Below are 56,279 nucleotides of genomic sequence, written 5' to 3' on the forward strand. Positions count from 1 at the left end.
CGGAGTCGCCGTTGCCACAGGCTGCGGCTGACAGTCCGACAGCGCTCACCATGCCCGTGGCCGCTAGGCCCAAGAACCGCCGCCGCTGCACTGGCACTTCCCCTTTGTCCTGAAATTGCCCATGGGAGGGCGCTTACTTGTTCGCATATCGTTCATGCGTGTTCGAGGAAGAGTCTCCATTCCGGCGCCCGCGAGGTCCACAGGACCCCCGGTATCGCTTCGGCAACGGCCTTTCCCGACTCCGGCCGGGGCTGCTATCCACGGACGTGGACTACACCACTCGCCCCTGCTCTGAGGAGTCACCACATGGCCGCCGAACCGTCCCGTACCGCCGCCGAGCTCGCCTGCCAGCCCAGCTGTTGGCGGCGCGCGGCGGATGAGGCAGCCTCCTTCGCGGACGCCCTGCCCCGCTCCGGCGAGCGGGTCGCGGTGACCGGATGCGGCACATCGTGGTTTATGGCCCAGTCGTACGCGGCCCTGCGGGAGGCGACGGGGGACGGCGAGACGGACGCATTCGCCGCGTCGGAGTTCCCGGTCGGCCGTACGTACGACCGGGTGATCGCGATCACCCGGTCCGGCACCACGACGGAGGTGCTGGATCTGCTGGCCCGGCTGCGCGGTGCGACGGCGACCGTCGCCTTGACCGCCGACCCGGAGTCGGCGGTCAGCAACGCCGCCAACCACACCGTGGTCCTCGACTACGCCGACGAGGAGTCAGTCGTACAGACACGCTTCGCGACAACCGCACTGATGCTTCTACGGACCGGGCTGGAGGCGCGGGGTGCGCTGCCCGCCGGTGTGAAGTCGGCCGCCGAAGCAGCCGTTGACGCGGAGTTGGCGGTCACCCAGCCGCTGCCGGAGGTGGCGCTCGGGGCCGAGCAGTGGACGTTTCTGGGGCGGGGCTGGGCGTACGGGCTGGCCCTGGAGGCGGCCCTGAAGATGCGGGAGGCGGCGGGCGCCTGGACCGAGGCGTATCCGGCGATGGAGTACCGGCACGGGCCGATCTCCATCACCGGGCCGGGCCGGGTGGCGTGGGTCTTCGGCACCCTGCCGGAGGGGCTGGCGGCGGATATCGACCGGGTCGGCGGCGCACTGGTGGCCGACGGGCTTGACCCGGTCGCCGATCTGATCCGCGCTCAGCGGCTCGCGGTCGCGGTGGCGGAGGGGCGGGGTCTGGACCCGGACCGCCCCCGCGGCCTGACCCGCAGCGTGATCCTCCCAGGAGGGTGACCGCACGTTGCCGGGTGCGGCGCCGTGGTGGGTCGGGGGTGGTCCGGGGTGGGCCGTTCCGGACCCATGATTTACGGCCCGACGCGCGGCAGCGTTGAGTCAACCGGTTAAGCCCCTGTCGGCCCACAAATCACGGGCAAGCGTCCGGAACAACCCACCCCTCCCCACCCCCTCACGCAGTTGTGGGCACTCGCACCGCCGTGTGTTGTGGGCACTTCGGCCCACACCAGTGTTGTGGGCACTCGGGCCACACGAGTGTTGTGGGTACTCGGCCCACACGAGTGTTGTGGGCACTCGGGCCGCCCGAGGGGCGGCACGGGTGGGCACAACACCGGCCACCGGAGCCGCACCCGCCCACCCCCGGGGCCCGGGGCGAAGCCCCGGTTTCCGGGAAGGGGCGGGCATAGGGGAAACCCACCCCACGGCACCCCCGCCACCGGGCGCAAGCCCCACCACGCGGCGGAGCCGCACCCCGGACGGCGGGAAAGCCAGCGACGTAAGGCCGGGCAGCAGCCTGCTACCCAAGCGTGCGGTAGCGGCCCCGGTAGTAGGTGAGAGGCCCGCCCTCCGGCTGCGGAAGGGCGGCCGTCAGGACCCGGGCCACCAGCAGCGTATGGTCCCCGGCCGAGACGCGCTGCTCCGTGCGGCACTCCAGCTGCGCCAGCGCCCCCGACACCAGCAGCGCCCCCGAAACCTCGCCCCGCGTATGCGCGAGCTCCTGGAAGAGGAGCCGGTCACTCAGCCGCCCCTTCATCGCGAAGCGACCGGCCGTCTGCCGCTGCCCCTCCGCCAGGAGGGACGCCGCCCACAGCGGCTGCCGCTCCAGCAGCTCGTCCATCCGGGAACCCTCCCGCACGCTCAGCAGGACCAGCGGCGGCTCCAGCGATACGGAGAGAAAGGCCGTCGCCGTCATACCGACGTCCTCGCCACGCGGCCCGTCCTCCGGGTCGTAGGCTGTCACCAGCACCACACCCGCGGCCAGCCGCGCCATGGCGGCTCGGAACTGTTCCTCACTCACCCCTTCAGGATGGGGGATGGACGTCTGCGGCTGGCGTGGCGCTGGTGAATACACACGGGAACGCTATCCGCCGTCCAAACCGCCCGCATCGGTCCGGAGGACCAGCCCAGCCCTAGGTCCATCGACCGAACATACAGACGCCCTTCGCCCGCTCAATGCCTTCGACATATGTAGACGGAACACGACACACCTCCACTCGGAGCAGTCAACCACCTACGCTCTGCTGTGACTTGAGTCACAGATGGCGATAATTGTTGACCCTGTGTACCGAGTGAGCAGCTCGCTGTGATTCAGTGGCCGTGGCACTCGGAGGGACAGGAGTCACAGGGGGAGGGCGATGGACACTGACTCAGAGCCCTACGTCCGCCTCGCGACGCTGCGCCAGCTCCATCAGTCCGTGGCACAGCTCAACACCGCCCGCAGCCTCGCCGACACGCTCCAGACCGTCGCCGACGGCGCCGTCGCCGGACTTGGCTTCGAGCTCGCCGCCGTCAACCTCGTACGCTCCGATGGCGACCTTGTCGTCGCCGCCGTCGCGGGCCATCCCGGTGCTGAGGCGATGATGGCGGGCCGCGTCGGCTCCCGCGCCTCCTGGGAGCGCCGACTGGCCATGGGTGAGGCCTGGGGCGAGCTCCGCTTTATCCCGTACACCGAGGGCTGGGTCCTCGATGACGACGATGTCCCGCAGTGGCACACCGCCGGGCCCGCCCCCCGCTTCTCGGATGAGTGGCACCCGATGGACCGGCTCTTCGCCCCCATGTACTCCTCAGACGGCGACCTGCTCGGCGTCATATCCGTCGACAAGCCCCGCAACGGCCGCCGTCCCGGCGCCTGGGGCTGCGAGGCGCTGCAGATGTACGCGTTCCAGGCCGCCATCGCGATCAGCAACGCCCGGCTGCGCTCGAACATGCAGCGCGCCCTGGTCCGCCTGGAGCGCGAGCAGCAGGCGCTGCGCGCCAGCGAGGAGAGCTTCCGCCAGGCCTTCGAGTACGCGCCCAGCGGTATGGCCATCGCCGAGATGGGCGGCGACCACCACGGCCGGCTGATCAAGACGAATGACGCGCTGTGCCGCCTGCTGGGCCGCCCCGCCTCGGTGATGCGGCGCTACAGCTTCTCCGACCTCGTCCACCCGGAGGACATCGGCACCCTGTTGCGCACCTCCGCCGAGGGCGGCCGGGCGGAGCTGCGGATCAGCCGCCGCGACGGCTCCTACGTATGGGTCTCGCTCCGCAACTCCGTCGTCGCCGACGCCGCCGACGGCCCACGCTTCCTTCTCACCCATGTCGAGGACATAGAAGAGCGCAAGCGGCATGAGCTGCAGCTCGCGCACCGCGCCAGCCATGACTCCCTCACCGGCCTGCCGAACAGCGCCGAGCTGCGCGCCCGGCTCAGCGGCAAGCTGTGCGCCAGGCCCGGCCCGGCCCCGGCCCTGTCCGAGCCACCCCCACACATCGGCACCCATGGCTTCAGCGTGGACGGCTTCGACGGTACGGGCGTGGAGCCGCTGGACGGCGGTTATGACCACCATCTGCATGTGGTCGCTCCGGAGAGCGACGACCCGGCGGACAAGGGGCTCGCGGTTCTCTTCTGCGATCTTGACGGCTTTAAGTCGATCAACGACCGCTATGGCCACCACTGCGGTGACGCGGTGCTGATCGAGGTCGCTCGGCGGCTCTCCGGCGGCGTACGGGACAACGACACGGTGGCCCGGCTCGGCGGGGACGAGTTCGTGGTACTTGCTGACGGACTGTGCCGTGCCGACGCCGCCGACCTCGCGGTCCGGCTGCGTAACGCGATCATCCCGCCGATACGGGTGGACGGTCGCGCGGTACGCGTCGGGGCCAGTTTCGGCATTGGCTGGGCGGCCTGCGGAATGTCCACGGAAGAGGTCCTGCACTCCGCTGACCAGCGGATGTATGTGGAGAAGCGGTCCCGTTCCAAGGGGCAGCGCCGGGCGGGCTGAGATGAACGGCCGGTCAAGCGGCAATGAGCCCTCCCCCGAACGGGGTAGGCTGCGGCGGGTCAGCCATATGCCGTATGAGGAGAGCAGGGGATGACAGCCGGTAATAACGGTACGAACGCTCCGGAGGGCGACGACCCGTTCGGCTATCTGTACCGTTCGGAAGACGGCACGCCCACTCAGGCCCAGCAGCCCGGGGTCCCCCGTACGTCGTACAACCAGGTCCGCGCGGTCGGCGAGCGACGCTACGGCCAGCAGGCGCCCAGCCCGTACTACGCCGCCCCGGAGACCCAGCCCAGCGGTGGTGACGTCACCCGCCAGCACCCGGAGCCCTCCGGCAACGGCCACGGCCAGCCCCCGCAGAAGCGCAACGGCCTGCTCATCGGGGCCCTCGCGGTCGTCGCCGCCGTCGTCATCGGAGTCAGCGCCGCGGTCCTCTTCAGCGACGACGACAAGGCGAACGCCGGTCCCAACCCCTCGCCGACCGCCGACGCCCAGCCGGGCGAGGACGGCAACAGGGACGGCGAGACCCACGAGGACAAGGGCGGGGACAAGGAAGACCCGAAGGCCGAGCTGCCCAAGGAGGACGCCTCCAGCCTCCGACTGGACAACGGCCCCATCGTCGCCAGCGACGCCAAGGGCGCCAAGTCCACCAATGGTGACTACATCGCGGGCTTCAACAAGGAAGGCGCGACGGCGACCTGGACCACGGAGATCCCCGAGGCCGGGAAGTACCGGCTCTACGTCGGCTACACCGTGCCCGGTAAGGACATGAAGATGGGCCTGTGGGTCAACGACGCACAGCGGCCCCAGAACCTGAACTTCACAAACTTCGCCAAGGCGGAAGAAGGCGACTGGGAAAAGGGCTGGACCTACACCTACGGCCAGGTCAACGTCCATGAAGGCGCCAACACCTTCAGGATCAGCTGTGGGAAGGGCGACGCGTGCGACGTCGCCATAGACCGGGTCTGGCTCACCGAGGACAAGGGCTGACCACCCGTAGAAACCGCTCCACCGTCTGAGCCATCTCCTCCCGCCCCGGTGCGATGTACTTGCGTGGATCGACGGTTGAGGGGTGCGCCTCCAGGAAGGCGCGGACGGCGCCGGTGAAGGCGGAGTTCAGGGCCGTACCGACGTTGATCTTGGTCATTCCGGCCGCGATGGCCGCCCGTATCTCCTCATCCGGGACGCCCGACGAGCCGTGCAGCACCAGCGGCACCGGTACGGCGGCACGCAACCGGGCGATCAGCGCGTGATCGAGGGCCGCCGTGCGCTCGGTCATGGCGTGTGAGCTGCCGACCGCGACCGCGAGAGCGTCCACCCCGGTGTCAGCGACATACGCCGCCGCTTCGGCCGGGTCCGTACGGGCCCCCGGAGCGTGCGCGTCCAGTGGGGGCTCGCCGTCCTTGCCGCCGACCTGGCCCAGTTCGGACTCGACCAGGATGCCGTGCCGATGGCCCCATCTGACGGCCTCGGCGGTGGCCTTGACGTTGTCCCCGTAACCGAGCTTCGACGCGTCGAACATCACCGAGCTGAAGCCCTCCGGGTGGGCGGCGCGCAACAGCTCGGGAGAGGTGATGTGATCCAGATGCAGCGCGAGCGGCACAGCGGCGGCGCGTGCGACAGCGTTGACCGCGGCGGCGATCGGACCGAGCCGCCCGCCATGGAACTTCACGGCGTTCTCGGAGACTTGCAGGATCGCCGGAGCCCCCGCCGCCTCCGCCCCGGCGGCGATGGCCTCAGCGTGCTCCAGAGTGATCACATTAAACGCGCCAACAGCCCGCCCTGACTCCTGGACAGCGGCGATGAGTTCACCGGTACGGACAAGCACCATGAGCTCTCCTCAAGTGTTGTGGGCAGTCTCCTCCCCCAGACTTCGTCCGGGGGGACCCCCAGGGCGGAGGGTGGGCACAACACGACCCGCACCCAAAAACCAACCGGGGCCCGGGGCGGAGCCCCGGTTCCGGGAAGGGGCGGGGATCGGGGACACCCTCCACCCTGGCACGGGGTGGTTGCGCGGGCCTGGTCCAGCACCGGGGCGGGCCGGTGAGCCCGCGCTGGGTTTCCGGGGTCCGGCGCGGCACCCCGCGGCCACCACGCCTACGCCGCTTCCCACCGCTGCACGCGAACCGCAACCCGCGGCAGCAGCTCCTCATACGTACGGCGGTCGAACTCCCCCGCCGCCGGGGCGCGTACGGTCGCCGCCGACAGAGCCGCCGCCCGGGTCAGCCGGTCCGGCCAGCTCGCGCCCTCGACGAGACCGGCCAGCAGCCCGGCGACGGCGGAGTCGCCCGCGCCGGCCGGGTTGCCGGTGAGGCGCCCCGGCAGCGTGGCGCGCCAGCCGCCGTCCGGGGTGACGGCGAGCAGGCCGTCGGCGCCGAGTGAGGCGACCACCGTGTGCGCGCCCCGGCGCCGGGCCTCCCGGGCAGCGCGCAGGGGCTCGTTCGTGCCGGTGACCCCGGCCAGCTCCTGGGAGTTGGGCTTCACCAGATCGGGCCGGGCGGCCAGCCCCCGGCGCAGGGGTTCGCCGCTGGTGTCCAGCAGTACCGGGACGCCCACGGCGCGGGCGGCGCGTATGAGGGTGGCGTACGCCCCGACCGGCACCCCGGGCGGCAGGCTGCCGCAGAGCGCGACGGCATCGGTGCCGGTGTCGGTGAGCAACTGCCGGTAGCTGTCGAGGAATCCGGACCACTCGGTGGGAGTGATGTGTGGGCCGGGCTCATTGAGCTGGGTGGTGTCACCGGTGGTCTCATCGACGATGGCGACGGTACGGCGAGTGGTCCCGGCGATGGGGACGAGCGCGTCGGTAACCCCGGCCACCGTCGCCAGACGCGCCCGCAGCGCCTCGCCGGTCGCGCCGCCCGCGAACCCGGTGGCGACCGTCTCCTGGCCGAGGGCGGCCAGTACCCGGGCCACGTTGAGGCCCTTGCCGCCGGGCCGTTCGGCGACGTCGCGGACGCGATGGGAGGTGTGGGGCGTAAGGCGGTGGACGCGGTGGGTGATGTCGAGGGCGGCGTTAAGCGTGACGGTCAGGATCACGGACGACTCCCCCCACGTTCACAGGACTGCGCTAGTGATCATGCCAAAGCAGCGGCGGTTGGCCCAGGGGTCGGGGCCAACCGCCGTACGAATTCCACGCGCGGGCACGAACGCACATCACCCCAGCTGGGGATGAACAACCCATTCGCCCTTCCGCAGGACGCCCTTCACGGCGTACTCCGTGTCCAGAACCACCAGGTCAGCGTCCTTACCCGGGGTGATCGAGCCGATCCGGTCAGCCAGGCCGAGCAGCCGGGCCGGGTTGGCCGAAAGCGCCTGGACGGCGTCCTCGATGGGCAGCTTGTCGACGGTCACCGCCCGCCGCAGCGCCGTGTCCAGGGTGAGCGTCGAGCCCGCGATGGTGCCGTCGGCCAGCCGTGCGACGCCGTCCGTGACCTCGACCTCCAGTGGGCCGAGCTGGTAGCGGCCGTCACCGAAGCCCGCCGCGTCCATGGCGTCGGTGATGAACGCGACCCGGTCCGCGCCCGCGCTGCCGAAGGCCAACTCCAGGATGGCGGGGTGCAGATGGGTGCCGTCGTTGATCAGCTCGACCGTGATTCGCTCATCCTCCAGCAGCGCCGCGACCGGGCCAGGGGCGCGGTGCTGGAGACCCGGCATCGCGTTGAACAGATGCGTGGCGACGGTGGCGCCCGCGTCAATGGCCTCCCGGGTCTGCTCGTAGGTGGCGTCGGTGTGGCCAATCGCGGCGATGACCCCGTGCTCGGCGAGCAGTCGCACCGAGTCGATACCGCCGGGCAGCTCGGTGGCGAGGGTGAGCATCTTCGCGGCGCCGCGTGCGGCGTCAATGAGCTTGCGCACCTCGGCCGGATCGGGGTGGCGCAGCAGTTTCTCGCTGTGCGCGCCCTTGCGGCACGGCGAGATGAACGGCCCCTCGAAGTGGATTCCGGCCAGCTCGCCCTGCTCCACCAGTTCGGAGAGCAGCGCGGCCTGCCGGGCAAGAACGTCCAGGTCGCCGGTAACGGTCGACGCGACGGTTGTGGTCGTGCCGTGCCGCTGGTGCGTCCGTACGCCGGTGAGCACGTCCTCCGCGGTGCCGGAGGTGAAGGACGCGCCGCCGCCGCCGTGGTTGTGGAGATCCACGAAGCCGGGGACGATCCAGTGCCCGGTGAGATCGAGCGTGCCCGCTTCGCCGGGCTCGTCAGGCGCGATACGGGCCCCCTCGACGGTCACCCGGCCGTGCTCGGCCACGCCTGACGGCAGCACCACCGTGGCGCCGGTCAGGACCTTGCGCTTCGTCGCCTTCACGGGTTCACAACCTCCGCAGAGAGAAGATCCCAGGCGAGAAGTCCCGCGCCCAGGCAGCCGGCGGCGTCCCCAAGAGCCGCCGGAACGATCGTGGGGAGCCGCTGGAAGGTCACCTTGGCCCGTATGGCCTCGCGCAGCGGCGCGAAGAGCGTCTCCCCCGCCTCGGCGAGCCCACCGCCGATGATCAGGACGCGCGGATCCAGCAGGGTGAGCCCGGTGACCAGCCCGGCGGCGAGCGCGTCGGCCGCGTCCCGCCAGAGGTCCAGGGCACGCGGATCGCCGGACCGGGCGGCTTCAGCGGCGTCGGCGGCGGTGGCGTGCGGATCGCCGCACACCCCGGCCCAGGCGTGGCCGACAGCGGCGGCGGAGGCCAGGGTCTCCAGACAGCCACGCTGACCACAGCCGCACTCGGGACCGTCCGGGCGTACCACGATGTGGCCGATCTCGCCCGCGCCGCCATGCGCACCGGCCTCGATCCTGCCGTCAATGCCGATGGCCCCGGCGATGCCGGTGCCCAGCGCTACGAAGAGGAACCGGTCGACGCCCGCGGCCGCGCCGATCCGCCCCTCGGCGAGGCCACCCGTACGGACGTCATGCCCGAGCCCCACCGGGATCCCGCCGAGCCGCTCACCGAGCAGGGCGCGCAGTGGGACATCCCGCCAGCCGAGGTTGGCGGCGTAGACGGCGATACCCGCCGCCTCATCGAGGATCCCGGGCACCGCCACCCCGACGGCGGCCGGCTCGGCGCCGTACCGCTCAACGCCCATACGGCGCAGCTCGGCGGCGAAGTCCAGAACGGCGACTGTCACGGCCTCCGGGCCGCGCTCGCGCCCGGTGGGGCGGCGCGCCTCGTACAGCAGCTCCCCGCCCCCGCCCACCAGGGCGGCCTTCATACCGGTGCCGCCCACATCGAGGGCGATGACGTGTCTCACGGGGTCAGTCTCGCGCGAGACACCTCGAAAGGTCTAGTCCACTCGCGGGACGATCACCGGCAAGCGCCCGTCCGAGTGCGCGCTCGAGCCTGTGTACGGGTACTGCGTGCGGGTGCCGTGCCGACGCCGGGTCATCCCCAGTCGCGGCCGGTGCGGCCGCGCTTCACCTCGGCGCGCCGCTTTTTGTTCCGCAGCCGCCGCTCATTGATCCCCCGCGGCACCTTGCCCGCCTTGCGCGGCCGGGGCGGCGGCGCCGTCGCCTCCGCGAGGATCGCGGTCATCCGGACGGCCGCCGTCTCCCGGTTACGCCACTGGGACCGGTGCTCACTCGCCCGTACCACCAGCACCCCGTCCACCAGCCGCGGGGCGAGCCGCGCCAGCGCGCGCTCCTTCCACACCTTGGGCAACGCCTCGGTCGCCGCCAGGTCGAAGCGCAACTCCACCGCAGTGTCACTGGTGTTCACGTGCTGTCCGCCCGGCCCGGACGACCTGGTGAAACGCCAACTGAGCTCGGCCTCGGGGAGCGAGACCGAGCCACGGATAAGATGAGGACCGGACATGCGTCCCATGATCCCGGCACCCCGGCCGGGACGCACATCCTTTTCCGGCTCTGCTGGAACCAGTCCATACCCCCTCCACGTTGAGGAGGGTGAATGTACCGTCGTCGGGAGCACGGATTCTCACGACTGGACCCACCGAGGAAAGGGACATCCCCCATGGCTGTAAGCCTCTCTAAAGGCGGCAACGTATCGCTCACCAAGGAGGCGCCGGGCCTCAACGCGGTTACGGTCGGCCTGGGCTGGGACGTCCGTACGACCACCGGCACCGACTTCGACCTGGACGCCAGCGCCATCGCGGTCGACGCCAGCGGCAAGGTCGTCTCCCCCCAGCACTTCATCTTCTTCAACAACCTCGCCTCCCCGGAGCAGGCGATCGTGCACACCGGTGACAATGTCACCGGTGAGGGCCAGGGCGACGACGAGCAGATCAAGGTCAACCTCGCGACGCTTCCGACCGAGGTCGACAAGATCGTCTTCCCGGTCTCCATCTACGACGCCGAGACCCGCAGCCAGAACTTCGGCCAGGTCCGCAACGCGTTCATCCGCATCGTCAACCAGGCCGGTGAGACGGAGATCGCCCGCTACGACCTGACCGAGGACGCCTCCACCGAAACCGCCATGGTCTTCGGCGAGATGTACCGCCACGGCGAGGAGTGGAAGTTCCGCGCCGTCGGCCAGGGCTACGCCTCCGGCCTCGCGGGCATCGCCCAGGACTTCGGCGTCACCGTCTGACGGACGCCTCTTCGCTACGCCGCAACGGCGGCGCCCTCCGGGAGGGTGCCGCCGTTGTCGTTACAGGAGGCAGGGCGCGAGACGCGGGACCCGGGTCAGAACTCGCTGGTGTCCAGCTCGAATCCCAGCGGCTCGGGCAGCTTGAGCGTTTCCGAGAGATCAACCGTCTCGCTGCGGACGTAGTGCTCCCCCGACGGGTTGGTGTACAGCACCGCTCGCCCGGACACCCGGTCAATAAGCAAGTAACAGGGGATCCCCGCACGGGCGTAGCCCCGCAGCTTCTTGCCGCGGTCGTTCTTGGCAGTTGTTGGGGAAGTAACTTCCCCAACAAGCATGGCCGGTGCAGGATCGTGGTACATCTCCGGTCGGCCGCTGAAGCTCCCCTTGGGAGCAATCACGATGTCGGGAATCACCTTCCCGCTCGATGATGCGCCGGGAACATCCAGACCGATGTTGGTATACCGCCCGAGGTCCTTCCGATGATCACGCACTTGGCCCGAGATCTCGGACACGATCTCCTCATGATCACCATTCGGCGGCGGTGCCACGTGGATCTCCCCTTCAATCAGTTCCACGCGCCACCCCGCAGGAGCTGCCGCGCTCAACGCTTCGAAGGCGTCCTCCACAGTCGCAGCCGAATTCTGCTCGCTGACCACGTTTGGTTCACGCTCAGGTGCTGCCAGTGCCACGGTGGACCTCCCTCGTACGGAGCGACACTCTCAGAGTAGGCGCCCATCCTGCTTCCGCATCAGCGAATCCACCACCCGATCGCGTGAACGAGTGACGTTTCTGCAGGTCATCGGGGTCCGTACGGGCCTGTCCGGGCCCGTGACACCATCAGCACCGTGATCGATATCGGCTACTCCCTCTCCCGCCGCTTCCCCGACCCGCCGCAGACGGATTACCGCACGGCGGACGTTTACGCGCTGCGGCACGATCTGTTCTGTGGGGATGTCTATATCGCCGACGCGCAGACCGACCGGGAGCTGTCCACAGCCTGGGGATGGGTGCCCGTGCTCGACTTCGCATGGGCTCTGTGCGACATCGTGGAGCGGCTGGACCAGGATCCGCGCGGCAGCCGCTCCGCGACACCGCAGCGGGCCGAGCTGGACTTCACCGAATCCAGCGACCGGATGTTCTTCGAGCGGCGCTTCGGCTGGGTGGAGATCACCGCCGACTGGATGCCGGTCGAGGAGGCACCCTTGAACCTCAATCACGGCTCGCTGCGCCGTGAGGCCCGCGACTTCCTGCACGACCTGGTCGCCGATCTCACCGATATGCACGAGGGACTGGCCGACAACCCGGTGGTGTGGGACCTGCTGGTCCGCTTCCCACGCTGCTAGGACTCCAAGGACTCCGGGGACTCCACCCGCACCCCCAGCTGCGCTGCGAGGGCCGGGGCCAAGTCGAGCAGCTGGGAAGGGCTGATCACCGCACCGGCCAGCCGCTCCACACCGCGTGCGATACCGAGCTCTGCGGCCCCCCGCAGATCCACATCCGCGAGCGTCGCGCCGCCGACGTCCATCCCCCGCAGGACGCAGTCCTGGAAGACGACTCTCTCCAGGCGCGCCCCGCCGAAGTCCGGCTCGACGAGCACACAGCCCTCGAAGGTGACATCCCGCAAAGTGGCCGTCCGAAGGTTGAGGAAGTCCAGCTTCCCGCCGCGCACCAGCACCCTTTCCAGCGCCGCGCCGTGCAGTTGCACCCCGCCCAGCCGGGCGTCTCGCAGCTCCACATCCCTGAACTGCGCGTCCGCCAGCTCGGTCCCCACACCACGCACCCCCTCCAGTACGCAGTCCAGGAACCGAGCGCCACGCAGCCGCGCCTCGTTCAGGCCCACCCGGTAGAGACCGCAGTCCATAAAGCGGGCGCTGTTTCCCCGTGCACCGCTCAGATCGACGTCCGTGAAGCTCTCCGCGTCGTAGTCGCCCTCCGGCTCCAGCTCCTCCCCCTCGTATGGGCGCAGCTCGGGCAGCGTGACATGGGGCAGCCGGGCAGTCCTGATCTTGCTCTTGGTCATGGCCTCCATCGTGTACCGCCCCACTGACATCCGCCTTGTAGGTGGCGGCCCGCTTGGGCCCAGCAGCGAGTGGCGGCTATGCCGAGTCGGCGGTCTTCGGTGGGGGCACCACGCCATCGCGGTGATCAGCGCTGGCCGCACCACCACGGCGTCCTCGAGTCCGCGGCCCGGCCCCCACCGGTACCGTTCTCGTGCTGGCCGCCGCGCGGGCGCCGCCCGCGCCCACCATGCGCTGGAAACTCGCGGCACGGTGGGGCGAGGTCGTGCTGGTGCCCTGGCCATCGGTCTACCGTGCCCCTATGGGTAAGAGATGGCTCGTAGGGGCGGCACTTCTGTGCGTCCTGGTGCTGATCGCGGTACTGGTGGTCACACAGTTCATCGACCAGAAGAAGAAACGCGAGGAGACCCAGACCCTGCTGATCCCCGAGGGCTGGCGTGCCTCTCAGGTCTACGCCGCCAGCGACAAGGCCCTCGGCGTGAGCGCGGGCACCACGGAGAAGGCCGCGAAGAGGGCGGAGCTCGACCTGCCGGAGGAGGCCGACGGGAACCCGGAGGGCTATCTGTTCCCGGCGACGTACCCCGTCAATGACAAGACGACCCCCGAGTCGCTGCTGTCCTTCATGGTGAATACCGCCAACACCGAATTCAACGCCAACAACATCAGGCACGCCACCCAGCGCAACGGCCTGACGGTGTACCAGACCGTAAACATCGCCAGCGTCGTACAGGCCGAGGCCGACACCCATGAGGACATGGGGAAGGTGGCCCGGGTCATCTACAACCGGCTGCGGCGGGACATGCCACTGCAGATGGACTCCACCATCAACTACGCACTGAACCGCAGCACCGTCAACACCAGCCTTGCCGACACGAAGACCAACAGCCCGTACAACACCTACCGGCACAAGGGCCTGACGCCCACGCCCATCGGCAACCCCGGCAAGGACGCCGTGCGGGCCACCACCGACCCGCCCGCCGGCAACTGGCTGTTCTTCGTCACCGTCAAACCCGGCGACACCCGCTTCACCAGCGACTACAAGGAGCACCAGAAGAACGTCGAGGAGTTCAACCGGGTCCAGAAGGAGGCCAGGGAGGACACCAGTCCGGCTGGCTAGGGGGTGTCTGGTGGATCTCCGTGGAAGAAGGAGCGGCGTCTGGTGCGTGCGATCGCAAGGCGGAGGAGGAAGCCAACCTGGTTGGTTGGCGACCGACGACAACGCAGCGAGCGTGCGTGCCAGGCGTCGCGACGCCGCGGAGACCCACCAGGTACCCCCTAGCGCTCACGCAGCCGGGCTGCCGCCTGCCGGATCGCGGGCAGCCGCTCATACATCGCGTCTCCCGGGCAGCGGGTGCGATAGGTGTCCCGGTGCCCGGAAATCACATGGAGCACGGCCGCGTCGCCCTTCGGATAGCGGCTGTCATCATGCGTGGAGACCAGTCGCACCTTGCCCTGCGGATCGGCCCCGGCCCGCAGCTTCCACGCGGCGATCCGCACGATCGCGTCCACCATGGCCTTGGGCACCTTCGTACCGGGCCCGAAGTTGCCCAGCGCGCCGATCCCCACGCTGTCGGCGTTGAACCCCTTGGTGTGAGCACCGTGGACCGACCGTCCGACGCCGCCCGACCGGCCCTCATAGATGGTGCCGCACCGGTCGACCACGAAGTTGTAGCCGAGATCGTCCCAGCCCTGCCCCCGGACATGGTCCGATTGCATAGCCCGCAGCATGGCGGGGACCTTGGCACAGTCGTAGTCATTGGGGTGGTCGGTGTGGTGGACGAACACCGCCTTCGCAGCCCCCGTGTATTTCGCGGGCCCCTGGACCAGGTCCTCATCCGCCCGCCAGACAGCCCGTCCGACGATGGCCGGACGCGGCACGGACTGCCTCGCCTCGGCCGGGACATTCCCGGGTCGAGGCGGGGATATGCCCCGGGGGGCATCCCACGTCACCAGCAGGGCCAGCGGCAGGACCGCCGTGCACACCGCTATTCGGCGGGACCACATAACGCCACCCTGTGGCCAAACCACGCCTACCGCACACACGAGCGAGCCATTCGGGTGATGACTGTCCGGACTGGATCAGTCACCACAGAGGCGCGGAGGCGCGGAGAAGTCAGAGCCGCCTGTCGGAATCGAACCGACGACCTGCTGTTTACAAGACAGCTGCTCTGGCCAACTGAGCTAAGGCGGCAGCACACACAGCCATGCCATGCGCGGGCTGCTCCACTCTACACAGCGGCCACCGGTGCGGGCCACGGAGGTTTATCGGTCACGGAGTACTGACAAGCCGTATGCCGCCGGGTTAGCGTTCGCGAAGGTCCACAGCAGTGGACCGCATCCCCCTTTACTCGGATCGTCCGGCACGTTCCTGCCGGTGAAGGAGACACAACAGCATGGCTACGGTCACATATGACAAGGCGACCCGGATCTATCCGGGTCAGGAGAAGCCCGCCGTCGACCAGCTCGACATCGAGATCGAGGACGGGGAATTCCTCGTTCTGGTCGGCCCCTCCGGCTGCGGAAAGTCCACCTCTCTGCGGATGCTCGCGGGCCTGGAGGATGTGAACGGTGGTGCGATCCGGATCGGTGACCGGGATGTCACCCACCTTCCGCCGAAGGACCGGGACATCGCCATGGTGTTCCAGAACTACGCGCTGTACCCGCATATGTCCGTCGCCCAGAACATGGGCTTCGCACTGAAGATCGCGGGCGTGCCGAAGGACCAGATCCGGCAGAAGGTCGAGGACGCGGCGAAGATCCTGGACCTCACCGAGTACCTGGAGCGCAAGCCGAAGGCGCTCTCCGGCGGTCAGCGGCAGCGGGTCGCGATGGGCCGGGCGATCGTCCGGGAGCCGCGGGTCTTCCTGATGGACGAGCCGCTGTCGAACCTCGACGCGAAGCTGCGGGTGCAGACCCGTACACAGATCGCTTCGCTCCAGCGTCGGCTCGGCATCACCACGGTCTACGTCACCCATGACCAGATCGAGGCCATGACCATGGGTGACCGGGTGGCGGTGCTCAAGGACGGGCTGCTGCAGCAGGTGGACTCGCCCCGGAACATGTACGACCACCCCAACAACGTCTTCGTGGCGGGCTTCATCGGCTCCCCGGCGATGAACCTGGTCGAGGTGCCGATCATCGATGGCGGTGCGAAGTTCGGCAACAGCGTGGTGCCGATTGACCGCGAGGCAGTGGCCGAGGCCGCCGACAGGGGTGACACCACGGTCACGGTGGGTGTCCGCCCGGAGCACTTCGACCTCGTCAACGGCGATGGCGCCAGGGCCCTCAGCAAGGACGAACCCGCCGGTCTGGCGGTCACCGTCAATGTCGTCGAGGAGCTCGGCGCCGACGCCTTCGTCTACGGCACCGCCGAGATCGGTGGCGGCGAGGCGAAGGACCTGGTCGTCCGCGTCAGCGGCCGCAGCGCCCCGGAGAAGGGCACGCGGATCCACGTCGTGCCCCGCGCCGGGGAGACCCATGCCTTCGCGACGTCCTCGGGCGAGCGACTGAGCGACTAGGCACTCCTGGGGTCGTACATCCGTATCTTGCGGATGTACGACCCCTTTTCGAGCTCCGTTCGTCAACTCTCCGGGCGCGAATACGCACCGATATTCCCTCATCAGGGTGACTAAATGTCGCCAAATCATCACTCCTCGCTACCATCTCAGGGGCCCTTCCCGGGCAACCCCTACTCGATCTCGCGAGGAAGCACCAGTGAATCAGGCAGCGCGCCGTATCGGCAGAACTCTCGCTCTCGTCCTCCCGGTCGTCCTGGTCCTGTCCGGGACGCTCGCGGTCGCCCGCGTACCCTGGGCGACTTCCCCCTCTGAATCTCAGGTGCTCACGGCGTCCGCCGAGAAGGCATCCAGCAAGGCGGCGGCCGCGCGTGCCCCACAGGATCTGCTGCGCGACCAGCTCATCACGGAGCTGCAGCAGAAGAATCCGGGGGACGCGTTGACGAGCCTTCAGCAGGAGGTTGAGCGTAGGCCGTCACTCGCCAAGCACTGCGCGGACATCGCCCGGGCGCTCGGCAAGGCGGCGGTGCAGAAGTACGGTTCGCCGCACCGTGCACAGCGGTTCGCCCGCCCAGTCTGTGACACCTCCTTCGCCTCCGGCGTGGCCGAGTCCCGCTGACGGAACACCGGAATACGGTGCGGATCATGACTGCTGATCCGCACACCTTCCCCGCGCAGGCGGTGATCCTGGCCGGTGGCCAGGGCTCGCGGCTGCGACCGTATACCGATGACCGGCCGAAGGCGATGGTCGAGATCCCCGGCACGGGGACACCGATCATCGGCCATCAGTTGTCCTGGCTGGCCCATGAGGGGGTCACCGATGTGGTGATCTCCTGCGGCCATCTCGCCTCTGTGCTGCAGAAGTGGCTGGCCTCGGCCGAACTCCCACTGCGGGTTACGACAGTGGTCGAGGCGGAGCCGCTTGGCCGTGGCGGTGGGCTGAAGCATGCCGCCGCCACGCTCCCCTGGCCCGATGAGCCGTGGTACGCCACCAATGGCGATATCTGGACCCGTTTCTCACTGCGTGACATGGCCGCTTTCCACTGGGAGCGGGACGCCATCGCCACGCTGGCGCTGGCCCGGCCACGCATTCCCTGGGGAGCCGTCAAGACCGACGGCTTCGGACATGTCGTGGACTTCATCGAGTCCCCGCCCACCGCGTACGAGATCAACGCCGGTGTCTATGTCTTCTCGCCCTCCTTTACCGAGCTGCTGCCGGTGCGCGGCGACCACGAGCGGACGACGTTCCCGCAGCTGGCGCGGGAGAACCGGCTGGCGGGCTATCCGCTGCCGCACGGGGCGTACTGGCGCGCCATCGACACCGCCAAGGATCTGAGCGAGGCAGCGAAAGAGCTTGCCGATCAGGCTGAACTCCCCTGACCGGCAAGCTCTCTTCGGCTACTCCGCTTGCTGATCCAGCTGAATCAGCTGTATTCGCTGTATTCAGCTGGATCAGCCCAGCAGGCCGCCCAGGGCGCCCCCGCTGCCGGAGCCACCGTTACCGCCCCCGCTGGAGCCGCCGTCCGTATCGCCGCCGTCGCTGTCACCGGCGCCATCCGTACCACCGCTGGCGCCGGACGTGCTGCCGGCGGTGGGCTCCGACGGGCTGTCAGGCACCGAGGGAGGGGGCGGGGCCACGGACCGCTCCGGGGCCTGCACGGTCTGGTCCTGGCTCGGCTCGCCGCTGGCCGTCTGGCCGGCTCCGGCGTCGGCTCCGCTGGTCTCCTGCGCCGCGCTGGTGGACGGTGCCGCGGAGGGGCCCACGGACTGTCCGGCGGTGGGCCCGGCGGTGGGTCCCTGGGTGGCGGTGGTGGTGGTAGCGCCCGGCTTCCTCGGCAGCGGAGAGCCCGGCAGATGGTTACGGGGCGGCTCGCCCGGCTCCGGCACGGTGGCGACCTCAGCGGAGCGGACCGCGCCGCCCAGCATGGAACCGATGAGCAGCGCGAGCCCCACGATGACGGTGGCCATCACGATGCCCCGGCGCAGTACCCGCCGCCGCAGCTCCCAGAGCGCGACCCGCGGACCGAGCCGCCGCCAGGCCTCGCCCGCGAGGCGGGCATCGAGGGAGTAGACGGGGGCGCCTGCGATGATCAGCGGGGACCAGGCGGCGAGGTAGATGATGTCCGGCGCGTCATACACAGGAACGCTTCGCCAGCTCACCGTCAGCAGCAGAGCGGCGGAGAGCAGCGCGCCGAGGGTCGCGGCGAGCCGCTGCCAGAGCCCGCATACGGTCAGGACGCCCACGATGATCTGGAGGAAGGCGACGGTCAGTCCGGAGCCGACCGGATGCGCGACGGCGAAGTCATGCAGGGGGGTGGCGATCGCCCAGGGCTCCAGTGACCGCAGCCAGCTGACCATGGAGCCGCGCTCGCCACCGTCGAAGTAGACGGGGTCGGTGAGCTTGCCCATCCCGGCGTAGATGGAGATAAAGCCGAGGAAGATCCGCAGTGGGAGGAGGACGACACCGAGGTTCATCCGGCGGCCGGGGTAGTAGGCGTGCCGCACAGAGTCGCTGCTCCGGGCCCGGCGGCTGTCCTCGCTCTCCTCCCCTTCGAACCCGTCCTCGTCATCGGCCAGGTCATAGGCGAGGTCGGCGTCGTAGGGCTGCCCGTCATACGCGTCGTACGCGCCCTCGGCGGGCCGTACTCCGTCCAGCAGCGCCTTCTCCGGCGGTTCGGGGCCGCGCGGGGCGACGATGGCGCGGGTCGCCTCGAGTTCGGTGGGAAGGCCGGGGGTGATCCGCGGCAGTACCTGGGTGGCGACCCCGGCAGGCTCCTCGGGGTGGGCGCTCGACGACCGTACCGCTTGCAGCAGTTGGCTGGCGTCGGAGTCCCCGGGCTCGGTCCGGCCGCTCCATACCAGGGGGGCCCGCCGCTTGGGGCCGCCGACGGCCGACAGCCGGGTGGTGTCGGCGAGCGCGCTGCTGGACGGCGGCGTGGCGAGCTTTACCCGGAAGCTCGCGTTGCTGACAATGACCTGAGCAGGGTCGCTCGGCACCTTGACCGAGCTCAGCACCGGCTCATCGTCCAAGAAACCGCCCGGGGTTCCCCCGGTGGGCGTGCGGGGTGTTCTGGTGTCCACACTCATCTAACCGAGTGACGGACGTTTAAGACACTGCCTTGACCGGCCCGATCTGTCCGCGACCCGTCAAAGGCCGGAGTTCTCCCCCCCTTCTCACCCTTCCAGCGCGCCCCGGGCCTGGGGTTAGCCAGACACCCCCTAGCTCCGGCGGCGGGAGGCTTCGTACAGGACCACGCCCGCCGCGACACCCGCGTTCAGCGACTCCGCGCCGCCCGGCATCGGGATGCGGACGCGGAGGTCGCAGGTCTCGCCGACCAGACGGGACAGACCCTTGCCCTCGCTGCCGACGACAATCACAACGGGTCCGTCCAGGGACGGCACGTCCTGCAGCTCAACGTCACCGTCCGCCGCCAGCCCAATGACCGTCAGGCCCGCCTTCTGGTACGTCTCCAGCGCGCGGGTCAGATTCGTCGCCCGGGCGACCGGCGTACGGGCGGCGGCACCCGCGGAGGTCTTCCAGGCACCCGCCGTCATCCCTGCCGCCCGGCGCTCGGGCACGACCACCCCATGGCCACCGAAGGCGGCGACGGAGCGCACCACCGCGCCCAGGTTGCGCGGGTCGGTGACGCCGTCCAGGGCGACGATCAGCGGGTCCTCGCCCGCGTCCATCGCCGCGGCGGCGAGGTCTTCCGGGTGGGCGTAGTCGTAGGGCGGCACCTGGAGGACAAGGCCCTGGTGATTGAGGCCATGGGTCATCCGGTCCAGCTCGGCCCGGGGGGCCTCCAGAAGGTTGATACCGCCCCGGTCGGCGGCAAGCTGCAACGCCTCGCGGACCCGCTCATCGCTGTCGATGAACTGCTGAACGTAGAGCGTCGTGGCCGGTACCCCCTCGCGCAGTGCCTCAAAGACGGGGTTACGGCCGACAACCAGCTCGGCGGTGCCCTTCGCACCGCCGCGCCGGGGGGCGGGGCGCTTGGCGGCGTGCCGGGCGCGCGCCTGCGCGGCGCGCTGCTTGGCGTGCCCCTTACGCATTTCCGCGGGTGGCGTCGGGCCCTTGCCTTCCAGGCTCCGGCGCCGCTTGCCGCCGCTGCCGGCCTGCGCGCCCTTCTTACTGGACGTGCGGCGGTTGCGCCGCTGGCTGTTCCCGGCCATGGGAGGGCTCCTCAGTCTGTGTTCGCCGCTCTCGCACGGCTGTGACGGATATCGTCCGTCGGCTGTTGGCTTGTGTGGTGGTAGGGCAATTATCCCGGAAGGCACCTCAGTGGGTGCCGAGCTCCCAGCGGGGTCCGGCGGGGGTGTCCTCGATGACTAGGCCCGCCCGCTGGAGTTCATCACGGATGGCGTCGGCGGTGGCGTAGTCCTTACGGCTACGGGCGGCCTGGCGCTGGTCGAGAACGAGCCGGACGAGTGAGTCGACGACGCCATGGAGCTCGTCACCCCGGTCCGAGCCCGTCGCCCAGTGGTCGTCGAGGGGGTCGAGGCCGAGGACGGCGAGCATGGCCCGGAGCTCGGCGAGGCGGGCGGCGGCGGTGTCCTTGTCATCGGCGCTCAGCGCGGCGTTGCCCTGCTTCACCGTCGTATGCACGACCGCGAGCGCCTGCGGAACGGAGAAGTCCTCGTCCATCGCCTCGGCGAAGGCCGTGGGAACCTCGGCCGCGGGCTCGACCGCGCCCGCCTTCTCCACCGCGCGGTGGATGAAGCCCTCGATCCGCGCGAAGGCGGTCTCGGCCTCACGCACCGCGTCCTCGCTGTACTCGATCATCGACCGGTAGTGCGGGGTGCCCAGGTAATAGCGCAGCACAATGGGACGCCAGCGCTTGAGCATCTCCGAGATCAGCACCGAGTTGCCCAGCGACTTGGCCATCTTCTCGCCGCTCATCGTCACCCAGGCGTTGTGCAGCCAGTAGCTCGCGAAGTCATCGCCGTAGGCCTTGGACTGGGCGATCTCGTTCTCATGGTGCGGGAAGACCAGGTCCACACCGCCGCCGTGGATGTCGAAGGCGGAGCCGAGGTACTTGTGCGCCATGGCCGAGCACTCCAGATGCCAGCCCGGGCGGCCCGGACCCCACGGGGTGTCCCAGAAGGGCTCGCCGGGCTTGGCCGCCTTCCACATGGCGAAGTCGCGCGGGTCACGCTTGCCGGTCTCGCCCTCACCCGCGGGCTGGAGGAGGTTGTCCAGCTCCTGGTTGGACAGGGCCAGATAGCCGGGGTAAGAGCGCACATCGAAGTAGACGTTGCCGTCCGCCGCGTAGGCGTGGCCGCGGTCGATGAGCTCGCGCATCATCTCGGTCATCTCGGGGATATGACCGGTCGCCCGCGGCTCATAGGTGGGCGGCAGGCAGCCCAGCGCCGTATAGCCGTCGTTGAACGCGCGCTCATTGTCATAGCCGATCGCCCACCAGGGGCGGTCCTGTTCCACGGACTTCGCGATGATCTTGTCGTCGATGTCCGTGACATTGCGGATGAAGGTCACGTCATAGCCGCGGTAGGCGAACCAGCGGCGCATGATGTCGAAGTTCAGCCCGGAACGGATGTGCCCGATATGCGGGGCGGCCTGCACGGTGGCGCCACACAGGTAGATCGAGACGCGGCCCGGGGTCAGCGGGAGGAAGTCACGGATCTGCCGGGCACTGGTGTCGTACAGGCGAATAGTCACCCGTCAAGGGTAGTAGAAGAAGTACGGTGCCCCGCGCCGTGGCACCGGGCACCCGCCTTGGCGGCTCAGACCAGATCGCCCATGCCCACTGCCTTACGGGGAGAGATCCGGACCACGACCCTGGGAGCGTCCTGGGCGGCGGCCGGGTTGAACTCGGCGTACTTTTTGCCGACGTACTTCATCGCCAGGTCGTCGATCAGTTCATAAGCGCCTTCGGTGGAGATAGTGGCCGTGCCCCGGACCTCGGCGTAGTTGTACGGCGAGTCCGGGCGCTGCACGACGACGCTCACCCGGGGGTCGCGCCGGAGGTTCTTCTCCTTGCGCCGCCCGATGGTGGTGGAGAACAGCAGGTCATCGCCGTCGCGCTTGACCCAGACCGGTGATGCCTGCGGGCTGCCGTCGGGCTGGATGGTCGCCACGGTCACAAAGACCGGGCTGTCGAGAAGCTGCTTGAGGTTGTCGGACAGTGCGGCTGCCACGGGGTGCCCCTTCGCTACGGTCTTCCACGGGTTGAGGGGTGTACGAGTACCTCCCCGAAACGTATCCAACTCCCCGCCCCGCGGAGCGCAGGACTCACCCCGGTCACCCCCGGATGACCAGTGCCGTGGCGATCGCGGCGAGGCCTTCCGCGCGGCCGGTCAGACCGAGGCCGTCGGTCGTGGTGCCGGACATGGCGACCGGGGCGCCGACCGCCTCGCTGAGCACCTTCTGGGCCTCCGCCCGGCGCTTGCCGATCTTGGGTCGTACGCCGATGACCTGGATCGCCACATTGCCGATCTCGAACCCCTCGGCCCGTACTATCCGGGCCGCCTCCGTGAGCAGGGTGATCCCCGAGGCGCCGGACCACTCGGGGCGGTCGGTACCGAAGTGGGCACCGAGGTCGCCGAGCCCGGCGGCGGAGAAGAGCGCGTCACAGGCGGCGTGTGCGGCGACATCGCCGTCGGAGTGCCCGGCCAGGCCGTACTCCTCGCCCTCCCAGAGCAGCCCGGCGCACCACAGCGCACGGCCGTGCTCGAAGGCGTGCACATCCGTGCCGATGCCGACCAGGGGCAGCTTCACCGGCTCAGAAGCCATCCTTGGCCCTCCTACGGGCGAGTACGGCCTCGGCGAGCACCAGGTCCAGCGGCCGGGTGACCTTGAAGGCCTCCTCGTGTCCCGGAACAACGACGACCGGCTGGCCCAGCCGTTCGACCATCCCGGCGTCATCGGTGGCGCCCTCGCCCTCGCAGCTGACCCGCTCATGGGCTTCGACAAGGGTCTTGCGGTCAAAGCCCTGCGGGGTCTGGACGGCGCGCAGCCGGGCCCGGTCGGGAGTGCCGATGACCGGCTCGGGGTCACCGGGCCGGTCCGGGGCCGCGACCTCCTTGACGGTGTCCGGGACGGGGAGCGCGGGGACGACGGCGGGTGCTCCGGCCCGTACGGCCGCGACCACCGAGTCGACGGTGTCTATGGGCACCAGCGGCCGGGCTGCGTCGTGCACCAGCACCACCTCGATATCGGCGGGCAGAGCGGCGAGGCCATGGCTCACCGACTGCTGCCGGGTCTCACCGCCGGGGACGACCACGACCTCGGCGGCGTCGGCGGCGGGGAGCGGGTACTCATCGAGGAGGTTCTGAACCCCGGCGGCATCGTCCGGCGGGGCGACGACCACGACCAGGGAGACAGCACGGGCGCGGGCCATGGCCCGTACGGCGTGTACGAGCATCGGGGTGCCCCCCAGTACACGCAGCGCCTTTGGAGTGCCGGGCCCCAGCCGTACACCCCGGCCCGCCGCGGGGACAACGGCGGCGGTGCGGGGCTCGGTACGGGATTCATCGGACATTGGTTGCACGTTCAGGTTTGTGTCCTTGCCTGAAATGGGTATGGCCAGAGCGTGCCGGGCACGACACCTCGATCGGCCCCTTCCGTGACAACCGTTCGAGGCAGCTGCCCGGGCCCGGCACTCGTACAACGCGTACACGTAAAATCGCGCAGAAATGCCGCAGCGCCCGGCAACAGACCTACTGGTCATCGTTCGGGCACCGCGGCATTCGCGTAACAACGTCAGGACGCCAGGACCTCATCGAGCAGGGCCTCGGCCTTGTCTTCGTTGGTGTTCTCCGCGAGTGCCAGCTCGCTCACCAGGATCTGGCGGGCCTTGGCGAGCATCCGCTTCTCGCCGGCGGACAGTCCGCGCTCGCGCTCGCGGCGCCATAGATCGCGGACGACCTCGGCGACCTTGATGACATCGCCGGAGGCGAGCTTCTCAAGGTTTGCCTTATAGCGCCGGGACCAGTTGGTGGGCTCCTCGGCGTACGGCGCGCGAAGCACCTCGAAGACCCGGTCCAGTCCATCCTGGCCGACTACATCGCGCACGCCGACGAGCTCGGCGTTTTCCGCCGGCACACGAACCTCGAGATCGCCCTGGGCGACCTTCAGAACCAAGTAGGTCTTGTCCACGCCTTTGATCTGGCGAGTTTCGATGGCCTCGATCAGCGCGGCCCCGTGATGGGGATAGACCACGGTGTCGCCAACCTTGAACGTCATGTGACAGGTACCCCTTCCGTGGCTATCCAGGGTAACACGGAAACCCTGTCTTCTGAATGGCGTTTTCGCAGGTCAGGGCGCATCTCGGGGCTTGACAACTGTAGCCGGATCGTGCTTCGGGAGGCCTCCGGAACCAGGTATTCGCAGGTGAGGAGCGTTCCCGCGGCACGGAGAAACACCAGAGTTACAACTCCAGACGGTCGGATCTGGACCCTCCGACGTCCGTTTTGCCGGAATTCCAGATGTAGCCCGTTTGGCCGGAGTTATATTGATCAACGCACCGGCGAGATCAATTCCAGCGGTCCCGCATTCCCCGCCAAAGAATCCCTCGCACAGATGTGCACCCGCTTTTACGGCTCCCCTTCACTGTCCTTGGTACCGAGTACGGACGGGCCGGGTACGAGGCGTTCCCCGGAGGTCGGTACCCTGTGCGACGGATACGCCCTTACTTACCGCTAGGAGATGCCGCCGCCGTGAGCAGCACCCTTCGACGCGGCGCCATCGCCGCCACCGTCATCGCGCTCTCGACCCTCTCGCTGGCTGCCTGCGGGGCCGGGACCGACGCACAGACCAACGGGGTCAACCCCAACAACGCGTCGATCAGCGTCGGGGACATAAAGATCCAGAACGTCAACATCGTCACCAGCAGGAACGCGGACGGCCCGGCGGCCGTATCGGCCCGCATCTTCAACGACGGCACCGAGGACGAGACCCTGCGGGCCGTCACCATCTCCGGCTCCGGCGGCCCGGTGACGCTGGCCCCCGCCCGGGGCGGCGACCTCACGATCCCGGCGGGTGGCTCCCTGATGCTGGGCGGCAAGGACAACCCGTCCGCGGTCATCAATGACGCCCGCGGCAAGGGCATCCGGGACGGCAACGCCCAGCCGATCACGTTTGAGCTCAGCTCGACGGGCAAGGTCAAGATCCGCGCGACGGTGGTGCCGGTGGGGGGTGCGTACGCGGAGTACGGTGCGACGCCTGACCCGCTGCGGCGGGGGGAGCAGGTCGCTCCGGAGAGGTCCCCCGCCCCGGAGACGACCCCGGAGTCCCCGGGCGAGCCCGGCACCCACTGATCCCCTGGGGGTTTCCCCGCCCCTTCCCGGCTGTGCCGATACGCGGCTCCGCCGCGTGGCGGGGCTTGCGCCCGGTGGCGGGGGTGCCGTGGGTGGGTTCCCCGTAATCCCGCCCCTCCCCGACTGTGCCGATATGCGGCTCCACCGCGTGGCGGTGCTTCGCCCGGTGCGGGCGTGCCGTGGGTGGACTTCCCCAATTCCCGCCCCTTCCCGGAAACTGGGGCTTCGCCCCAGGGCCCCGGGGGTGGCCGGTGCGGCTGCGTGGGCCGGTGTTGTGCCCACCCGTTCCGCCCTGCGGAACGACTGCCCACAACACGGGTGTGGCCCGAGTGCCCACAACACTCGTGTGGCCCGTGCCCACAACACACGGCGGCGCGAGGCCCACAACTGCGTGAGGGGGTGGGGAGGGGTGGGTTGTTCCGGACGCTTGCCCGTGATTTGTGGGCCGACAGGGGCTTAACCGGTTGACTCAACGCTGCCGCGCGTCGGGCCGTAAATCATGGGTCCGGAACGGCCCACCCCGGACCGCCCCCGACCCACCCACCGGCCTCGTCCGGTTTAGGGCTCGAACTTGTAGCCGAGCCCACGCACCGTCACCAGGTAGCGCGGCGCGCCCGGATCCGGCTCGATCTTCGCGCGGAGCCGCTTGACGTGGACGTCGAGGGTCTTGGTGTCGCCGACATAGTCAGCACCCCAGACCCGGTCGATGAGCTGCATACGGGTCAGCACGCGGCCAGCGTTCCGCAGCAGCATCTCCAGCAGGTCGAATTCCTTCAGCGGAAGGTCGACCTTGCCCCCGCTCACGGTCACCACATGCCGGTCCACATCCATCCGTACCGGACCGGCCTCCAACGCCGCCGGTGTGACCTCCTCCGGCTCTCCACGGCGGCGTAGCACGGCCCGGATACGGGCTACCAGCTCACGTGAGGAGAACGGCTTGGTCACATAGTCGTCGGCCCCTATCTCCAGGCCGACGACCTTGTCGATCTCGCTGTCCTTGGCGGTCACCATGATGACCGGGACATTGCTGCGGCCCCGCAGCTGACGGCAGACCTCCGTGCCGGGCAGGCCCGGCAGCATCAGGTCGAGCAGGACAAGGTCGGCGCCATTGCGCTCGAACTCATCCAGCCCCTCCGGCCCCGTCGCCGCGATCGCGACCTCGAAGCCTTCCTTGCGGAGCATGTACGACAGCGCGTCACTGAACGATTCCTCGTCCTCGACAACGAGCACTCGGGTCACGGAAGGACCTCCGGGGCAGAAAGTTGATCACGGGTGAAGGTCTCATCGACATCTTCGTCGACGACATCCTCGTAGTCGGCGTAATCGGCGTAGTCGGCCGGTTCCTGCAGTGCGCCACTGGGCTGATTCCGGCTGCGCCGGTTCTCCTCAGCCCGTTCCCGCGCACTGCCCGCTTCGGGCAGCCGCAGGGTGAAGGTGGAGCCTTGTCCCTCAGCACTCCACACGGTGACCTCCCCGCCGTGTGAAGCGGCCACATGTTTGACGATGGCGAGCCCGAGGCCGGTGCCTCCGGTCGCCCGGGACCGGGCCGGGTCCACGCGGTAGAACCGCTCGAAGATCCGGTCCCTGTCCTTCTCGGAGATTCCGATGCCCTGATCGGTCACCGCTATCTCGATCATGTCTCCACCGGGCGCGGATATCCGGCGACCGGCTATGCCCACCCGCGTACGCGGCGGGGAGTAGTTCACGGCGTTCTCGACCAGATTGCCGAGTGCCGCTGCGAGCTGGCCCCGGTTCCCCCATACCTGGAGTTCCGCGGTGCCGCCCGTGGCCATGGTGATGTGCTTGGTGCCCGCCTGCTGGCGGCACCGGTCTATGGCCTCGGCCACCAAGTCGTCGACCCGGACCGACTCGGAGTCCTCCAGCGGGTTGTCGTTCTGCACCCGCGAGAGATCGATCAGTTCCTGGACAAGGTTGGTGAGCCGGGTGGCCTCGTTCTGCATCCGGCCCGCGAAGCGCTCGACCGCCTCGGGGTCGTCGGACGCGTCCATCACCGCTTCGGAGAGCAGTGACAGCGCCCCGACCGGGGTCTTGAGCTCATGGCTGACATTGGCGACGAAGTCGCGGCGGACCGCTTCGATGCGGCGGGACTCGGTGAGGTCCTCGACGAGCAGCAGGACCAGCCGGGAACCCAGCGGTGCGACCCGCGCGGAGACCGCGAGGGCGTCGCCCCGCCCGGTGCCCCGCCTGGGGAGATCCAGCTCCACCTGCCTTATCTCGCCGTCCCGCCGGGTGTCCCGGGCCATCTGGAGCATGGGCTCCACGGCGAGCTTCCCGCCGCGCACCAGCCCCAGGGCGTACGCCGCCGAGCTGGCCTTGACCACGACGTCCCCCTCGTCCAGCACGACGGCCGAGGAACGCAGCACGGAGAGCACGGTGTCGACCCCCGGTGGGAGCACCGCGTCCGTATGCAGTGAGGTCCGTGTGGGGCGGGTCTGCTCACGTTCGCTCCAACGGAACGCCAGCACCGCGAAAGCGCCGGTACACACTCCGGCGATCGCAGCCGCTGCGGCGACCGCCGCGTTCACGTCCATGCCTTCAGGTTAAGCGGGTGGCGGGAGCACCTCCCAGGTCTTCCTGGCGCAGCTCGAACACTCGTCCCTCAGAGTTCACCGAGAGGTCGGTGATGGTTCACTCCCAGTGTTCAAAATCGGTTGATACCGGACAGTCCCCTCGGATGGCCGCCCCAGAGGGGGCTGTCCGAGGGGCTGTCCCTCAGAGTTCACCTGGGTGTCGTGGGTGATTCACTTGTGGGGTCGGCCCCAGACGTATTCCGGACAGAACGTGGGAGCGTAGGGGAATCAGGCCAACCGGCGCCATGAGAGAGAAGGACAGTCATGCGGGACGCGTACCACGAGGAGCTTGACTCGATCAGCGAGAGCCTGGTCGAGATGGCCAGGCTCGTCGGCTCCGCGATCGGCCGAGCCACCACGGCGATGCTGGACGCGGACCTGAAGCTTGCCGAGAGCGTTATCGCCAACGACGACAAGGTCGATGACCTGCAGCGCGAGCTGGAGACCCGGGCCATTCAGCTGCTGGCCCGCCAGCAGCCGGTCGCCACGGACCTGCGGATAGTCGTCACCTCACTGCGAATGAGCGCCGACCTGGAGCGCTCCGGTGACCTGGCGCAGCATGTCGCCAAGGTCGCCCGGCTCCGCTTCCCGGAGTCCGCGGTGCCGCGCGATCTGCAGGCCACGATGCTGGAGATGGGGCATCTCGCGCAGCGGCTGATGGCCAAGGCCGCCGAGGTCATCATCACCAAGGACGTGGACCTGGCGCTCCAGCTGGAGCAGGACGACGACAAGATGGACGATCTGCACCGCACGCTCTTCCAGCATCTGATGGATGACCGCTGGAAGCACGGCATCGAGACGGCTGTCGATGTCACCCTGCTGGGCCGCTACTACGAGCGCTTCGCGGACCACGCGGTGTCGGTTGCCCGGCGCGTCGTCTATCTGGTCACCGGTGACTACGCGGACGAGATCGACCAGGCCACGGCGGCTGCGAGCCCCGAGTAGACGCGGCCTCCCGTAGCCGGGCGGGCCCGCCCGGCTATCCGCCCAGTCCCGCGTCGCGGGACAGCAGGGCAGCCTGTACCCGGTTCTCGCACTCCAGCTTGGCCAGGATCCGGCTGACATACGTCTTCACCGTCGCCTCGCTCATATGCAGCCGCTCCCCCGCGTCCGCGTTGGACAGGCCCTCCCCGAGGAGCGCCAGCACCTCCAGCTCCCGCTCACTCAGTGCCGCCAGCCGCTGCCGGGCCTGCGCGCCTCGCCCTGCCCCCGGGCCCGAGGCGAGGGAGTCGACCACATGCCGGGTGGCGCCCGGGGACAGATAGGCGTCACCGGCGGCGGCCGCCCGTACCGCACGGATCAGCTCATCCGGCGCCGAGTCCTTGAGCAGACACCCCCCTGGCTCAGCGCGCCCAGGACGTTCTCCCGCTCGCCGAAGGTGGTGAGGATGAGCGGCCGTACGGACGGTGCCGCGCGGCGCAGCTCGGGCAGCGCCGACAGCCCGTCCAGCACCGGCATCTGGATGTCCAGCAGTACGACGTCCACGAGATGCCGCCGGGCCAGCTCAACGGCCTCGCGGCCGTTTCCGGCCTCGGCGACGACCTCGATGTCGTCGGCCGAGGTGAGGATCATCCTGATGCCCGCCCGGATGAGCGGCTCATCATCGGCGATGAGAACTCGGATCGACGGGCCCAACGGGACTCCTGCGCGGTCAGTCAGCGGTCGGTCAGTGATCAGTCATTCGGTCAGTCAAACGCCCTCTTTTCGATCAGCTTGCCATCCCGGAAGCAGAAACGGGCCAGCCAGCCGGAGTCCTTCTCCAGCAGCGGGTCCTCGGCGGTCAGCACCAGGCAGGACGCGCCCGCGGGCCGGGGCGGGCCGTCGTCGTCCAGCCCTTCGTTGAATCTGCTTCCCTTGGGCAGCTTCGCGCGCACCTCGTCCTCGCGCTGGCCGACCTCGACCGAGTCATAGGTGTCCTTCGTGATCATGCTCTCGTCGATTGCGGTGAAGAACCACACCGCGCCCACGACGATGAGCCCCACGAGCACCAGCGCGATACCCGCTCCCCACACCAGGCATCCCCTGGTTCTGCTGTTCATGGCCTTGTCGAACTCCTCGTGCGAACGGGACCAGTCGTTGTCCGGTCCACCGTCGCCGAGTGCCGTCACGCCGGGCTGCCGACGGAAGTCCTCCGCGCTGTCGACATTCGTCGCGGTGTACGGCAGCACACCCGTCAGCCGGAAGCCGCCATCGCCGGTCGGCCCGCTGTGCAGCATGCCGCCGACCAGCCGGGCCCGCTCATGCAGACCGGCCAGCCCCTGGCCGCCGCTCACCCCGGGCGCGGCGGGCCCGGAGCTCTCGGGGGCCGGCCCGTTGACGACCTCGACCAGCAGCGAGTCCGGTTCATAGCGCAGCGCCATGGTGATGGGGGCGCCGGAAGCGTGCTTGTGCGCGTTGGTCAGGCCCTCCTGCGCGATGCGGTAGGCGGCCCGGTCGGCGGCCGGGGTCAGGGACCGTGGCTCGCCGAACTCACGCAGCACGACCGGGGTGCCCGCGCTCCGGGAGGCCTCGACGAGCTCCTTGATGTCCGCCACCCCTCGCGCGGCAGCGGACGGCGCCTCCTGGTCGTCCGGCTCGTCCCGCAGCAGCCCGACCACCTCACGCAGCTCGCGCATCGCGGAGACGGAGGCTTCCCGCAGCACCCCGACCGCCTCCCGTTGCGGGCCGGAGAGCTGCGGGTCCACCTGGAGCGCTCCGGTGTGCACGGCGATGAGCGTGAGCTGATGACCCAGGCTGTCATGCATGTCCTGGGCGATGCGCTGCCGTTCCCGCAGCCGTGTCTCACGGGCGATGACCGCGTTCTCCCGCAGGAGATGGTGGTGCTGTGCCTGGAGCGAGGCGACCAGGGCGCGCCGCTGTGCCAGATAGCGGGCGATCAGACCGGGAACGGCCACCACCGCCAGGAACCAGAGCGTGTAGAAGAAGACGCCCACCCAGGAGTTCGGTCCGGCGCCCTCGCGCAGCACGTTGATCGCCGCGACCGCCGAGGAGAGCACGAACGCGGCGGTGAACACCGCCAGCGCCCGCCCCACCCGGTGGATCCGCTGCCCCACCGACCAGCCCACCACGGGCAGCAGCAGTGCGAGCCCGGTCACCACGGCGGCCGCAGACGCGGAAACGAGCAGTACGGTCCCGGGCAGCGGCCGCCGTAGCAGGGCCAGCAGCAGCGCGCCCAGTGCCACCGCCACGATGGCCGGGCCCCGGCTGCCGCTCAGGAATTGCAGCCCTACGCAGGACAGCAGGAGCAGCAGCAGGACCGCTGCCTCGCCGATGATCCGCTGTGCCGTCCATGGCTCCGGCCCGATGAGCCATCGCCATGCCCGACGGGCCTTCGCTCTTGTGTCCACGGACACACGGTAGAAAACCCCACCCGGCGGCGCAGCCGACATTCGTCGCGCCCCGCAGCGACGAAAGGTGACAGAAGTCGACGGAAGCCGGGCGGAAGTCGGCGCAAGTCGACGGGAGTCCCGTCCGGCCGAATGCGTAGGCATGCGCCTACGCGCCCTTGATGCGCCGTGTGGGCATGGGCATGTTGGGGGGTGAAGCAGGCTCAGATCGTGCCTGCCCGGAAGGGAAGGAAGCCATGGCTGACGCCCCGATAGCACCCACGATTCTCGCCCACTCGCCCGGCCACCGCCCGACGCTGCCCATCGTGTCATCCGGTTGTTCATGCGGGCCCGGCTGCCAGTGCGGCTGCCAGTCCGGCGGCCCGTGCCAGTGCGGTGGTGGCTGCAGCTGAAATCCGGCACAGCCCTGCGGACGGATGATGGGGTCCTGGCCCATGCGACGGGTCAGGACCCCGCGTCATGCGCTCGTGGGCCACCGTAGCCGGGCCCACAGGGTGAAGGTGCCGTCCGTACTGCCGTGCTCCAGGGTGCCGCCATCGAGCTCGACCCGTTCCCGCAGGCCGGTCAGCCCCGCGCCCGCGCCCGGGATCTCCGGGGCGGTCACACCGGCCGGCAGCGGGTTGCTGACCCGTACCGTCAGATCGGTACCCGGTGCGCCGGCCAGCTGGATGGTGACCTGGGCGCCGGGAGCGTGCTTACGGGCGTTGGTCAGGCCCTCCTGGACCACCCGGTAGACGGTGCGCTGGAGCTGAGGACGCAGGGTGTCGATGGGCTGGTCGGTGATGCCATCGCGGAAGTCGATCTGCTGCCCGGCCGCGCGAGCCTCGTCGACCATGCCCGTGATGCCCACCAGCTGCGGCTGTGGCGGCGCCGGGACCGCGGTGGCGGCGTCGGCGTCGGGCTCGTCCTCGTCGGCGCGCAGCACATGCAGCACCTCACGCAGCTCATCCAGGGCCTGGTGTGCGTTGTCCCGGATGACCTGTGCGCTCTCGGCGACCTCGGCGTCGCCGAGCGCCGGACCGGCCCCGGCAGCGGACTGCTTCGTACGGTAGGCCAGCGCCCCGGCGTGCACGGAGAGCAGCGAGATGCGGTGTGCCAGCACATCGTGCATCTCACGGGCGATGGCCGCCCGCTCGGCGCGGCGGGTGTCCGTGAGCCGCCGGGCGTGATCCTGGCGTTCCCGCCGCGCGTCCTCATGGAGCTTGAGCACCAGCCGTCGCCGGGCGCTGATGGCCGTCCCCCAGGCGAAGAAGACCAGGTAGTAGGCGAGCACAAAGGCCGCGGTCGACCAGCCGCCCTCATAGGGCACCGAGTAGAGCAGGACATACGGCGCCGACGCCGCGATATAGAGGCACAGCACCAGGAGTGCGGGCCGCCAGGGGACCCGCATGGCCAGATTGAGGATGATCACCATCAGCGCGCCGAAGGCGCTGTTGGTGATGGCGCCGGCGGGCAGCCCGATCAGGGCGACGGCCAACGGGAAGCGGCGCCGCCACCACAGGGCAAGGCAGGCCAGCGCGCCCAGCGGGGCGTCGATCGCCCGCTGCCAGGCGGGCAGATAGTCGTAGTCCTGGACGGCGAGGAGCAGCACGGCCCACCAGAGCACGGCCCAGCAGAAGAGCAGGGAGTCGACCACCCAGTCCCGGGTGGTACGGCGCACCCGCTCGTCCCCTCCGCCACCCGCGCCGGCCGGGGGAGGCCCCGAGGCCGCGGCCAGTTCGCCGGGCAGCAATGACCGCGGCACGGAGGTCTGTGGGCTGCTGTCAGTCACTCCCCGAGCGTAAGCGCGGGACGGCCCGCACGCCCTGGCCCCTCGGCCAGCGCTCTGACTTGTTGCCCTACTTCTTGCCCTGGTTCTTCACGGCCTCGATGGCGGCCTTCGCGGCCTCGGGGTCGAGGTAGGTGCCACCAGGGTTGACCGGCCGGAAGTCGGCGTCCAGCTCGTAGGAGAGGGGAATGCCGGTGGGGATGTTGAGTCCCGCGATGTCCGCGTCCGAGATGCCGTCGAGGTGCTTGACCAGTGCGCGCAGGCTGTTGCCGTGCGCGGCGATCAAGACCGTACGGCCGGTGAGGAGGTCCGGCACGATGGTGTCGTACCAGTACGGCAGCATGCGGGTGACGACGTCCTTGAGGCACTCGGTGCGCGGACGCAGCTCGCTCGGGATCATCGCATAGCGCGGGTCGTCGCTCTGCGACCACTCGGCACCGTCCTCGAGCGGCGGCGGCGGGGTGTCGTACGAGCGGCGCCACAGCATGAACTGCTCCTCGCCGAACTCAGCGAGGGTCTGCGCCTTGTCCTTGCCCTGCAGCGCCCCGTAGTGCCGCTCATTGAGCCGCCAGGAGCGGCGAACGGGGATCCAGAGCCGGTCTGCGGCCTCCAGCGCGAGCTGGGCGGTGCGGATGGCGCGCTTCTGGACGGAGGTGTGCACGATGTCGGGCAGCAGGCCGGCGTCCTGCAGCAGCTCACCGCCGCGGACTGCCTCCTTCTCGCCCTTTTCATTGAGGTTGACGTCCACCCAGCCGGTGAACAGATTCTTCGCGTTCCACTCGCTCTCGCCGTGGCGGAGGAGGATGAGCTTGTACGGTGCGTCGGCCATGACGTTCAGCCTAACGGGTGCGCCCCTGAGCGCCCCCTTGAGCCAGCAGCCGGGAAGGCTCCCCTAACGTTGTGGGCAGTCGTTCCTCCCCCAGCTAACTCCCCCAGACTTCGTCTGGGAGGTGCCCCCAGGGAGGTGCCCCCAGGGCGGAACGGGTGGGCACAACACCGGCCACCGGCCCGCACCCGCCAACCCCAGGGCCCCGGGGCCAAGCCCCGGTTTCCGGGAAGGGGCGGGATACGGGGAAACCCACCCACAGCACCCCGCAGCCGGTGCCATCTGCCGTCGCCCAAGCGCGAGTTGACGGAAGAATCACGGATCCCTCTGAACGCTCCAGCCTCTCCCTCCGTATGAGAAGGAAGCGCAATGTCCGTCTCCCCTACCCCGGAAGGCCCTGTTCCAGAACGACCCAGAGGGAATCCATGAATCTGAAGACACACAGGCGCTCCCGTTTGGCCAGGAGAACAGCTGCCGCGGCGGCAGCGCTGCTGCTGGGAGGCGGTGGGCTGGTCGCGGCCAATGTCTACGCGAGCGCCGGCAGCCCTTCGCACAATCGCGGCGAAACCCAGGACGGTGCGGCCGATCAGCCGACCATGTCCACCGTTGAATGTCCGGAGGTATCGGATGAGCTGCCCGAGATGCCGGGCTCTGCACGCAGGGAAGTGGACCGCAACCTGGCGCTCCTGGACAGCCAGGTCGCCGATGCCTATCAGCGGCTCCGCAGCTCTCAGAGCGCGATCGACAATGACCCGGACTTCGTGGACAACGCGATCCTCGGCCCGCTGAAGGACAAGCGGACCGCGACGATCAACCGAATCGTCACCGCGATCGACCGGTCAGCCGATCGGCCGCAGGGCCTGGACTCACTGGCCGAGTGCTCGCTGCGCGAGAATGTCGCCGCGCCGGCTGAGGACGATGGGCAGGCTGGGGGTGATGGGCGGCGGCAGCAGGTGGGTGGTCCGGCTGCCGAGGACTTCGTCGATATCACTCAGGTGCGGCCCAATGTCTCCCGGCCGCAGAACCGGCGGGGTGCCTCAACCGGCACGTTCATCACTGAGTGCGGCAAGAACGAGAACGGCGTCTTCAACTCCGACAACCTCATCGCCGCCCCCGGCGTCAGCAACGGCGCCCACCACGTCCACGACTACGTCGGCAACCAGGACAGCAACGCCTTCGCCAGCGACCGCGACCTCGCCCGCGCCAACACCTCCTGCGCCAACCAAGAAGACCAGTCCTCCTACTACTGGCCCGTCCTGCGCCTGCAAAACGGCCAGAACGAACGCGACGCCAACCAGGCCGGCGGCGGCAAGGACGGCAACATCGGCCCCATCCAGACCCCCGCCACCGTCGACCTCACCTTCGAAGGCAACCCCCGCTCCAAAGTCGTCGCCATGCCCCGCTTCCTGCGCATCATCACCGGCGACGCCAAAGCCTTCACCAACGGAACCGACAACGCCAACGCCTCCTGGAGCTGCACCGGATTCGAAGACCGCCAACTCACCGACAAATACCCGATCTGCCCCCAGGGCAGCCAACTCGTACGCACCTTCCGCTTCCAAAGCTGCTGGGACGGCCAGAACACCGACAGCGCCAACCACCGCACCCACGTCGACTTCGCCAACGACGACGGCTCCTGCGACAACGGCTTCCAGCCCATCCCCCAGATGGTCCAGCGCATCACCTACGACCTGCCCCCCGGACCCAAATTCGCCGTCGACTCCTTCCCCGAGCAGCTCCACAAACCCGTCACCGACCACAGCGACTTCATCAACGTCATGTCCGAACGCCTCATGCAAAAGGCAGTCAACTGCATCAACCAAGGCCGCACCTGCAAGAACTGATCCGAGTTACGGGAGGTTCAGACCATGCGTTTCCCCAGCCACGCGGCGGTCCCGGCGCTCGCTCTGACGGGAGCGGTGCTGCTCGGCGCCTGCGGCGGCGGCACGGATCAGTCAGCGGCGCCCAAACCCGCGACCGGCAGTCTCGAAGAGCTCGCTGCCAAGACGGCTTGCGAGGTCGAGGTGGACATCAACGCCGACGAGTTGCGGCAAGGGGTGTGCAAGACGGATGACGGCCGCTATGTCCTGACGACTTTCGCGACGAGCCGGGGTCAGCAGGAGTGGCTGGAGGAGGCGAAGCCATACGGCGGCACATATCTCATCGGCAGCCGATGGGTCGCCGTGGGCGAACCGGATGTACTCGGTTCGCTGCGTGGCCGACTCGGAGGGGAGGTGGAGAACGGCGACTCGCACTCCGGCTCACACGGTGATGAAACCGATGAGCACAAGGTTCATCACGAGAACTGACCGCGCGACTAGAGTGCCGGCAGATATCCGGTCGGACGGAAGGTGCTCACGATGCCGCTGCGTTCCCGAATATGTGTCCTCGCCGTCTGCGGCGCCCTGTTGGCGCCGACCGGCACGGCGGTGGCCGCAAACGAACGCGGCAGCAGCAGCTGCGTCCGGCCGGATACCCCGCTCACCGTCGAGGAGAAACGGCTGAGCGGACCGGTGCCCCAGGAGATCCTGGAGCGCAGCGGCTTCGACCGGTTCGGGCCCGTGCTCCGCGGGGCGCTGTGCGCGGCGAAGTCGGACCAGGCCGCCGAGCGGATCGTGCGGTGGCACGGACGGGCGCTGTGGCAGCGGGCGGTGGACCGGGTGCGGGGCCGTGGCCCGGCGGGTGGCGATCTGGCCCGGGATGATGACCGGCCGCTGTACTGGGCGCGGCTGGAGATGAGCAAGGCGATACGTGAGTGGCGGCCCGCCTTCCCGCTCGCCGGGGACCGGCGCGGCGCCCTGCTGGACCGGCTGGAGCGCACCTCCCGGGGGCAGGACTCCATCAAGCTGCCCGCCCGAGCGGGTGTGCGGCGGGTACTCGTCACCGGCTTCGACCCGTTCCAGCTCGACGGGGATATCCGGCGCAGCAATCCGTCCGGCGCCGCCGCCCTCGCCCTGGACGGCACCACCGTCAGGACACCGGAGGGTCCGGCCCGTATCGAGGCCGCCGTGTTCCCGGTCCGCTGGGCGGACTTCACCCGGGGGACGGTGGAGACGACGCTGCGCCCGCATTTCGCGGCGGGACCGCGGCAGGCCGATGTGTTCACCACGATCAGCCAGGGCCGGGTCGGCCGGTTCGATGTGGAGCGCTACAACGGCGCCTGGCGCGGCGGCTACCCGGACAACGCCAATGAGTCCGTGACCGAACAGATCCCGGTACCGGGCGGCGGCCCCGGCCCGCAGTGGACCTCGACCTCCCTGCCGTACCGCCAGATCACCGAGGCGGACACCGGTGACTTCCCCGTCTACGACAACACCTCGGTCACCGAGATACCAGCGGGCGGCACCGAGCCGGTGCAGCGCCCGGACGGGCCCACCCCGGGATCAACGGCCCGCGCGGGCGGTGGCGGCGACTATCTCTCCAATGAGATCGCCTACCGCGCCACGCTGCTGCGCGACACCATGGGCCGCGATATTCCCGGCGGCCATCTGCACACCCCTGTACTGCGGTTCGCCAAGGACAACACCGACCCCGATACGGGGACGGTCACCGACCCGGTGTTTCTCCGCAACCGAGCCGCGATCACCGCGCAGATCCGGGCGGTGCTTACGATCGCGGCTGGGTCAGACGGGTGAACGCCTCAAGATTCCGGGTGGACTCACCACGCGCCGTCCGCCAGGCGTACTCCTTGCGGATGGCCGTCGCGAAGCCCATCTCCAGCAGCGTGTTGAAGGGACCGTCGGCGTTCTCCACCACGGTGCCGAGGATGCGGTCCACCTCTTCGGGGGTGACGGCCGCCAACGGCAGGCGGCCCACCAGGTAGATATCGCCGAGCTGATCAATGGCGTAACTCAGCCCGTACAGCCGGGTGTTGCGCTCCAGCAGCCAGCGGTGGACGGCCTCGTGGTTCTCATCCGGATGGCGGACCACGAAGGCGTTGACCGACAGCGAGTGCTTGCCGACGATCAGCGAGCAGGTCGTCGACAGCTTCCGGGTCCCCGGGAGCGTAACGATGTAGCTGCCGTCGGACGGCGACTCCCACTCCAGGTCAGCGTCGGTGATTGTCTGCTCGATGACACGTTTTGCGTCAGCCATAAGCCGATCGTAGGCGAAGTGGTCCGCTGAGGGGGTCTTCCCCTCAGCGGGCCGGGCGGGCGGCGATCGCCTCGCCGTAGACCTCGGCGGTCCCGCGTGCCGCCGCCTCCCAGCCAAAGCCCCGGGCGTGGCGGGCGGCCGCCTCGCCCATCCGGGCCGACAGCTCAGGATTTCCGACGAAGCGCCGCAGCGCCCTGGCGTACTCACTGGGCTCGTGCCCGGCGATCAGGAAGCCGCTCACACCATCCCGGACGGCCACCGGCAGCCCGCCGACCGCCGCCGCGATGACCGGGGTGCCACAGGCCTGGGCCTCAATCGCGACGAGCCCGAACGATTCGCTGTAGGACGGCATGACCAGCACGCTGGCCGCTCGATACCAGTCGGCGAGCTGGTCCTGGCCGACCGGCGGACGGAAACAGATCACATCGGCGATACCCAGCCGGGCGGCGAGCTTCTGCAGCCCCTCCGGCTTGGCCAGCCCGGAGCCGGAAGGCCCGCCGACGATCGGCACGACAAGCCGCTCCCGTAGCGAGGGGTCCTCGTCAAGGAGCCCTCGCACCGCGTGGAGCAGCACATCGGGGGCCTTCAGCGGCTGTATCCGCCCGGCGAAGAGCGGGATCAGCGCGTCCTGCGGCAGCCCGAGCCGGGCCCGGGCCGCGGCCCGGCCGTCGCCTGGCCGGAAGCGGCCCAGGTTCACCCCGGGGTGGACCACGGCGGTGCGCTCCGGGGCCGCGTCATAGTGCCGCACCAGCTCGCCCGCCTCTTCGGCGGTGTTCGCGATGAGCCGGTCGGCGGCCCGTACGATCTGCGTCTCCCCGATCACCCGCGCAGCGGGCTCGGGGGTGTCCCCCTCCGCCAGGGCGGCGTTCTTGACCTTGGCCATGGTGTGCATGGCGTGCACCAGCGGCACGCCCCAGCGGTCGGCGGCGAGCCAGCCGACATGGCCGGAGAGCCAGTAGTGCGAGTGGACCAGGTCGTAGTACCCGGGCCGGTGCCCGGCCCAGGCCTGCATCACGCCATGGGTGAAGGCACAGAGCTGTGCGGGCAGCTCCTCCTTGGTCAGCCCCTCATACGGCCCGGCGTCGACATGCCGGACCAGCACCCCGGGCGACAGCTCTACAGCCGGTGCCAGCGCGCCGGTGGTCGCCCGGGTGAAGATCTCGACCTCGATACCGATCGCGGCGAGCTGAGTCGCCAGCTCGACGATGTAGACGTTCATCCCGCCCGCGTCGCCGGTGCCGGGCTGGTGGAGCGGTGAGGTGTGCACGCTGAGCATGGCGACCCGGCGGGGTCCACGGGAGGGCAGGCCAAGCCGTCGTCCCAGCCGCGTCACATACGAACTCACGCGTGGTGCCTCCTTCCTCCACTGAGGGGGAACAGCAGGAGGCTGCCCCGCCTTCCCGCTTTGCCGAAACGTGACCTATGGCATGGCACGTACGCTGCGGGCATGCCAGCGTCCAACCGTCCCCGTCCCGGAGGCCGTCCCGAGGGGACCGTCACCCGGGGGACGACCAACCCGAACCGGCTCCGCCGCATGGACCGGTGGATCGTGGCCACCCACGGCCCGGCGCTGCGGCGGTCGGCTCAGCCGCCGGTCGCGGTGGACCTCGGCTATGGCGCGGCGCCGTGGACAGCCGTGGAGCTGCTGGGACGGGTACGCCGGGCCCGCCCCGATATCCGGGTCGTGGGCATCGAGATAGACCAGGACCGGGTGGCCGCCGCGCGGCCGTACGAACGCGAAGGCCTCACGTTCCGCCGGGGCGGCTTTGAGATCCCGCTCCCTGAGCGGCCCCAGCTCATCCGGGCGGCGAACGTGCTGCGGCAGTACGAGGAGGCCGAGGTGTGGCCGGTCTGGCAGCGGCTGTGTGCCCGGCTGGCGCCGGGTGGCCTGCTGGTCGAGGGCACCTGCGATGAGATCGGCCGCCGCCATGTCTGGGTGGCCCTTGGCCCCGAAGGCCCCCGCACGGTCACCTTCGCGGCGCGGCTCAGCGCTCTGGACCGCCCGTCCGACCTGGCTGAACGGCTTCCCAAGGCACTGATCCACCGCAACATACCCGGCGAGCGGGTGTATGACTTCCTCCGCGATTTTGACCGCGCCTGGGCAGCGGCGGCTCCCTATGCCCCGCTGAGCGCGCGGCAGCGCTGGGTCCGCACCATACGGACCCTCTCCGAGGGGTGGCCGGTGGTGGACGGGGCCACCCGCTGGCGCCAGGGCGAGGTCACCGTCCGGTGGGACGCCCTGGCGCCGGGGCACGGCTAGCGGGTGTCTGGTGGATCAGGCCGCCTGCGTCAGTTCCGCGCGGCCGAACAGCAGGGCGTAGCCCGGCGGGAGTTCGCCGAGCATCCGCTCCAGCAGTTCGTCACCGGCCGCGTCGGCCACCACGCTGAGCACCGAGCTGACGTCCCATCGGGCGGTGGCAGCCGTCGTGCCCTCGATACGGGCGGCCACGCTGTCGACAAACTCCGAAGCGGTCAGCTGCCGGGTGGCGGGCACCTGGTCGACCAGTACCCGGGCGGCCTCCCGGGGAAGCCGCTGGGCGAGGTCCACTCGTTCCCGCCCGACCACATGGCCGCCCAGGGCGGAGAGCACGGTGCGGGTGACCCGCTCGGCCTCCGCGTGGGTGGGGTACTGCCCGTACTGGCGCACCCGGGCTACACATTCGCTCCAGCGCATCGCTGCTTGTCCCTTCCCTTCCCTCACGAGTCCATCGCGCGGCCCCGGAATCAGCCGGTGAGCTGCTTCTTGGAGCCGCCGCTGATCTGGATCTTGCGCGGCTTGGCCTCCTCGGCCACCGGGATGCGCAGTGTCAGCACACCGGCGTCGTAGGAAGCGCCGATCCGCTCGGCGTCGAGGGTGTCACCGAGGAAAAGCTGGCGGCTGAACCTGCCGGTCGGCCTCTCCGCCACGATCCGCTCGGCGCCCTCGGGGCCGGGCCAGGTGCGCTCGGCCTGGACGGTCAGCACGTTCCGCTCGATGTCGAGGTCGATGGTCTCCGGGTCGATGCCCGGCAGATCGAGGTGAACCACGACGTTCTCGCCCGAACGGTACGCGTCCATCGGCATTCCGACGGGGCGGGCGGCGGTACCGAAGAGCTGCTCGGTGAGACGGTCGAATTCACGGAACGGGTCAGTACGCATGAGCATCACGGGTCATCTCCTTCCGTCGCGACGGTGCTGTGTGACGCCCTACGACCATTTCTATACAACAGAAGAAGAAAAATTGACAAGACCCAGCTCAACGTGGCGGAAAAGCCAGCTCAGACCCGGTCCAACGCCGCCAGTGCCGCGTCGATCAGTGGCCGGTCCCGGTCGTGGGTGAGGTGCCGCCGGGCTGCCGACGGCGGCAGCCACAGCAGCCGGTCGACTTCCTCGTTCGGCTCGAAGGAGCCCCCGGTCGCCTGCGCCGCCCAGTAGTGGACCTCCTTGCGCAGGCCCTTCGCGAGATAGTGCGCCGTGGGCAGCCGCGCCCCCAGCACACACTCCATGCCGGTCTCCTCCCGCACCTCCCGCACCGCCGCCCGCGACGGCTCCTCGCCGCCCTTCAGCTTGCCCTTGGGGTGTGACCAGTCGTCGTACTTCGGCCGGTGCACCAGCGCGATCTCAATCGCGCCGTCGTAGGGCGAGCGCCGCCACAGCACACAGCCCGCGGCCTGTACCGGCTGCGTCGGCTGTATCGGCTCAGCCATGAGCTGCCTCCCCTCTCGGATGCCAGATACGGCAGAAGGCGAGGCGGGCGGCCTCGACCTCATGCCGCTGGTCGGCGTGGAGCACGCCGAGCGCATAGGCGGTGGCGGGGGCGATACGGGGCGTACGACCGGCCGCGGCGGCAGCGGCGGCGGCCCCGGCCGCGTCCCGGTGCCGGTTGAGGTGGTGGCTGGCCAGGACGAGCGCTGTGCTGTCTCCGCCGGCCGCGCCCAGCGCCTCCTGCGCGTAGCGGACCAGCCGTACCAGGCGACGTACCTGGTGCCAGGCGGTGTCGTGCCCTCCCTCCGTGGTATGCCGCTCCTCCGCTGCGGCGAGGGTGTGGGCCAGCGCGCCGGGTCCGAGCGGCAGCGCGTCAACGGACTCGATGAGGCAGCGATGGGCGAGCTCGGCCAGCGGCCGCATGACCGCGCTCGCGGGCCGCTCGGCGGCCTTCGCGTCCACCGGTGCCTCCGAGGCCAGCACCGCGACGCCATCCGCGACGGCGTGAAAGCGGGCGGAGCCGAGTGCCCGCAGCGCGGCGGAGTGTGCCCGGGTACGGGAGAGGGTGAGCTGCCGTTCCAGCAGGGCGCCCGCCCGTGCGGCGCCGATCCCGGAGTCCTGTCCGGAGCCGTGCCCGTCGGCGGGCGCGGAGAGCCGGTGCAGCGCGGCCAGCAGCCGGCTGAGCCGGGCCGCGTAGGCGTACTCCCGGGCGAGGAGCCCGGACAGCCAGCCCAGCTCCGCGCTGAACCGTTCGGCCCAGTCGGCGTCCAGCAGCGGCCGGAACGTATGCAGAGTCCCGTTGATCCGGCGGGCGGCACGGCGCAGCACCCGGATCGCCTCGGTCGCCTCAGCCGCGGTGTCCGCGCTGCCCGCGTTCTCGTCATGCAGCCGCAGACTGCGCAGGAGCTCGGCGGCCTGCCCGTTGAGATATCCGGCCAGCGCCTCTCCGGCCGTGACCCGTGTCATGGCCATCCGCTCCGATCCGGGCCCGGAGGCCAACGGCACGGGCAAGCGGTCGGTGCGACCTGCCGTCAGGTCATGTCGTGGGACCACGTCGGCGCCTCCTGGCGTCGATGAGCGTTTCCTGAACGTTCCGCAGGGGCTGCCCGTCGGCGTCGACGGAGTGCCGGGTCCAGTCGCCGTCCGGACCGAGGTGCCAGGAGGCGGTGGAGTCAGACATACCGGTCTCCAGCAGTCTGTCCAGGGCCGCCCGGTGTCCGGGGTCGGCGACCCGTACCAGCGCCTCGATCCGGCGGTCGAGATTGCGGTGCATCAGGTCGGCGCTGCCGATCCACACCTCCGGATCGCCGCCGCCCCCGAAGGCGAAGATCCGCGAGTGCTCCAGAAAGCGTCCCAGAATGCTGCGCACCCGGATGTTCTCGCTGAGCCCCGCGACGCCGGGCCGCACCGCGCAGATGCCGCGCACCCAGATATCGACCGGCACCCCGGCCTGGGAGGCGCGGTAGAGCGCGTCGATGACGGTCTCGTCGACGATCGAGTTGGCCTTGATACGGATGTAGGCGGGCCGTCCGGCGCGGTGGTGGGTGATCTCCTTGGCGATCCGGGAGACCAGACCATCGCGCAGTGACCTGGGGGCGACCAGCAGCCGCCGGTAGGTCGCGCGCCGGGAGTAGCCGGAGAGCCGGTTGAAGAGGTCGGAGAGGTCCGCGCCGACTTGCTGGTCGGCGGTGAGCAGGCCCAGGTCCTCGTAGAGTCTGGCTGTCTTGGGGTGGTAGTTCCCCGTCCCCACATGGGCGTAGCGCCGCAGCTGGTCGCCCTCCTGCCGGACCACCAGCGACAGCTTGCAGTGAGTCTTCAGACCGACCAGGCCGTAGACGACATGGCAGCCGGACTCCTCCAGTTTGCGGGCCCATTTGATGTTGGCCTGCTCATCAAAGCGGGCCTTGATCTCCACCAGGACGAGGACCTGTTTGCCGGACTCGGCGGCGTCTATGAGCGCGTCGACGATCGGTGAGGTCTCCGAGGTGCGGTAGAGCGTCTGCTTGATCGCCAGCACATCGGGGTCGGCGGCCGCCTGCTCCAGAAAGGCCTGGACGGAGGTGGAGAAGGAGTCATACGGGTGGTGCAGCAGTACGTCCCGTTCGCGCAGCGCGGCGAACACATCGGGCGCGGAGGCGGATTCCACCTCGGCGAGATCCCGGTGGGTCCCGGCGACGAATTTCGGATATTTCAGCTCGGGCCGGTCCACCTTGGAGAAGATTCCGGCCAGCCCGCTGAGGTCGAGCGGACCCGGCAGCGGATAAACCTCGGAATCGCTGACCTTCAGCTCCCGTACCAGCAGGTCGAGCACATAGGGGTCAATGGTCTCCTCGACCTCAAGCCGCACCGGCGGGCCGAAGCGGCGCCGCATCAGCTCCTTCTCCAGCGCCTGGAGCAGATTCTCGGCGTCGTCCTCCTCGACCTCCAGGTCCTCATTCCGGGTCACCCGGAACATATGGTGCGCCAGCACTTCCATCCCGGGGAACAGCTCCTCCAGGTGGGCCGCGATGACGTCCTCCAGCGGCACATACCGTTGCGGGGAAGCCTCCAGAAAGCGGGAGAGCAGCGGCGGCACCTTCACTCGCGCGAAGTGATTATGACCGCTGACAGGGTTCCGTACGACCACCGCGAGATTGAGCGAGAGACCGGAGATATACGGGAAGGGGTGTGCCGGATCCACAGCCAGCGGCGTCAGCACCGGGTAGATCTGCTGGCGGAAGAGGGTGAAGAGCCGGGCCTGCTCCTTCTCGGTGAGATCGGGCCAGCGGATCAAATGAATGCCCTGGTCGGACAGGGCAGGGGCGACGTCCTGCTGATAGCAGGCGGCATGCCGCGCCATCAGCTCGCGGGACCGGGTCCAGATCAGGTCCAGCATCTCACGGGGCTGCAGCCCGGAGGCCGACCGGGTGGCGACTCCGGTGGCGATTCGGCGCTTGAGCCCGGCGACCCGGACCATGAAGAACTCATCCAGATTGCTTGCGAAAATTGCCAGGAAATTCGCTCGTTCCAGGAGCGGTGTGGCCGGGTCCTCGGCCAGCTCCAGCACCCGCTCATTAAAGCCGAGCCAGCTGCGCTCACGGTCCAGGAATCGATCCTGGGGCAGATCGCCCCCGGGCTCCCCCTCGTATGCGTCCGGGTCCGAGTCGAGGTCCGGGTCCAGGCCGGGCGAGGACACGGCGACGGCCTGTGGCCGGGACGCGGCGATCGATCCCACGGACGGCTGACTGGTCCGGCTCGACCGCGCGGGCTGGAAAGGCTGTGCGGGCTGGCTCATCCCTCTATTCTTCCGCGCTTTCGGCACGGCGGGCTCGTCGACGTTGGGGGCCGCGTGAAGCCGCCGATTCGGCGCGTTTGGCACAGCGGGCTGCATTCCGCGATATTCGCAATCAAGGTTGAATCGCCGGTTACGCAGACATGGCACCTTCCCTAACGACGCCCCGCGCCCCTTCTTCGGCGCGCCTGCGCCGCAGCGACATCAGTCGCTGCCGCGACGGGCCGTCCGGCGGAGGGAGTTCCCCTAACCCGGCCCCTTCCCGAAACTGGGGGCTGCCGCCCCCAGGCCCCCACACCCAGTTGTGGGCACTCGCAGCCCCGCGAGGGGCGTAGGCCCACCCTGCTACGCAACCACCCACCCACACCAGCCACGACGCTCCGGCCAACCCCGCAACGGAGCTCGCGACGCTTGGTGGGCACAACCCGGCCACCGGCCCGCACCGGCAAACCCCGGGGCCCCGGGGCGCAAACCCCGGGGCCCGGGGCGCAAACCCCGGGGCCCCGGGGCGCAAGCCCCGGTTCCGGGAAGGGGCGGGATACGGGGAACCCCACCACGGCACCCCGGCAGCCTGGCGGAGCCCCGCCGCGCAGCGGGGGCGCGAATCGGCGCGGCCGGGCCAGTCGCTAGCCCTCCGTGCGGTACATGAGGTCGACCTCATACGTACGGAAACCAAGCCGCTCGTACACACCCACAGCGGCCCCGTTATCCGCGTCCACGTAAAGCATCGCAGTCGGCACCCCCCGCTCCACGGCCAAGTACCGCAGCCCGATCGTGGTGAGCGCCTTGCCGAGGCCGCTGCCCTGCGCCTCCGGCGTCACGCCCAGCACATAGACCTCGCCCAGCCCCTCCCGGGCGTGGACCTTCGTCCAGTGGAAGCCGACGATCTCATCCCGGCGCACCGCGAGGAAGAAGCCCGCCGGGTCGAACCACTCCTCGGCCTTACGGGCGTCCAGGTCACGCTGGACCAGCGAGCCCTGCTCGGGATGGTGGGCGAACGCGGCGGCATTGGCGGCGAGCCAGGCCGCGTCGTCCTTGCCGGGCACAAAGGTCCGTACGGTCACCCCCTCGGGCAGCACCGGTTCGCCCAGAGCAGTCGTGGTGTGGCCTTCGGCCAGCCGCATCCGCATCTGCCGCAGCTCCCGGAACAGCGTCATACCCAGCACCTGCGCCAGATGGCGGGCGGCAGCGTGGCCGCCATGGGCCCACACCCGCAACCGCCTCCCGGAGGTGTCCAGCAGTGCCTGGCCCAGGGCCCGGCCGTACCCCTTGCCGCGGTGCGCGGGGTGCACCACGAGTTCCCCGGCCGGGGCCTCCACCGGATCGGTGTCCTCCAGCTGGCCGTATCCGACCAGCTCGCCCCCGGACCGTACGAAGCAGTGAGTGACGCCTTCCCGGCGCCCCCCGCGTAGTTGAAGCCGCCCCTGCTCGGATACGGCGGACTGGCCGTCCACTCGGGCCGCCGACTCGATCAGCGCCAGCGTCTCCTGGACAACGTCATCCGGCACCTGGTCCACAACCACCACGTCATTCATGAAAGCGAGCCTACGACTCACCGAGTCGAAACCGACTGGTTACCTTCGCCCTCCTGACACGCTACGCGCGTTGACCATAGGCTGCCGTCAGCCTCACCCGTATCAACTCACCGCTCTCATAAGGCATAAGGGGACAGAAATGCCCGCTCGCCGCACACGGCGACTGAGCCGCAGACTCGCCGTCGCTACGGCCGGACTGGCGACGGCCGTCGCCCTCGGGGCCGCCGCCATACCCGCAGCTCAGGCCGCGCCGGAGGCCACGCCAGCAAGCGCCGCTCCCGTCAAGGGCGGGCGGACCGTCGATCTCCAAGTGCTCGCCATCAATGACTTCCACGGCGCCCTGGAGACCCCGGCCGGCTCCGGCGGCCAGGTGGTCCATGAGCACAAGGACGGCACCACCGAGCGGATCGACGCCGGTGGCGTGGAGTATCTGGCCACCGCACTGCGGCAGGCGCGGCAGGGCACCAGCCGCTCGGTCACCGTCGCCGCGGGTGACATGGTCGGCGCCAGCCCGCTGCTCTCCGGGCTCTTCCACGATGAGCCCACCATCGAGGCGCTGAACACCCTCGGCATGGATGTCGTCGGCGTCGGCAACCATGAGTTCGACGAGGGTGCCAAGGAGCTGCTGCGTAAGCAGCGGGGCGGCTGCCACCCCGAGGACGGCTGCTATGTCGACGGCCGCACCTTCGAGGGCGCCGACTTCCCGATCCTCGCCGCCAATGTGGTGCATGAGCAGACCAGGAAGCCGCTGCTCGCCCCGTACACCATCAAGAAGATGAAGGGCGTCAAGGTCGGCTTTATCGGGGTGACGCTGGAAGGCACCGCCAATATCGTCGCGCCCGGCGGTGTCAAGGGGCTGAAGTTCCTCGATGAGAGCAAGACGATCAACAAGTACACCAAGGAGCTCAAGAGGAAGGGCGTCAACGCCGTCATCGCCCTGATCCACGAGGGCGGTTACCCGGCCTCACAGGCGTACAACCACGACTGCGACGCCGATGGTGCCGGGCTCTCCGGGCCGATCGTGGACATCGCCAGGAAGACCGACGCGGGTGTGGACGCCCTGATCACCGGGCACACCCACCAGCCGTACGTCTGCACCATCCCGGACCCCAAGGGCAATGACCGCCTGGTCACCTCCGCGGCGTCCAACGGCCGGCTCTTCACCGAGCTGAACATGGCCTATGACCGCAAGAGCAAGGATGTCGTCCGTACCTCCGTCGAAGGCACCAACCGCGTCGTACACCGCGAGCAGAACAAGGCCGCGGATCTCACCGATCTGATCGGCTACTGGGACAAGCTGGCCGCGCCCGTCGCGAAGCGGCCCATCGGCTGGATCGCCGAGGACATCACCACCGACCGGACCGCTCCCGAGTCACCGCTCGGCGATGTGATCGCCGACGCCCAACTGGCCCACGCCAAGGGCGAGGACGACAGGGCCGAGCTGGCCTTGATGAACCCGGGCGGCATCCGCACCGATCTGGTCCACGCGGCCTCGGGGAACGAGGGCGACGGTGTGGTCACCTACGCCGAGGGCTTCTCGGTCCAGCCCTTCTCCAATACGGTCAATCTCGCCGACCTCACCGGTGCGCAGCTCCTCCAGATCCTGCGCGAACAGGTCAGCGGCGCCAACGCGGACGCCCCGAAGGTCCTCCAGGTCTCGGCGGGCTTCAGCTACACCCTCGACCTCACCCAGTCCGGTGCCGACCGGATCGTCGCGGACTCCATCGAGCTGAACGGCGAGCCGCTGGACCTTTCCCGCACATACCGGGTCGCCATGAACTCCTTCCTGGCGGGCGGCGGCGATGGCTTCCCGACCTTCGCCGAGGGCAAGAACCCGCATGTCGGCGGGAACGACCTGGCGGCACTGGAGGAGTACCTCACGGCCAACTCCAGCGCGCAGTCCCCGCTGAAGGCCCCGGCGGCAGACCGCATCACGGTCATCCGCTGACCGCCCACCCAGCGCCAGGGGCGCCCCCCACACGTGGGGGGCGCCCCTGCCCCCTACTTAAACCGGAGTTGAAGTCAAGCTAGTGTGGCGCACATGCCACCTGTCTCCTGGAAGACCCATGAGCTCACCATCGGTGAACTGGCCGAGCGCAGCGGCGTCGCCACCTCCGCGCTCCGTTTCTACGAACGCAACGAGCTCATTCACAGCCGCCGCACCTCCGGCAATCAGCGCCGCTTCCCCCGGGACACGCTCCGCCGCGTAGCCTTCATCCGGGCCTCCCAGCGGGTGGGTATCTCGCTGGAGGACATCCGCGCGGTACTGGCCCTGCTCCCGGAGAACCGCACCCCCACCCGGGAGGACTGGGCGCGTGTCTCGGAGTGCTGGCGCTCGGACCTCAACAGCCGTATCAAACACCTGGAAGAACTCCGCGACCATCTCACCGACTGCATCGGCTGCGGCTGTCTCTCCCTCGACCGCTGCGCCCTGGCCAACCCCCAGGATGTCGCCGCCGAACACGGCCCCGGCCCGCTCCGCCTCAACGCCTAGGCCGTTTCTTTTGGATCACCTCGCTGACCAGATGAAGATGGCGGCGAGGTGGAGTCCGGCGAGGTAGATGGTGGCGGTCTTGTCGTAGCGGGTGGCCAGGCCGCGCCACTGCTTGAGTCTGTTGATGCAGCGCTCGACCGTGTTGCGCCGCTTGTAGGCGTCGCGGTCGAAGGCTGGTGGTCTGCCGCCGCGGCTGCCGCGGCGTTTGCGGTTGGCGGCCTGGTCGGCGGGCTGCGGGATCACGGCCCGGATCCCGCGCCGACGGAGATGGGTCCGGATCGCGCGGGACGAGTAGGCCTTGTCGGCCAGGATCACGTCCGGCGTGATCCTGGGCCGGCCGATTGGCCGGGGCACCCGTAAGCGGGCCATGACCTCGGGGAATGCGGGTGCGTCACCTGCCTGGCCAGGCGTGATGACGAAGGCCAGGGGCCGGCAGTGGCTGTCCGCGGCGAGGTGGATCTTGGTGGTCAGTCCGCCGCGGGAGCGTCCGAGGGCATGGTCGTCCGGCTCGCCGGCCGGGGCCCCTTTTGACGGGCCCCGGCGGCGTGCTGGTGGGCTCGGACGATGGTGGAGTCGACCGCGACGACCCAGTCGAGGTCGCCTTCGGCGTCGGCCTGGGCGAGCAGGGCGGTGAAGACCTTCTCCCAGGTGCCGTCGGCGGCCCACTTCCGCAGGCGGTTGTGGGCGCCCTTCCACGACCCGAAGTGCTCGGGCAGGTCCATCCACGGTGTCCCGGTGCGGTACTTGAACGCGATCGCGTCGATCACCTGGCGGTGATCACGCCACCGTCCGCCCCGCTTCGGAGTCCGGTCCGGCAACAACGGCTCGATCCGTGCCCACTGGGCATCAGTCAACGACACACATCAACCAACGATCAGATGATCCGAAGGAAACGGCCTAGTGCTCTCCGGGAGCTCCGGCGGCGGCGTGGGCGCGCCGGGAAGGCTGAGTACGGCCTCGGTGCCGCCGCCCGTCGCCGGACGCAGCTCCACCTGGCCGCCCGCCCGCCGCACCGTACGGGCCACGATCGACAGGCCCAGGCCCGAACCGGGCAGGCTCCGCGCGGCGGGTGAGCGCCAGAAGCGGTCGAAGACATACGGGAGTTCGGCAGCGGGGATGCCGGGACCATGGTCGCGAATCCGCAGCGTGCCCGCCGCCAGGGTGACCTCGACCGTCCCGCCCGCCGGGCTGAACTTCACCGCGTTGTCCAGCAGATTCACCACGGCGCGCTCCAGCGCCGCCGGTTCGGCCCGTACGTACCAGGGGGCCAGCTCCGTCGTGATCGCGATGCCGGTGCCACGCAGCCGGGCCCGCGCCACCGCCCGCTCGGTGGCCTCATGCAGCCCTGTCACCTCCAGCGGCCCCTGCGCGGGCGCCGCGTCCGGGCGGGACAGCTCCTGCAAGTCCCCGATCAGCGCCGCCAGCTCCGCCAGCTGCGACTTCACCGAGGCCAGCAGCTCCCGGCGCTCGTCCGGAGGCAGTGCGCGCCCGGTCTCGTCGCTGCGTACCAGCAGATCGATGTTCATCCGCATCGAGGTCAGCGGAGTGCGCAGCTCATGCCCGGCATCCGCGATCAGCTGCTGCTGCAGCTCCCTGGAGGAGGCAAGCGCCGCCGTCATGGCATTGAACGAGCGCGACAGCCGAGCGATCTCATCATCACCCTCAGCCTGAATACGGACCGCCAGGTCCTCCGTGCGGGCGAGGTGCTCCACGGCCTGCGCCAGCCGGTCCACCGGCCGCAGCCCCGCCCGGGCGAGCGCCACCCCGGCGCCCGCCGCGCCCAGCACGCCCGCCGCAGCCACCAGGCCGAGCACCAGCGCCAGGGTGCTCAGCGATTCATTGACCTCACTCAGCGGCCGGGCCACCGTCACCGCGGCGTCGGTGTCCTCCAGCCGCCGGGTCAGCGCCCGGTAGGTCACGCCGTCGGCCGCCCGGACATCGTGCACCGCCTCCTCCCGGTGCCCCAGGGCCACCGCCACATCGTCCGTGCTCACCGCCAGCGGCTGCTGGCCGTAGATGATGCAGCTTCTGCCGTTGCGGTCGACGATCTGCACCGTCGACTCAAAGGGGTTGGGGCTGGCCGCCCGTTCCGCCGAGGGCACGGCGGTGCACCGCCCGGCGTCGATCTGCTGGAGCACCACGGCCGTGGGCACCCGGTTCTTGCGCAGTGCTTCATCCAGCGAGTCAAGCAGCTGCCCACGTACCAGGAACCACGCGGCGGCCGCGCACGCCGCCACCGCCACGGCGACGGCCATCGCCGTCAGCAGCGCCAGCCGCGCCCGCAGCGGCAGCGTCACGCCTCGCCCCTCAGCACATAGCCGACGCCCCGCACCGTCTGCACCAAGCGCGGCTCGCCACCCGCCTCGGTCTTGCGGCGCAGATACATCACATACACATCCAGCGAGTTGGACGACGGCTCAAAGTCAAAGCCCCATACCGCCTTGAGGATCTGCTCCCGGGTCAGCACCTGCCGTGGATGCGCCAGCAACAGCTCCAGCAAGGTGTACTCGGTGCGGGTCAGCTCCACCGGGCGCCCGCCCCTGGTCACCTCGCGGGTGGCGAGGTCCATCCGCAGATCCGCGAAGGACAGCACATCCGAGCCCGCCTCCCCCGTCCGCTGGGCGTAGGAGCTGCGCCGCAGCAGTGCCCGGACCCGGGCCAGCAGCTCATCCAGTTCAAAGGGCTTGACGAGGTAGTCGTCCGCGCCCGCGTCCAGCCCGGTGACCCGGTCGCCGACCGTATCCCGGGCGGTCAGCATGAGGATGGGCACGGTCACGCCCTGCGCCCGCAGCCGCCGGGCGGCGGTGAGGCCGTCCATCCGGGGCATCTGCACATCGAGCACGATCAGCTCGGGCGGCTGGACGGCCACCTTCGCCAGCGCGTCCACTCCATCGACGGCGACCTCGGTCTCGTATCCCTCGAAACCAAGGCTGCGCCGCAGCGCGTCCCGTACCGCGGGCTCATCGTCGACGATCAGCACACTCATGCCCGTGAGTGTGCCATCAGCCTCCGGCACGCAGGTCATCCAGGATCCCCCGCACATCATTGACCGGGATCGCGAAGCCCAGACCGACGCTTCCCGCATCCCCCTGGGGGCCGGACGAGGAGCCGACCATCGCGGAGTTGATCCCGATGACCTCACCCTTCATATTCACCAGCGCACCACCGGAGTTGCCGGGGTTCAGAGAGGCATCGGTCTGGATGGCCTGGTACGTGGTCGTCTGCGAGCCCACCTCGCCGTTGTACTGGCCACCGCCGAACTCAAACGGCCAGCGGTCGTTCCGCCGCTCGCGTGGGTCCTGCTCCTTCTTGACGGTCACATCGCGGTCCTTGGCCGAGACGATGCCGCTGGTGACCGAGCCGGTCAGCCCCTCGGGTGAGCCGATAGCGACAACCTGGTCGCCCACCTGCACGGAGTCCGAGTCACCGAGCGTCGCGGGCGTCAGGTCGCCCGCCCCGGCCACCTTGATCAGCGCCATATCCAGATCGGCGTCCGTCCCCACGATGGCCGCGTTCGCGGTCTTGCCATCGCTGAACCTCACCTGGATCTGGCTGGCTCCGGCGACGACGTGGTTGTTGGTCAGTATCTCGCCGTCCTTGGAGATCACCACCCCGGATCCGGTAGCGGAACCGGTCTTGACCTCCACCACGCTGGGACTGACCGCCTTGGCCACGTCGGCTACGGTGCCGCCGGTGCTGACGTTGGTCCCGGTGGCCCCGGCCACCGCCGAGGTCCCGCTGCCCGGGGCGCCGCCGCCCCAGGCCTGCCCCACGAGCGTGGCGGTCCCACCGCCGACGGCGGCGGCCGCGATGGCGACGGCGGCGAGCAACGCGACCGGCTTACGCGCCTTGCGCGGCTCCTGCGGATAAGTGCTGTATTCGCTCATGCCACGACTGTCGGTCGCCCGGATGAGAATTCCCTGAGACCCGGCTAAGAGCTGAGTGGTTTCCCCGATACGACATGCGGCTCCGCCGCGCGGCGGGACTTCACCCCGGCTGCGGGGTGCCGTGGGTGGGTTCCCCCGTATCCCGCCCCTTCCCAGCTGTACCGATATGCGGCTCCACCGCGTGGCGGGGCTTCACCCCGGGGCCCGGGGTTGGGCGAGTGCGGGCCGGTGGCCGGGTGTTGTGCCCACCCACAGCCCCTCGCGGGGCTGCGAGTGCCCACAACACTGGTGTGGGCCGAGTGCCCACACCACGCGACGGCGCGAGTGCCCACAACGGGTGTGAGGGGGTGGGGAGGGGTGGGTTGTTCCGGACGCTTGCCCGTGATTTGTGGGCCGACACACACCCCACCGGCCAACTCAACGTAACCGCGCGTCGGGCCGTAAATCATGGGTCCGGAACGGCCCACCCCGGACCACCCCCGACCCACCCACCGGCAGAAGGCGGGGCGACGCAACGTCACGCCTCAACGGGTGGGCGGGCGGGCATAAACCACCCACGGCGGGAAAGCCAGCAACGTAAGGCCGGGCAGCAGCCTGCTCACCCGCAGCCTGCTCACCCGCAGCCGCAGGACCGCCGTACCACCAGCGCCGACGGAAACTGCCGCAGCCGCTCGCGCCGCGAGTTGACGGCCCGCAGCCCATCGTCCAGGACAAGATCCACCGCCGCCCGCGCCATCGCCGACCGGTCCGAGGCGACCGTGGTCAGCGGTGGATCGGTGAGCGCCGCTTCCTTCACATCGTCAAAACCGGCCACCGCCAGCTCACCGGGCACATCCACCCGTAGCTCGCGGGCCGCCCGCAGCACACCGATCGCCTGGTCATCCGTCGCGCAGACGATCGCCGGGGGCCGCTGTGGACCGGCGAGCAGGTCAAGGGCGACCCGGTAGGCGTCATAGCGGTTGTACGGGGCCTGGAACAGCCGCCCCTCTGTCGACCGCCCGGCTTCCCGCATGGCGCGCCGCCAGCCCTCGACGTGGTCGGTGACCGGGTCGCCGATGACCGGCGTCGACTCCACGCCACCGAGGCACGCGACGTACTCATGGCCGTGTTCCAGCAGATGCCGGGTGGCGAGCTGCGCGCCGCCCACGTCATCCGTCACGACGGCGACATCGTCAATCGCGTCGGGCCGCCGGTGCAGCAGCACCACCCGGGCGTCCCAGGCGTCGATCTCCGCGGCGGCGTGCTCGCTGGGGCCCTGGCTGACCAGGATCAGTCCCGCGACCCGCATGCCGAGGAAGGCGCGCAGATAGTGCACCTCGCGCTCGTCGATGTAGTCGGAGTTTCCGACGAGCACCATTTTTCCGCGCTCGGCGGCGGCCTGCTCCACCGCGTGCGCCATCTCGCCGAAGAAGGGCTGCCGGGCATCCGGAACGATCATGCCTATCAGGTCGGTGCGACGTGAGGCCATCGCCTGCGCCACTCGGTCCGGCCGGTACCCCAGCTCCTTGATCGCGGCGAGCACTCGATCCCGGGTCGCCGGTGCCACCGGCCTGGGGCCGTTGTTGATCACATAGCTGACTACCGCGGTCGAGGTACCCGCCAGCCTTGCCACATCGTCCCGCGTCACCTTGGCCACGCCGGGCAGTCTACGCGGGATGCGTCACCTCTTCGCGGGGCGTGAGGCGTCGGGCCGTACGCCCTCGACCGCATCCTGCGCGAGCCGTTCGGCCGCCTCGGTCACCGCCTTGGCCTCGGCTTTCGCCTTCTTGGCCTCAGCGGACTTCTCGGGCTTCTCCGGGGTGACGAAGCGGTAACCGACATTACGGACGGTGCCGATCAGCGACTCATGCTCCGGGCCGAGCTTGGCCCGGAGCCGCCGTACGTGCACATCCACCGTCCGGGTGCCGCCGAAGTAGTCATAGCCCCAGACCTCCTGGAGCAGCTGGGCCCGGGTGAAGACCCGGCCCGGGTGCTGGGCCAGATACTTCAGCAGCTCGAACTCCTTGAAGGTCAGATCCAGCACCCGGCCCTTGAGCTTGGCGCTGTAGGTGGCCTCGTCCACGGACAGATCACCGTTGCGGATCTCCATCGGGCTGTCGTCGACCGAGATCTGCTGCCGCCCCATGGCGAGCCGCAGCCGGGCCTCGACCTCCGCCGGGCCGGCGGTGTCGAGCATGACGTCGTCCACCCCCCAGTCCGCGGTGACGGCGGCGAGCCCGCCCTCGGTCACAATCAGCACCAGTGGGCAGCCAGGCCCGGTGGAGCGCAGCAGCTGGCAGAGTGAGCGCACCTGGGGCAGGTCGCGGCGACCGTCGATGAGGATGACATCGGCGCCCGGGGTGTCGACGAGCGCCGGCCCCTCGGCCGGGGCGACCCGGACGTTGTGCAGGAGGAGCCCCAGCGCGGGCAGCACCTCGGTCGAAGGCTGGAGGGCGTTGGTCAGGAGGAGTAGCGAGCTCATGACGGTGAGTTCCTTCCTCGGTCCCATCGAGGACGAATGGCGGCACTGCTTCGTACGGCGGCCTGAAAGCACAAAAGGACCCGGAGGCGACGCTGCCCGGATCCTTCTTACCGAGCAGGATAGCCCACTCGGGTACCAAGGGGCAGAGCGAGATGGGTCACGCCCTGCGGATATGAGCCGCACAGGGGGCGCACAGAAGCGCGGAGCAGGGCGCACCCGGCGATGCAGCGGTGCCTCGACGGGCCATCATGGTGGGGCCACATCACACGGCTGGGAGACATCAATGCCCGCACAAGGGACCATCCGCTACTGGGCCGCGGCCAAGGCCGCGGCCGGCGTCGCGGAGGAGAGCTATGAAGCCGCTACGCTCGCCGAAGCGCTCGACACCGCCCGTGCGCGGCACACCGAACGGCCGGACTTCGCGCGAGTCCTGCTGCGGTGCTCCTTCCTGGTGGACGGCGACCCGGTCGGCACCCGCCCGCATGACGCGGTCCGGCTGACCGAGGGCGGCACGGTCGAGGTGCTCCCGCCGTTCGCAGGAGGATCCCGGTGACGTATCCCAGCAGCCCGTACGACCCCTACGGCCACCGCCGGCCACAGCCACCACCCGCCCCCACCAGCAGCACCAACAGCCCCGATACGGCCTACCTGCCGCCCCAGCCAGGCGCGGGCACCGGCCGCCGCCGCAAGCCCGCCGCTCCGGCGGCCCGTGCCGGCAGCCCGATCATCGCGCCCGGCCTCCAGCCCGCCGCCGTCACCGCCGTACTCGCCGCC

At 69.7% G+C, this 56,279-nt stretch carries 55 protein-coding genes, 1 tRNA gene and 1 pseudogene (2 of these 57 only partly in view); 19 read left to right on the forward strand and 38 right to left on the reverse strand.

Annotation, left to right across the window (positions count from 1 at the left end; translation table 11 throughout):
• Positions 1-52 carry the beginning of an extracellular solute-binding protein gene (locus tag test1122_RS10480; protein ID WP_232268898.1) on the reverse strand. The gene continues 1,205 nt to the left of window position 1, outside the view, so only the first 52 of its 1,257 coding nucleotides appear in the window; the start codon lies at positions 50-52; its stop codon lies beyond the left edge, outside the window.
• Positions 53-306: 254 nt separating this feature from the next.
• On the opposite strand from test1122_RS10480, the gene test1122_RS10485 reads away from it, so the two are divergent.
• Positions 307-1,230: an SIS domain-containing protein gene (locus tag test1122_RS10485; RefSeq protein WP_232268899.1), complete on the forward strand. Its 924-nt coding sequence runs from the start codon at positions 307-309 to the stop codon at positions 1,228-1,230.
• A gap of 517 nt (positions 1,231-1,747) precedes the next feature.
• Here test1122_RS10485 and test1122_RS10490 read toward each other — a convergent pair.
• A complete protein-coding gene (locus test1122_RS10490) occupies positions 1,748-2,302 on the reverse strand; it encodes a flavin reductase family protein (RefSeq protein ID WP_232268900.1) in 555 nt (184 codons plus the stop codon).
• A gap of 283 nt (positions 2,303-2,585) precedes the next feature.
• On the opposite strand from test1122_RS10490, the gene cdgB reads away from it, so the two are divergent.
• Together cdgB and test1122_RS10500 are read left to right on the forward strand one after the other, a co-directional pair.
• Positions 2,586-4,211: a diguanylate cyclase CdgB gene (cdgB, locus tag test1122_RS10495; protein ID WP_232268901.1), complete on the forward strand. Its 1,626-nt coding sequence runs from the start codon at positions 2,586-2,588 to the stop codon at positions 4,209-4,211.
• Positions 4,212-4,301: 90 nt separating this feature from the next.
• Complete coding sequence (locus test1122_RS10500) at positions 4,302-5,201, forward strand: carbohydrate-binding protein (RefSeq protein WP_232268902.1); 900 nt, start codon at positions 4,302-4,304, stop codon at positions 5,199-5,201.
• Here test1122_RS10500 and test1122_RS10505 read toward each other — a convergent pair.
• The 5 genes from test1122_RS10505 to arfB all read right to left on the reverse strand — a co-directional run bounded on the left by test1122_RS10505 (position 5,182) and on the right by arfB (position 10,014).
• Positions 5,182-6,042: a class II fructose-bisphosphate aldolase gene (locus test1122_RS10505; RefSeq protein ID WP_232268903.1), complete on the reverse strand. Its 861-nt coding sequence runs from the start codon at positions 6,040-6,042 to the stop codon at positions 5,182-5,184. The genes test1122_RS10500 and test1122_RS10505 overlap by 20 nt on opposite strands.
• Before the next feature lie 266 nt (positions 6,043-6,308).
• On the reverse strand, positions 6,309-7,247 hold the full coding sequence (locus tag test1122_RS10510; RefSeq protein ID WP_232268904.1) for a 1-phosphofructokinase family hexose kinase: 939 nt from the start codon (positions 7,245-7,247) through the stop codon (positions 6,309-6,311).
• Positions 7,248-7,364: 117 nt separating this feature from the next.
• Positions 7,365-8,513 carry an N-acetylglucosamine-6-phosphate deacetylase gene (nagA, locus tag test1122_RS10515; RefSeq protein WP_232268905.1) on the reverse strand — a complete coding sequence of 383 codons (1,149 nt, stop codon included), beginning with the start codon at positions 8,511-8,513 and terminating at the stop codon, positions 7,365-7,367.
• On the reverse strand, positions 8,510-9,445 hold the full coding sequence (locus test1122_RS10520; protein ID WP_232268906.1) for an ROK family protein: 936 nt from the start codon (positions 9,443-9,445) through the stop codon (positions 8,510-8,512). The genes nagA and test1122_RS10520 overlap by 4 nt, the downstream gene beginning before the upstream one ends.
• 131 nt (positions 9,446-9,576) lie before the next feature.
• Entirely contained in the window at positions 9,577-10,014 is a 438-nt protein-coding gene (gene arfB, locus test1122_RS10525; RefSeq protein ID WP_232268907.1) for an alternative ribosome rescue aminoacyl-tRNA hydrolase ArfB, read from the reverse strand.
• Positions 10,015-10,161: 147 nt separating this feature from the next.
• On the opposite strand from arfB, the gene test1122_RS10530 reads away from it, so the two are divergent.
• Entirely contained in the window at positions 10,162-10,737 is a 576-nt protein-coding gene (locus test1122_RS10530) for a TerD family protein (protein WP_232268908.1), read from the forward strand.
• A gap of 95 nt (positions 10,738-10,832) precedes the next feature.
• On the opposite strand, the gene test1122_RS10535 is transcribed toward test1122_RS10530, so the two are convergent.
• Positions 10,833-11,426: a Uma2 family endonuclease gene (locus test1122_RS10535; protein WP_232268909.1), complete on the reverse strand. Its 594-nt coding sequence runs from the start codon at positions 11,424-11,426 to the stop codon at positions 10,833-10,835.
• Between the two features lie 156 nt (positions 11,427-11,582).
• Between test1122_RS10535 and test1122_RS10540 the strand changes: the two genes are divergently transcribed.
• Positions 11,583-12,080: a hypothetical protein gene (locus test1122_RS10540; RefSeq protein ID WP_232268910.1), complete on the forward strand. Its 498-nt coding sequence runs from the start codon at positions 11,583-11,585 to the stop codon at positions 12,078-12,080.
• Here the strand turns inward: test1122_RS10540 and test1122_RS10545 are convergent.
• Complete coding sequence (locus test1122_RS10545) at positions 12,077-12,757, reverse strand: pentapeptide repeat-containing protein (protein WP_232268911.1); 681 nt, start codon at positions 12,755-12,757, stop codon at positions 12,077-12,079. The genes test1122_RS10540 and test1122_RS10545 overlap by 4 nt on opposite strands.
• 299 nt (positions 12,758-13,056) lie before the next feature.
• Between test1122_RS10545 and mltG the strand changes: the two genes are divergently transcribed.
• Positions 13,057-13,872 carry an endolytic transglycosylase MltG gene (mltG, locus tag test1122_RS10550; protein WP_422397067.1) on the forward strand — a complete coding sequence of 272 codons (816 nt, stop codon included), beginning with the start codon at positions 13,057-13,059 and terminating at the stop codon, positions 13,870-13,872.
• A 158-nt stretch (positions 13,873-14,030) separates the two neighbouring features.
• On the opposite strand, the gene test1122_RS10555 is transcribed toward mltG, so the two are convergent.
• Both test1122_RS10555 and test1122_RS10560 read right to left on the reverse strand, forming a co-directional pair.
• A complete protein-coding gene (locus test1122_RS10555) occupies positions 14,031-14,759 on the reverse strand; it encodes a peptidoglycan recognition protein family protein (protein WP_232268913.1) in 729 nt (242 codons plus the stop codon).
• Between the two features lie 113 nt (positions 14,760-14,872).
• Positions 14,873-14,946 (reverse strand) — tRNA-Thr (locus test1122_RS10560).
• Between the two features lie 202 nt (positions 14,947-15,148).
• Between test1122_RS10560 and test1122_RS10565 the strand changes: the two genes are divergently transcribed.
• The 3 genes from test1122_RS10565 (at position 15,149) to test1122_RS10575 (ending at position 17,650) form a co-directional block, all read left to right on the forward strand.
• Positions 15,149-16,273 (forward strand): ABC transporter ATP-binding protein, encoded by a 1,125-nt coding sequence (locus tag test1122_RS10565; protein ID WP_232268914.1) that lies wholly within the window; start codon positions 15,149-15,151, stop codon positions 16,271-16,273.
• A 196-nt stretch (positions 16,274-16,469) separates the two neighbouring features.
• On the forward strand, positions 16,470-16,889 hold the full coding sequence (locus test1122_RS10570; RefSeq protein ID WP_232268915.1) for a hypothetical protein: 420 nt from the start codon (positions 16,470-16,472) through the stop codon (positions 16,887-16,889).
• Between the two features lie 26 nt (positions 16,890-16,915).
• Positions 16,916-17,650 carry a nucleotidyltransferase family protein gene (locus test1122_RS10575; RefSeq protein ID WP_232268916.1) on the forward strand — a complete coding sequence of 245 codons (735 nt, stop codon included), beginning with the start codon at positions 16,916-16,918 and terminating at the stop codon, positions 17,648-17,650.
• Between the two features lie 72 nt (positions 17,651-17,722).
• On the opposite strand, the gene test1122_RS10580 is transcribed toward test1122_RS10575, so the two are convergent.
• The 7 genes from test1122_RS10580 to test1122_RS10610 form a co-directional block, all read right to left on the reverse strand.
• Complete coding sequence (locus test1122_RS10580; protein ID WP_232268917.1) at positions 17,723-19,357, reverse strand: DoxX family protein; 1,635 nt, start codon at positions 19,355-19,357, stop codon at positions 17,723-17,725.
• Positions 19,358-19,489: 132 nt separating this feature from the next.
• Complete coding sequence (gene rlmB, locus test1122_RS10585; protein WP_232268918.1) at positions 19,490-20,443, reverse strand: 23S rRNA (guanosine(2251)-2'-O)-methyltransferase RlmB; 954 nt, start codon at positions 20,441-20,443, stop codon at positions 19,490-19,492.
• Positions 20,444-20,549: 106 nt separating this feature from the next.
• On the reverse strand, positions 20,550-21,947 hold the full coding sequence (cysS, locus tag test1122_RS10590; protein WP_232268919.1) for a cysteine--tRNA ligase: 1,398 nt from the start codon (positions 21,945-21,947) through the stop codon (positions 20,550-20,552).
• A gap of 65 nt (positions 21,948-22,012) precedes the next feature.
• Entirely contained in the window at positions 22,013-22,426 is a 414-nt protein-coding gene (locus test1122_RS10595) for a PPOX class F420-dependent oxidoreductase (RefSeq protein ID WP_232268920.1), read from the reverse strand.
• A 103-nt stretch (positions 22,427-22,529) separates the two neighbouring features.
• Positions 22,530-23,021 (reverse strand): 2-C-methyl-D-erythritol 2,4-cyclodiphosphate synthase, encoded by a 492-nt coding sequence (ispF, locus tag test1122_RS10600; protein WP_232268921.1) that lies wholly within the window; start codon positions 23,019-23,021, stop codon positions 22,530-22,532.
• Positions 23,011-23,769, reverse strand: coding sequence for a 2-C-methyl-D-erythritol 4-phosphate cytidylyltransferase (ispD, locus tag test1122_RS10605; RefSeq protein WP_232268922.1), 759 nt, complete (start codon positions 23,767-23,769; stop codon positions 23,011-23,013). The genes ispF and ispD overlap by 11 nt, the downstream gene beginning before the upstream one ends.
• 221 nt (positions 23,770-23,990) lie before the next feature.
• A complete protein-coding gene (locus tag test1122_RS10610; RefSeq protein WP_031508181.1) occupies positions 23,991-24,473 on the reverse strand; it encodes a CarD family transcriptional regulator in 483 nt (160 codons plus the stop codon).
• A 473-nt stretch (positions 24,474-24,946) separates the two neighbouring features.
• On the opposite strand from test1122_RS10610, the gene test1122_RS10615 reads away from it, so the two are divergent.
• The gene (locus test1122_RS10615) at positions 24,947-25,546 is read left to right on the forward strand and encodes a copper chaperone PCu(A)C (RefSeq protein ID WP_232268923.1); all 600 of its coding nucleotides are present in this window, start codon (positions 24,947-24,949) and stop codon (positions 25,544-25,546) included.
• A gap of 558 nt (positions 25,547-26,104) precedes the next feature.
• On the opposite strand, the gene phoP is transcribed toward test1122_RS10615, so the two are convergent.
• Positions 26,105-26,776 carry a two-component system response regulator PhoP gene (gene phoP / locus test1122_RS10620; protein WP_479685735.1) on the reverse strand — a complete coding sequence of 224 codons (672 nt, stop codon included), beginning with the start codon at positions 26,774-26,776 and terminating at the stop codon, positions 26,105-26,107.
• A gap of 5 nt (positions 26,777-26,781) precedes the next feature.
• The gene (gene phoR, locus test1122_RS10625; RefSeq protein WP_232268925.1) at positions 26,782-28,098 is read right to left on the reverse strand and encodes a two-component system sensor histidine kinase PhoR; all 1,317 of its coding nucleotides are present in this window, start codon (positions 28,096-28,098) and stop codon (positions 26,782-26,784) included.
• A 303-nt stretch (positions 28,099-28,401) separates the two neighbouring features.
• On the opposite strand from phoR, the gene phoU reads away from it, so the two are divergent.
• The gene (phoU, locus tag test1122_RS10630; RefSeq protein ID WP_232268926.1) at positions 28,402-29,082 is read left to right on the forward strand and encodes a phosphate signaling complex protein PhoU; all 681 of its coding nucleotides are present in this window, start codon (positions 28,402-28,404) and stop codon (positions 29,080-29,082) included.
• Between the two features lie 34 nt (positions 29,083-29,116).
• Here the strand turns inward: phoU and test1122_RS10635 are convergent.
• From test1122_RS10635 to test1122_RS10650, 4 genes and pseudogenes are all read right to left on the reverse strand, one after another.
• A pseudogene (locus test1122_RS10635) lies at positions 29,117-29,709 on the reverse strand (LuxR C-terminal-related transcriptional regulator).
• A 113-nt stretch (positions 29,710-29,822) separates the two neighbouring features.
• Entirely contained in the window at positions 29,823-31,484 is a 1,662-nt protein-coding gene (locus test1122_RS10640) for a sensor histidine kinase (RefSeq protein ID WP_232268927.1), read from the reverse strand.
• A gap of 457 nt (positions 31,485-31,941) precedes the next feature.
• Positions 31,942-33,255: a sensor histidine kinase gene (locus test1122_RS10645; protein ID WP_232268928.1), complete on the reverse strand. Its 1,314-nt coding sequence runs from the start codon at positions 33,253-33,255 to the stop codon at positions 31,942-31,944.
• A 67-nt stretch (positions 33,256-33,322) separates the two neighbouring features.
• Entirely contained in the window at positions 33,323-34,081 is a 759-nt protein-coding gene (locus test1122_RS10650) for a phosphoglyceromutase (RefSeq protein WP_232268929.1), read from the reverse strand.
• 422 nt (positions 34,082-34,503) lie between these two features.
• Between test1122_RS10650 and test1122_RS10655 the strand changes: the two genes are divergently transcribed.
• From test1122_RS10655 to test1122_RS10665, 3 genes are read left to right on the forward strand one after another with little or no spacing between them, the layout of a single operon-like run.
• On the forward strand, positions 34,504-35,922 hold the full coding sequence (locus tag test1122_RS10655; protein WP_232268930.1) for a DUF1996 domain-containing protein: 1,419 nt from the start codon (positions 34,504-34,506) through the stop codon (positions 35,920-35,922).
• A gap of 24 nt (positions 35,923-35,946) precedes the next feature.
• A complete protein-coding gene (locus test1122_RS10660; protein WP_232268931.1) occupies positions 35,947-36,387 on the forward strand; it encodes a hypothetical protein in 441 nt (146 codons plus the stop codon).
• A 51-nt stretch (positions 36,388-36,438) separates the two neighbouring features.
• The gene (locus test1122_RS10665; protein WP_232268932.1) at positions 36,439-37,713 is read left to right on the forward strand and encodes a pyroglutamyl peptidase; all 1,275 of its coding nucleotides are present in this window, start codon (positions 36,439-36,441) and stop codon (positions 37,711-37,713) included.
• Here the strand turns inward: test1122_RS10665 and test1122_RS10670 are convergent.
• Together test1122_RS10670 and mshA are read right to left on the reverse strand one after the other, a co-directional pair.
• A complete protein-coding gene (locus test1122_RS10670) occupies positions 37,685-38,173 on the reverse strand; it encodes a type III secretion system chaperone family protein (RefSeq protein WP_232268933.1) in 489 nt (162 codons plus the stop codon). The genes test1122_RS10665 and test1122_RS10670 overlap by 29 nt on opposite strands.
• 43 nt (positions 38,174-38,216) lie before the next feature.
• Entirely contained in the window at positions 38,217-39,518 is a 1,302-nt protein-coding gene (gene mshA / locus test1122_RS10675; protein WP_232268934.1) for a D-inositol-3-phosphate glycosyltransferase, read from the reverse strand.
• 102 nt (positions 39,519-39,620) lie between these two features.
• Here mshA and test1122_RS10680 point away from each other — a divergent pair, with 102 nt between their 5' ends.
• A complete protein-coding gene (locus tag test1122_RS10680) occupies positions 39,621-40,433 on the forward strand; it encodes a class I SAM-dependent methyltransferase (protein ID WP_232268935.1) in 813 nt (270 codons plus the stop codon).
• Positions 40,434-40,448: 15 nt separating this feature from the next.
• Here test1122_RS10680 and test1122_RS10685 read toward each other — a convergent pair whose 3' ends face one another.
• The 6 genes from test1122_RS10685 to mshD form a co-directional block, all read right to left on the reverse strand.
• A complete protein-coding gene (locus test1122_RS10685) occupies positions 40,449-40,847 on the reverse strand; it encodes a DUF2267 domain-containing protein (protein ID WP_232268936.1) in 399 nt (132 codons plus the stop codon).
• 50 nt (positions 40,848-40,897) lie between these two features.
• Positions 40,898-41,317, reverse strand: a complete 420-nt coding sequence (locus tag test1122_RS10690; protein WP_232268937.1) for an Hsp20/alpha crystallin family protein — start codon at positions 41,315-41,317, stop codon at positions 40,898-40,900.
• A gap of 113 nt (positions 41,318-41,430) precedes the next feature.
• Positions 41,431-41,859 (reverse strand): NUDIX hydrolase, encoded by a 429-nt coding sequence (locus test1122_RS10695; RefSeq protein WP_232268938.1) that lies wholly within the window; start codon positions 41,857-41,859, stop codon positions 41,431-41,433.
• Positions 41,852-42,823, reverse strand: a complete 972-nt coding sequence (locus test1122_RS10700) for a CHAD domain-containing protein (RefSeq protein ID WP_338423527.1) — start codon at positions 42,821-42,823, stop codon at positions 41,852-41,854. The genes test1122_RS10695 and test1122_RS10700 overlap by 8 nt, the downstream gene beginning before the upstream one ends.
• A 70-nt stretch (positions 42,824-42,893) precedes the next feature.
• Positions 42,894-45,131 carry an RNA degradosome polyphosphate kinase gene (locus test1122_RS10705; protein ID WP_232268940.1) on the reverse strand — a complete coding sequence of 746 codons (2,238 nt, stop codon included), beginning with the start codon at positions 45,129-45,131 and terminating at the stop codon, positions 42,894-42,896.
• Between the two features lie 623 nt (positions 45,132-45,754).
• Positions 45,755-46,663 carry a mycothiol synthase gene (gene mshD / locus test1122_RS10710; protein WP_232268941.1) on the reverse strand — a complete coding sequence of 303 codons (909 nt, stop codon included), beginning with the start codon at positions 46,661-46,663 and terminating at the stop codon, positions 45,755-45,757.
• A gap of 139 nt (positions 46,664-46,802) precedes the next feature.
• Here mshD and test1122_RS10715 point away from each other — a divergent pair, with 139 nt between their 5' ends.
• Together test1122_RS10715 and soxR are read left to right on the forward strand one after the other, a co-directional pair.
• Complete coding sequence (locus test1122_RS10715) at positions 46,803-48,611, forward strand: bifunctional metallophosphatase/5'-nucleotidase (protein ID WP_232268942.1); 1,809 nt, start codon at positions 46,803-46,805, stop codon at positions 48,609-48,611.
• 93 nt (positions 48,612-48,704) lie between these two features.
• Positions 48,705-49,157 (forward strand): redox-sensitive transcriptional activator SoxR, encoded by a 453-nt coding sequence (gene soxR, locus test1122_RS10720; RefSeq protein WP_232268943.1) that lies wholly within the window; start codon positions 48,705-48,707, stop codon positions 49,155-49,157.
• A 15-nt stretch (positions 49,158-49,172) separates the two neighbouring features.
• Here soxR and test1122_RS10725 read toward each other — a convergent pair.
• The 6 genes from test1122_RS10725 to test1122_RS10750 form a co-directional block, all read right to left on the reverse strand.
• Positions 49,173-50,017, reverse strand: a protein-coding gene (locus tag test1122_RS10725; RefSeq protein WP_422396910.1) for an IS5 family transposase whose coding sequence is annotated in 2 segments (ribosomal slippage) — positions 49,173-49,687 and positions 49,687-50,017 — 846 coding nt in all. Because the reading frame shifts where the segments join, the coding sequence is not laid out codon by codon here.
• 3 nt (positions 50,018-50,020) lie between these two features.
• Complete coding sequence (locus tag test1122_RS10730; protein ID WP_232271858.1) at positions 50,021-51,412, reverse strand: sensor histidine kinase; 1,392 nt, start codon at positions 51,410-51,412, stop codon at positions 50,021-50,023.
• Between the two features lie 38 nt (positions 51,413-51,450).
• Positions 51,451-52,143, reverse strand: a complete 693-nt coding sequence (locus test1122_RS10735) for a response regulator transcription factor (protein WP_232268944.1) — start codon at positions 52,141-52,143, stop codon at positions 51,451-51,453.
• Positions 52,144-52,159: 16 nt separating this feature from the next.
• Entirely contained in the window at positions 52,160-53,044 is an 885-nt protein-coding gene (locus tag test1122_RS10740) for a S1C family serine protease (RefSeq protein WP_232268945.1), read from the reverse strand.
• Positions 53,045-53,657: 613 nt separating this feature from the next.
• A complete protein-coding gene (locus test1122_RS10745; protein WP_232268946.1) occupies positions 53,658-54,680 on the reverse strand; it encodes a LacI family DNA-binding transcriptional regulator in 1,023 nt (340 codons plus the stop codon).
• Positions 54,681-54,704: 24 nt separating this feature from the next.
• Positions 54,705-55,505, reverse strand: a complete 801-nt coding sequence (locus test1122_RS10750) for a response regulator transcription factor (RefSeq protein WP_232268947.1) — start codon at positions 55,503-55,505, stop codon at positions 54,705-54,707.
• 283 nt (positions 55,506-55,788) lie between these two features.
• On the opposite strand from test1122_RS10750, the gene test1122_RS10755 reads away from it, so the two are divergent.
• Together test1122_RS10755 and test1122_RS10760 are read left to right on the forward strand one after the other, a co-directional pair.
• Positions 55,789-56,058, forward strand: a complete 270-nt coding sequence (locus test1122_RS10755; RefSeq protein ID WP_232268948.1) for a MoaD/ThiS family protein — start codon at positions 55,789-55,791, stop codon at positions 56,056-56,058.
• A protein-coding gene (locus test1122_RS10760) for a hypothetical protein (protein WP_422396962.1) crosses the window boundary here: on the forward strand, positions 56,055-56,279 show its start. Its footprint extends 672 nt past the window's final position; the window shows 225 of its 897 coding nt (coding positions 1-225); it begins with the start codon at positions 56,055-56,057; the stop codon falls past the right edge of the window. The genes test1122_RS10755 and test1122_RS10760 overlap by 4 nt, the downstream gene beginning before the upstream one ends.

It is taken from the genome of Streptomyces gobiensis, from assembly GCF_021216675.1.
Lineage (GTDB): Bacteria > Actinomycetota > Actinomycetes > Streptomycetales > Streptomycetaceae > Streptomyces > Streptomyces gobiensis.

What these genes read in the sequence shown, in the direction of transcription:
- test1122_RS10485 (WP_232268899.1), top strand. Translation starts at nt 307, where the DNA reads ATGGCCGCCGAACCGTCCCGTACCGCCGCCGAGCTCGCCTGCCAGCCC.
- cdgB (WP_232268901.1), top strand. Translation starts at nt 2,586, where the DNA reads ATGGACACTGACTCAGAGCCCTACGTCCGCCTCGCGACGCTGCGCCAG.
- test1122_RS10500 (WP_232268902.1), top strand. Translation starts at nt 4,302, where the DNA reads ATGACAGCCGGTAATAACGGTACGAACGCTCCGGAGGGCGACGACCCG.
- test1122_RS10505 (WP_232268903.1), bottom strand. Translation starts at nt 6,042, where the DNA reads ATGGTGCTTGTCCGTACCGGTGAACTCATCGCCGCTGTCCAGGAGTCA.
- arfB (WP_232268907.1), bottom strand. Translation starts at nt 10,014, where the DNA reads ATGGGACGCATGTCCGGTCCTCATCTTATCCGTGGCTCGGTCTCGCTC.
- test1122_RS10530 (WP_232268908.1), top strand. Translation starts at nt 10,162, where the DNA reads ATGGCTGTAAGCCTCTCTAAAGGCGGCAACGTATCGCTCACCAAGGAG.
- test1122_RS10545 (WP_232268911.1), bottom strand. Translation starts at nt 12,757, where the DNA reads ATGACCAAGAGCAAGATCAGGACTGCCCGGCTGCCCCATGTCACGCTG.
- mltG (WP_422397067.1), top strand. Translation starts at nt 13,057, where the DNA reads ATGGGTAAGAGATGGCTCGTAGGGGCGGCACTTCTGTGCGTCCTGGTG.
- test1122_RS10555 (WP_232268913.1), bottom strand. Translation starts at nt 14,759, where the DNA reads ATGTGGTCCCGCCGAATAGCGGTGTGCACGGCGGTCCTGCCGCTGGCC.
- test1122_RS10565 (WP_232268914.1), top strand. Translation starts at nt 15,149, where the DNA reads ATGGCTACGGTCACATATGACAAGGCGACCCGGATCTATCCGGGTCAG.
- test1122_RS10575 (WP_232268916.1), top strand. Translation starts at nt 16,916, where the DNA reads ATGACTGCTGATCCGCACACCTTCCCCGCGCAGGCGGTGATCCTGGCC.
- test1122_RS10580 (WP_232268917.1), bottom strand. Translation starts at nt 19,357, where the DNA reads ATGAGTGTGGACACCAGAACACCCCGCACGCCCACCGGGGGAACCCCG.
- rlmB (WP_232268918.1), bottom strand. Translation starts at nt 20,443, where the DNA reads ATGGCCGGGAACAGCCAGCGGCGCAACCGCCGCACGTCCAGTAAGAAG.
- ispF (WP_232268921.1), bottom strand. Translation starts at nt 23,021, where the DNA reads ATGGCTTCTGAGCCGGTGAAGCTGCCCCTGGTCGGCATCGGCACGGAT.
- ispD (WP_232268922.1), bottom strand. Translation starts at nt 23,769, where the DNA reads ATGTCCGATGAATCCCGTACCGAGCCCCGCACCGCCGCCGTTGTCCCC.
- test1122_RS10610 (WP_031508181.1), bottom strand. Translation starts at nt 24,473, where the DNA reads ATGACGTTCAAGGTTGGCGACACCGTGGTCTATCCCCATCACGGGGCC.
- phoR (WP_232268925.1), bottom strand. Translation starts at nt 28,098, where the DNA reads ATGGACGTGAACGCGGCGGTCGCCGCAGCGGCTGCGATCGCCGGAGTG.
- phoU (WP_232268926.1), top strand. Translation starts at nt 28,402, where the DNA reads ATGCGGGACGCGTACCACGAGGAGCTTGACTCGATCAGCGAGAGCCTG.
- test1122_RS10650 (WP_232268929.1), bottom strand. Translation starts at nt 34,081, where the DNA reads ATGGCCGACGCACCGTACAAGCTCATCCTCCTCCGCCACGGCGAGAGC.
- test1122_RS10655 (WP_232268930.1), top strand. Translation starts at nt 34,504, where the DNA reads ATGAATCTGAAGACACACAGGCGCTCCCGTTTGGCCAGGAGAACAGCT.
- test1122_RS10660 (WP_232268931.1), top strand. Translation starts at nt 35,947, where the DNA reads ATGCGTTTCCCCAGCCACGCGGCGGTCCCGGCGCTCGCTCTGACGGGA.
- test1122_RS10665 (WP_232268932.1), top strand. Translation starts at nt 36,439, where the DNA reads ATGCCGCTGCGTTCCCGAATATGTGTCCTCGCCGTCTGCGGCGCCCTG.
- test1122_RS10670 (WP_232268933.1), bottom strand. Translation starts at nt 38,173, where the DNA reads ATGGCTGACGCAAAACGTGTCATCGAGCAGACAATCACCGACGCTGAC.
- test1122_RS10680 (WP_232268935.1), top strand. Translation starts at nt 39,621, where the DNA reads ATGCCAGCGTCCAACCGTCCCCGTCCCGGAGGCCGTCCCGAGGGGACC.
- test1122_RS10685 (WP_232268936.1), bottom strand. Translation starts at nt 40,847, where the DNA reads ATGCGCTGGAGCGAATGTGTAGCCCGGGTGCGCCAGTACGGGCAGTAC.
- test1122_RS10690 (WP_232268937.1), bottom strand. Translation starts at nt 41,317, where the DNA reads ATGCTCATGCGTACTGACCCGTTCCGTGAATTCGACCGTCTCACCGAG.
- test1122_RS10695 (WP_232268938.1), bottom strand. Translation starts at nt 41,859, where the DNA reads ATGGCTGAGCCGATACAGCCGACGCAGCCGGTACAGGCCGCGGGCTGT.
- test1122_RS10700 (WP_338423527.1), bottom strand. Translation starts at nt 42,823, where the DNA reads ATGACACGGGTCACGGCCGGAGAGGCGCTGGCCGGATATCTCAACGGG.
- test1122_RS10705 (WP_232268940.1), bottom strand. Translation starts at nt 45,131, where the DNA reads ATGAGCCAGCCCGCACAGCCTTTCCAGCCCGCGCGGTCGAGCCGGACC.
- mshD (WP_232268941.1), bottom strand. Translation starts at nt 46,663, where the DNA reads ATGAATGACGTGGTGGTTGTGGACCAGGTGCCGGATGACGTTGTCCAG.
- test1122_RS10715 (WP_232268942.1), top strand. Translation starts at nt 46,803, where the DNA reads ATGCCCGCTCGCCGCACACGGCGACTGAGCCGCAGACTCGCCGTCGCT.
- soxR (WP_232268943.1), top strand. Translation starts at nt 48,705, where the DNA reads ATGCCACCTGTCTCCTGGAAGACCCATGAGCTCACCATCGGTGAACTG.
- test1122_RS10730 (WP_232271858.1), bottom strand. Translation starts at nt 51,412, where the DNA reads ATGGCCGTCGCCGTGGCGGTGGCGGCGTGCGCGGCCGCCGCGTGGTTC.
- test1122_RS10735 (WP_232268944.1), bottom strand. Translation starts at nt 52,143, where the DNA reads ATGAGTGTGCTGATCGTCGACGATGAGCCCGCGGTACGGGACGCGCTG.
- test1122_RS10740 (WP_232268945.1), bottom strand. Translation starts at nt 53,044, where the DNA reads ATGAGCGAATACAGCACTTATCCGCAGGAGCCGCGCAAGGCGCGTAAG.
- test1122_RS10750 (WP_232268947.1), bottom strand. Translation starts at nt 55,505, where the DNA reads ATGAGCTCGCTACTCCTCCTGACCAACGCCCTCCAGCCTTCGACCGAG.
- test1122_RS10755 (WP_232268948.1), top strand. Translation starts at nt 55,789, where the DNA reads ATGCCCGCACAAGGGACCATCCGCTACTGGGCCGCGGCCAAGGCCGCG.